Genomic DNA, 57,671 nt, shown 5'->3' with positions numbered 1-57,671 from the left:
ACATGGGACGGTAATGGTTTTAGATCATGGTCAAGGATATGAAATCACAACGTTTAGAACAGAATCTACGTATACTGATTTTCGCCGTCCAGACCGTGTTACTTTTGTGCGAACATTGAAAGAAGACTTGAAACGTAGAGATTTTACTATCAATGCTATGGCAATGACCAAAGATGCCAAAATTATTGATCTGTTTGATGGTTTGTTAGATATGAAAGTACATAGTTTACGAGCAGTAGGTAATGCGGAGACCAGATTTAATGAGGATGCGCTTCGTATTATGCGTGCTTTGAGATTTAGTTCACAGCTTGGTTTTAGTATTGAAGAAGAAACGAAATTTGCTTTACAAAAACTTGCATCTAATTTAGAAAAAATCGCGGTAGAACGTATTCGGGTAGAATTTGAAAAATTGTTAATGGGTGCATACGCACCCAAAAGCCTTGAACTAGCTGAAAAACTTGATATTTTAAAATATCTTCCTGGTAATTTGATGTCTATGAATTTACCAGAGTTTCGAAAGGCACTTGAGTTAACTCACCCCGAATCAACTCAAGAAGTTTGGCTACTTATCGGTTACTATCTTAATCTTGAAAAAGAAGACTTAGAAAAGTTTATGCGGTCATGGAAGACAAGTCGTGCTGATATTCAAGCTGTGACATCCGTTGTCCCAGTTGCAAAAAACATAATTAACGCTACTACATATCAGTTATATGAAATTAATCAATATGAGGAATTGTTACTTTCTCTATTAAACATGATTCAGACTTCTCCTGAGGTTATCAATAAAATTTACACGATATTTAGGAAAATGCCTATTAAAAAAATTCAAGATCTATCCATTAATGGTAGTATGTTGATAGAGCAAGCGATCGTTGCGCCTGGACCAGATATGGGTCGTATTTTAAAGATTATTGAACAGCAAGTTGTTGATGAGAAAGTCCCAAATAAACAAGAGATTTTATTAAAGTATGCGAAGGAACTTGTAAAAAATGAAAAAAATTAAGATGGTTTGGGCAGAGGATACACAACATGCAATAGGGAAAAATGGTCAACTTGCTTGGTATATACCAGATGATTTAAAACTATTTCGTCAAGAGACAACAGGAACACTGATGATTGTCGGTAGTAATACGTGGCGTTCTATTGGTAAGCCATTGCCAAACAGAACAACAATGGTTTTGACACGTCAAAGGAATTTCCAGACAGGATTTTCAGATGTATTGGTTAAACATTCTATTAACGATGCATTGGCCTATATTGATTCAGAAGAAAGAGACATTTCCATTGCGGGTGGTGCGAAAATTTATAAAGAATTTATGGCCTATGCAACTGATTTGATTGTAACCAGAGTGGATACAGTTATTGATGGTGATACTTTTGTTGAAGATATTGATCTAACGAAATTCAAGTTAGTTGAATCAGTTAAACATGTAAAAAAAGAAATAACAGATTATAATTATATTGTTGAAAGATATGAACGTCGGAATTGAGGGAAATATGTCAAATATTAAAATTGTAACTGATTCAGCAGTAGCTCTGACAACAGATGAAATAGCAAACTATGATATAACAATTGTGCCACTCACTGTACAAATTGATGGTGTTGTTTATGAAGATGGTGTGACTTTAAAACGTGAAGAATTTTTAGATTTCATGCAAAAAAGTAAAAATTTACCTCAAACCTCTCAGCCCTCTATCGGAAAATTTCAAGTTGCTTATGATGCCATTCACGAAAAATTTCCGGATTCTGAAATTTTGAGTTTACATTTATCTTCTGGTTTATCTGGAACAGTGCATGCGGCAAAGCAAGCAGCCGCATTAACAGCTGCTAAAATTACGACTTTCGATACATTAAATGCAGATCGTTCACAAGCTTTTCAAGTATTAACTGCAGCCAAGTTAGCACAAAAAGGTGCCACAATGTCAGAAATTATTTCTGAAGTAGAAAAAGTGCGTGGGCAATCACATACTTATTTGAGTTTTACTTCGTTAGATAATATGGTAGCTGGCGGGAGATTAAGCAAGGCCTCTGGAATTATTGGGAATCTTTTAAATATTAAAGTAGGTGCTTGTGTTGATGAAATGGGTTCTGTTGAAGTCATAGTAAAAGGCCGTGGTATGAAAGCAATTGCTAAATTTCATGACACTGTCATTGAAAAAATGAAGACTTATCCAGAAGTATCAGCAATCGGAATTTCTCATGCAGGAATACCAGAAGTTGCTGAAAAAATGGCGAAAAGATTAAATGAAATTTGGCCAGAAATTAAAATTGAGGTCATGACTACAGGACCGATTATTTCTACACATACTGGTTTAGGGGCATTAGCTATATTGTTCCAAGCCTAATAAGATAGTTGACCTCCAATGATATAAAACATTGGGGGTTTTATTGTATTATTTTTTCTGCTAAAATAAACAAGCATTTATCAAAATCAACATTATACAGTATGTTGGACTAGTTCGGAAACTTCCTAGGATAAAAAACCAAGTAACCTTGAAAGGTAGGAGAGATAATGCAAAAACAAAAAGTAGTGATTGATACTGATCCAGGTATTGATGATAGTTTAGCTATTTTGGCAGCACTTAATTCGCCGGAATTAGATGTTATCGGTATTTCAATTGTGGAAGGTAATGTCCCAACAACTATTGGTGTGCAGAATGCACTTAAAATTTTACGTGAGGCAAACCGATTAGATGTTCCAATCTATAGTGGCGCATCTAAACCTTTGAAGCATGATTATGTGAGTGCGCAAGATACACATGGTAACGATGGTCTTGGCAACAGTCATTTAACAGATGTATTGGGCATAGATACCTATGATCTTATTCAAGATAAAGGATATGAGGAACTATTTGCCCAACAAGATATTTGTTTTTTGGCATTGGGACCATTAACAAATGTGGCCTATTCAATCCAAACACAACCTGAAATTTGGCGAGATGTTTCTCGTATTGTCATTATGGGTGGTGCATATCAGACTCAAGGAAATTCTTCACCTGTAGCTGAATATAATTTTTGGGTTGATCCAGATGCTGCAGAATATGTTATACAATCTAATATTTGTAAAATAGATGTAGTACCATTAGATGTTACTAGAAAAATAGTATTAACACCTAATATTTTACAAATAATGAAGTATATGAATCCTCAAAAAACAAAGTTTATTCATCAAATAATCCAGTTTTATTTTGATTTTCATTGGCAGCAAGAACACGTTTTAGGAGCAGTGATTAATGATCCATTAGTTATTGCTTATATTTTAGATCCCACTATTGCTATTGGTTATGAATTCTACATGACTATTGTGACAGAAGGAAAAGCATTAGGACAAAGTATAGTTGATAGTGCCAGTTTTTTAAAGTGTCAGCCGAATGTAACTCTTTTACAACAAGTTGATGCCAAAAGAGCGATGGCCATTATTATTAGTCGGTTAATTAGAGTCGACCAAGAGGCATTATTGAAAGATTTAGATCATGTCGCACAGGAATTGGAGGCGATGTGATATGCAAGCTAGATGGTCAGCAAATAAAATAGCATTAATTGCTCTATTTATTGTCATTAATATTGTTGGTGGACATATTGCTCTTTACACAAAAGTACCGTTTTATTTAGATACAATAGGAACTTTATTAGGCAGTGCTTTTTTTGGTCCGATAGGTGGTCTTATTACTGGTGTTTTAACAGCATTGATTAATGGCGGGACTGGCGATTTATTTTCAATTTATTATATGCCTAGTCAAATAACAACGGCGATTGTTTCAGGGCTTGTATATAAAAAATATAGTGCCATTAACTTTAAAAAAATATGGTGGTTGGCGTTAGTTATTTCATTGCCTTCAACAATTGTTAGTACAGTTATAACTATTATTTTATTTCAAGGGATTACTTCTTCTGGATCGAGTATTATGGTCCAATTATTATATGGTTTGGGTGTCCATAAAGAAATAGCCGTGTTTGTTGTCCAAATAGTCACAGATTATATGGATCGTATCATTGGTGTATATGTTGTAGGTATCATCTATAAAATAATAACAAAGCGAGTAGTATTAAATTAAAATAAGTAATTGACATATTTTATAGAACAATGTATAGTAAAACTATTAATAGAAATGAGAAAATTATGAACAAAAATTCCTTGAAAAACAATAATTATTTTTACTTCTGGTTTATCTAGAACCGTCGCCAAGTGCGTCGGTTATCGATGCGCTTAGCGACCAGAAGTTTTTCAAGGTTTGAGTCACTAAGTGAGAACGTTTACTTAGTGACTTTTTAATTGTCTAAACTGGGCAAAAAGAGAACGTACTAAGTTAAACTAAGCTTAGTACGTTTTTTATTGAAGGAGAATTTTAATGAGTTTATATGGGTTATTGGCTCATCCGGCAGGTCATTCATTATCGCCAATTATGCAAAATAAGTTGATGAGAGAAAATCATATCAATGGCTATTACCACATTTTTGATGTTAAACCTGAAAATTTAATCAGTAGTGTTAATGGTATTCGCGCATTGAATATTGATGGTTTTAATGTTTCAACGCCTTTCAAAGAATCTATTATTGATTTAATTGATGAGTTGACACCACTCTCAAATCACTTACACACAGTTAATACGGTTAAAAATATCAATGGTAAGCTCATTGGTACGACAACTGATGGCGATGGTTTTTGGCAAAGTATCAATCCAAATCAGCCTCATGAAAATGTTGTTATTTTGGGTAGTGGTGGTTCAGCTAAAGCAGTGATTGCAACTGCTCATCAGTATGGTGTGCGAAATCTATCGGTATACAATCGTTCTCACAGTGATTGGTCACAACGTGAGACGATGATTTCTTATCTTAGTCATGGTATAGGACAGTTGTTTGATTTGTCAGACAATCAACATATGTCATATGCTTTATCCAATGCTGATCTACTTATTAATGCAACAACTGTAGGGATGAATGATTCTAGAATGTTATTGAACGACTATCAAATCAATTTATTGCCTCAACATGCGTTGGTTGTTGACATGATTTATCGTAACAAGCAAACAGGATTATTAAGAACAGCACAAAGACGTCATTTGGCAACACAAAACGGGATACCTATGTTAGTGTCTCAAGGAGCGTTGAGTTTTGAATACTGGTTTAATCAGCCAGCAAACCGTCAAATGATGTTAGAGGCAATTCAAGGAGAATAATATATTATTCTAATAACGGAAAGTAATACAGCCGCAAAAAATATCGCCAAAATGCTAGATTCAAATAATCCAATTAAACCGGTTTTTGTTCACAATAATCGGATAGCATTAGCGGGTGTTAAAGAACTATCTGAAGAAATGATGACTACTATAAAACAAGTAGGTACTGTTGAAATCATTTATAATCATCATTCTGCTATCGGTGCTTCAAGAGCGTTTCATCCAGAAGACACTATTATCAAAACCAAGCACAGCGTTATAGATGGTAATAACTTCGTGTTCATGGCGGGCCCTGATTCAATTGAAAGTTCTGATCATGTTCTAAATATGGGACAGTCTGTAAAAAAAGCTGGCGCTACTATATTACGTGGTGGTGCGTTTAAACCAAGAACGTCACCGTATTCATTTCAAGGAAATGGCGAAACTGGTTTAAAAGCACATCGTGCAGCTGCTGACCAATTGGGCATGGACATGGTAACAGAAATTTTGGATACCAAAGATGTTGAATTAGTTGATCAGTATACGGATATCTTCCAAGTTGGAACTCGCAACATGCAAAATTTTGCGTTGCTTAAGGCTTGTGGGTGGCAAAACGGCGATTAATATAGAGAATACTAAGAATATTGCTGGAACATTTTATCAACCTGATTTAGTGTTAGTAGACGTGACTTATTTGGAAACGTTAAGTGATCGAGATTTAGTTGAAGGTTATGCTGAAGTCGTTAAAACTTCTGCTCTTGAGGGCGGTTCATTTTTTGAGTTAACTGGTAAAATAAAAAGCACTGAAGATATTCGTCATTATGCTGAAGAACTGTCATTGAGATCAATTCAATACAAAGCTAACATTGTTATGGCAGATGAAAAAGAATATCACAAACGACAATATCTTAATTTTGGACATACAATTGGTCATGCAATTGAGTTACTAGCTCATGGTAAATTGAAGCATGGAGAAGCAGTTGCAATTGGTATGATTGAGATGTCTAAACTCATGACTGATTGTGGTTATAGTGATGAGACAGTAACATCACAGTTGATGGCACGATTAGTTTCAGTAGGGTTACCTACGACATCATCATTGATAGGAACCACAGATTTTTTCAAACATTTGGTAAACGATAAAAAGAATCGTAGTGGTATATTAAACATAGTCGTATTGCAGACAATTGGTGAACCAAAAATTATCAAACAAGAAATATCAGATATACAGCATTTATTTAAAAATCATTGGAAGGAATAAACAAATATAATAATTTGTATTGGTAAAAAATATTATGAGATATACAACAGCAGGAGAAAGTCATGGCCCTGAAGAAATAGCTGTTATTGAGGGCATTCCAGCAGGATTAAAAATCACACAAGAAGACGTTAATTTAGAATTAGCTCGTCGCCAAAGGGGTTATGGTAGAGGCGAACGACAGAAAATTGAAACCGATACAGTAACATTTTTGACAGGTGTACGTCATCAGAAAACATTAGGTTCTCCAATTACATTAAATGTACATAATGATGATCATAATAATTGGTCTAAAATTATGGCGCCCAATGATCCAGAAACCTCAGAAAATACATTACGAAAAGTATTACGTCCACGTCCTGGACATGCAGATTTAGTTGGTGGTATTAAATACAGACATCATAAAGATTTACGGAATGTGCTGGAACGTTCATCAGCCCGAGAGACAACCATGCGTGTCGCAGTTGGAGCAGTTGCTAAAAAATTATTATCTGAAATTGGTGTCGATGTTCATGGCTTTGTAGTAAACGTTGGACCTGCTAAATCAGATTTGTCAACATTAACGAAATATAAAAATCTTCAAGAGTTAAGAGAAGTGACTGAAAGTTTTGAAACACGTGCTCTGGATGAAGCTGCCGATGAAGCGATTAAACACGTCATTGATAAAACAAAGCGAGATGCAAATACAGTTGGCGGACAAGTTCAAGTTATTGCAACTGGTATGCCTGTAGGTTTAGGATCTTACGTATCAGCTGATGATAAGTTAGATGGTAAAATTGCTCGCTCAATTGTAGGGATTAATGCTTTTAAAGGAGTTCAATTTGGCGGCGGATTCGATAACTCTGAAAAATATGGTGATCAAGTAATGGATGAAATTTTTTGGGATGCCGAAAAAGGATTTTACAGAGGATCTGATAATCTTGGTGGCTTTGAAGGTGGCATGACAACTGGGGAAGCAATTATTGTTAGAGGTGTTGTCAAACCGATTCCTACTTTGTATCGTCCTATGCAGTCTGTTGATATTGATACTCATGAAGATCATCGTGCATCAATTGAACGTTCAGATACAACTGCAGTTACAGCAGCAGCAGTAATTGCGGAATCAATGGTTGCAATTGAATTAGCTAAAGCAGTCTTAGATAAGTTTGATGCTGATAATATTGAAAGAATGAAAGAACAAGTAACGTTATACAGAGACGAAGTTAAGTCTTTCTAATACTGAAGTGATAGGGGGAAGAATAACCATGATCAGGTTAACACATGCACCAAATTCAGGACTAAACGGTTCAGTAAATGTACCAGGTGATAAATCAATATCACATAGAGCTTTGATGTTTGGCGCCATTGCAAACGGGACAACAGTTATTAAAAATTTTTTAACATCAGACGATGTGTTGCATACGATGCAAGTCTTTCGTGATTTAGGTGTGAACATTGAACAAAATGGTCGTATGGTTACTGTGTATGGAAAAGGCATTAATAATTTTTCAGCACCTCAACAGCCACTTGACATGGGAAATTCTGGTACATCTACACGGCTTCTTATGGGACTCTTAAGTAAACAACCATTTGACATGAGTATCATTGGGGATGATTCACTTAGCAAAAGACCAATGGTTCGTGTAAGTGATCCATTAGCTAAAATGGGCGCCAACATTCAGTTAACATCAAATGGCACTCTACCAGGGGTGATAAAGACCAATAATCAACTTCTAGGGATAACATATGTCATGCCGGTTGCCTCTGCTCAAGTTAAAAGTGCGATCTTACTGGCGGGTATTCAAGCTGAAGGTGAAACATGTATTATTGAAAAAAATCCTTCTAGAGATCATACGGAACGTATGTTAAAACAGTTTGGCGGTAAAATAAGTGTACAAGATGGGATTATCAAGGTGAGCCGCCAACTTAGTTTAAAAGGGCAGTGCATTAATGTGCCATCAGATATTTCTAGTGCTGCATTCTTTTTAGTCGCTGGACTGATAACACCTAATTCAAAATTAACTATTAAGAATGTTGGTATTAATCCCACACGTGATGGGATTATCAAAATACTGACGCGTATGGGCGCCAAAATTATTATTGATAAATTAGACAGTGATGGCGAACCAGTAGCCGACCTAACAGTTACTACACAAGAGCTTAAGGGTATTGAAATTACGGCAGAAGATATTCCAAGCGCAGTTGATGAATTACCGATTATAGCGCTAGCTGCAACACAAGCAAAAGGGGATACAATTATTAGTGGGGCAGAAGAGTTGCGTGTTAAAGAGACTGATAGAATCGCTACTGTTGTATCTGAACTTAGAAAAGTAGGTGCCCAAATCGATGAGTTACCCGATGGTATGATTATTCATGGTGGTACAGCTTTAAAAGTTGTTAATGATTCTGCTCTACTTTTATCACATGGGGATCATCGGATTGCTATGATGAATGCAGTAGCTGCCTTGATTACTACTGGTGATGTAGTATTAGAAGGTGAGGATGCTATGAGTGTCTCGTACCCTGGGTTTTTAGAAGATTTATCTGAGGTAATGAAATGAAAATTGTTGTTCAAGGGTTAGGTGAGATGGGTGCATCGTTTGCATCAATCATGAAACAAAACACTGAACATGAGATTATTGGCGTTGATAACAACACAAATACTTTGTCGTATGCTTTGAAGCACAATATCATTGATAAAGCAGCTACAAATCTATCTGAAGTTGTAACAGATGCAGACTTAATATTTTTAGCTACACCAATTGATATCATAAAAAAATCAATTATTGAGTTGAGTCGCATAACTTTAAAACCAGGCGTTTTAATCACAGATGCAGGCTCAACAAAATCTGAAATTTTAAACGTAGCATCAATGTATTTTAAGGATAATGTGCATTTCATTGGTGGACACGCCATGGCAGGAACTCAGAATAGCGGAATTGAGGCAGCTGATAATGAACTTTATCAGAATGCACCTTATTTTTTGATTACATCTCCTAACTCGGATGTAATTATTGATAGTTTAAAGCAAATATTTGCGCCACTCGATGCAAAGTTTATAACAATAAGTAGCCAAGAACATGATAGGCTAATGGCGTTTATTAGTGATGAACCACATATTTTATCTTATGCACTTGTTAATGCTGTAGTAGCTAATATACAAAATGCTGAGAATTTAGGTGATTATGTTGCAGGTGGATTTAAAGATACAACAAGAATAGCAGCTAGTAATCCTGACGTTTGGACAGCTATTTTAATGAGTAATCGAGAAGCAATATTGGCAAGTAATCAAGCATTAATAAACGAATTAACTAAATTTGATCAAGCTTTAAAAGATGAAAATAGAGCTGAAATACATAGAATGATTAGTCAGGCTAAAACAGTGCGTGAACAATTTTGAAGGAAATAAAAATGATTAAAGAACCAGATACACTCATGTTGATAGGTTTCATGGGAGCAGGAAAAACGACTGTCGGGAAAGAGATTGCTCGACAACACCAATCAAAGTTTATAGATATAGACTCTGAAATTGAGCGTGTTGCTAATAAAAGTATTCAAGAAATATTTAAGGAACGCGGAGAAGAGGGGTTTAGGGTACTTGAAACAGAAGTTTTAGCTGATTTACAAACATTTAAAGGGATTGTTGCAACAGGTGGTGGTGTAGTAGAACGACCAGAAAATATCGCTATTTTAAAAAAATCACCGGCAACTATTATATACTTGCATGGTAATTTAGAAAGCACGATTAGTCGTCTACTCCTTGAAGGACAACGACCATTGTTACAAGAAAAATCAACAGTTGATTTTTTTAGTCTGTGGCAAAAAAGAGACCCAAAGTATCAATCAGTTGCTAATTTTACGGTTGAAACGGTTGGCAAAACCCCTGAACGTATAGCAGCTGAAATTATTGCTCTTTTCAGCACAAATGAAGATGAACTTGCATTACTGCAATTGCGTTCAGAAATTGATGCTTTTGATCGCCAGATTTTTCAAATTATAGAACGACGAATGCAAGTTGTTAGTGCTGTGGCTTTATATAAGGCAAAATTTGGTATGGCTACTGTTCAGCATGAGCGTATGTTAAAGATGCGACAATTATTAAAATATGATTTTGAACAATCTGAGGACATTACCGAAGAAATGATTGATCAAATTATGACAATATTGACATCTTCAGCCATCGAAAAAGAAAACAAACAATTAAAAAGATGAAATTACATACTCTAGGACCTTCGGGAACAGACTCCGAGCGAGCCGCTAAACATTTTATTACCAACGAAACATTGATATTACACGACAGTTTTGAAGAAATATTGACTAATCTTGATAATTATATTGGTGATCAAGTAATTTTACCTGTGGCATTTAAGTCAAATAAAATACCAACTTTAAATTGGGCAGATATAAACTATTTAGAATGGCAAAGATTAGATATTATTTCGACGTTTTCATTACCACTTATGACATTAAGCTTGATTGAAAATTTGTCATTTGAAAGAAATGTTGCCGTAATTCATGCAGCAACAGAGGGACTTCTTCAAAAGTATTTGAAACAAGAAGGATTGGATAATGCCTGGGGACCATCTGTTATATTTTCACCTAGTAAGCCAGCTGCAATGTCGGACTTTATAAAAAATCAAAATCGTTTTACAATTATATCCGAAGAAGAATTCTTAAAATTATCAGAAAGTGAAAACCCAAAATATCAAGTGAAGCAAAGACTACATCCACAAATGATTTGGGTTGTTTATCAAATAAAATGACATTAAGAAAATTGTTGAAATTACAGAATAGTATTAATGATAAACCAGTCATAGCCGTACCATTGGATTTGGGACCTAATGACAAATTAACACCATTTGCTAAACTACTGCAAGAAAAGAATCCAGACGTTGTAGAATGGCGTGCTGATTATATCGCTGATGCCTTTAGTCAAGCAATGATTTGGCAACAGGTAAAAGTTGGTGCGCAAGCAGAAATTACAAAAAAAAATGTTTCAGCAATGACCGAAGCTAAAATGTTAGCAGAAATGGATGCCGCGCAAGAAGAGTTTAAAAAAAATTGGCCAGCAATGAACGCCCAAATTATTAAAGAATTAACTGGATCTGTTTTCAATACAATTGGTAGTTTCCCAATTATATTGACATATAGAACTTGCGATCAAGGTGGAAGAGGTGAGTTATCACCTGTTGAATATGCTACATTTATTATTTCAGCGTTAAGATCTGGCTATCATTTTTCAGCTGTAGATGTTGAATTTACCACTAATAAACAGTTACGTGAAACGATAGTTCAAGTTGCTAAAGAAAATAACGTACCAGTTATTTTGTCATATCATAATTTTGAATCAACACCTGATATAAATCACTTAATCAACCAAATGACACAAGTAGGATCGGATATTATAAAAATTGCAGTTACTCCCAATTCTACTGAAGATGTTCAATCTGTTTTAGATGCAACTAAAAATGCAAATGTTAATCAGCCACTAATTACGATAGCGATGGGAGAGTTAGGTAAAATTACTAGAATAAAAGGCTACATTTATGGTTCTGAAATGACTTTTGCAGCATTATCTGAAAATCAAGTCAGTGCACCAGGTCAACTGACAGTCGATGAACTCTTAGCTTCTTGGCAAAAATAAAAAGGCGCGTAATTAATTACGCGTCTTTTTATTTTTCTAATAATGTCTCTTTAGATGCAGCTGATCCAGAAATGGCAGGAATAGCAACTAAAGCAATTTCGCCGACAATAATAGCAATAATTGCAACAGTCAAAAATGAATAAGTTCCTTCAGTTAATTGGGATACGATATATCCCAAAATTTCACCGAATACAGCTGACCAAAAAGCAACAGTTATAAATTTCATATGCTCACCTCTTTACAAGACTATCATACGCTTTTAATTTGAAAGCGCAACCTTTTTAAAGTAATTTCATGTATAATGACAGGGAACAAACTTTCGTATTAGACTAAAATCCGTATTGGAGGAAAAATGTACGCACCTTTACAAATTTTAAGCGCATATAGCTTATTACAAAATCCTAATACAATTAAGCAAATTGTCGAAACTGCGAAAGCAAAAAGATATCAAGCTATTGCATTGACAGATATTAATGTGATGTACGGCGCAGTTGAGTTTTATCATGAAGCTATAAGCAATGGCATTAAACCATTGTTTGGTTTGACGCTACAATTGAACGGACTAGTAAACACATCAACAGTTTTCCCCGTAGTCTTGATTGCTGAAAACTACACTGGGTATCAAAATTTGATGTGGATTTCTTCAGTAAAAATGACATCTGAAAAAACAAATGTTACTTTTGATATTTTAGAAAACCATATGACTGGTGTTCAGTGCATCATGCCGATGGAAAGTGAATTATCTCAATTCATTGCTTCGGAGTATAGTGCGGTGAGCGAATATTGGGAAGCTTTAACTACTAAAATAAAACATAATCAACTTTATATTGGGGTTAATCCTTATATGGCAGAGCAAGTACGTGTTCGTTTTGAGACATTTTGCCAGGATTATCAAGTAAATGTTATTGCTTTAGATGATATTCATTATTTAAACCCAGATGACGCTTTCACTACACAGGTATTGAAAGCAATTGACACAAATACTAAACTAGTTGACATTAATCAATTAGCTCAACAAAAAGGTTCACGTGTGCTCAAACCATTTGATATGGTTCAAGAGGACTACACCAAGGATAAATTTTTAACCTTAGCGTTTGAAAATAATAAAGCGCTCGTTGCTCGGGCAAATGTTGAGCTTAATTTCAGAAAAACAGCGTTGCCTAAATTTCAATTACCTAAAGAAGAAAAGGATTCAGCCTCTTTTTTAAATCATTTGGTGTTAAAAGGATTGAAAAATCACTTACCAAAATTAACTGACCAATATCTTCAACGTGTTCATTATGAATTATCTGTGATTAATCAATTAGGATTTAATGATTATTTTTTGATTGTGTGGGATATTGTCAACTTTGCTAAAAAAAATAATATACAACTTGGTGCTGGGCGAGGATCAGCTGCAGGATCCCTCGTAGCTTTCTCATTAGGCATTACTGATGTTGATCCAGTAGCTTTTGGATTGTTATTTGAACGTTTTTTAAATGCTGAACGTGCACAGATGCCAGATATTGATATTGATTGGCCAGATAATCGACGTGAAGAAATTTTAGTTTATTTGCATCAGAAATATGGGCAACGTAATTTTGCGCAAATTATAACTTTTGGAACTTTGGCAGCTAAACAATCTCTGCGAGATACTGCAAGAGTGTTTGGTGTGAATCAATTAATGTTGAGTAAAATTAGTAATGCTGTACCACAAGGAAAACAAGGTCGAAAGGTTTCGATTCAAAATGCTTTAGATACTTCTAAAGCACTTGAAAATGTACTGAAAACGATTGAAAATGGCAAGTTATTGCTCAGGATTGCTCAACAGATTGAGGGATTACCACGCAATTATTCAACACATGCTGCTGGAGTGGTACTAAGTGATGAGCCGTTGGTTCAAACATTACCTGTTCAATCTGGTACTGAAAAGCGCTTATTAACGCAATTTGAAAAAAATCCGGTAGAAGACTTAGGCTTGTTAAAAATTGATATTTTAGGTCTGTCCAATTTGACAATTTTAGCGCAAACTTTAAAATATGCTAATTCAAAGTTACCAGATCATTTTAAAATTAGTGATATTTCGCTAGATGATAAAGAGACAATTCAACTCTATAGTAAAGGCGACACTAATGGTGTTTTTCAATTTGAATCTTCGGGTATAAAAAATGTTTTGAGACAGCTAAATCCTGTGACATTTGAACATATTGTTGCGGTCAATGCTTTGTATCGTCCGGGACCAAGTAGGAATATCGATACATTTATTAAAAGGCGACACGGAAAAGAGCAAGTAGCAGTCTTAGATCCTAGTCTAAAAACAATTTTAGCACCAACATTTGGTATTATTGTGTATCAGGAACAAGTTATGCTTGTTGCTGAAAGGTATGCTGGTTTTAGTCTGAGTGAAGCCGACGTATTACGCAGTGCCATGTCTAAAAAGAAGCTTAATAAAATGGCTGAAATGCGTGACAAATTTATTGAAGGAGCAGTGCGATTGGGACATCATCATGCTCAAGCTAAGAAAATATTTGAGTATATTGATGAATTTGCCAATTATGGTTTTAATCGATCACACGCTGTTGCTTACACAAAATTATCGTTTCAGCTGGCTTATATGAAAGCACATTATCCACTTGCTTTTTTCACGGCATTGTTAAATTCTAATCTAGGATCCCCAGAAAAAACTAGAATTTACGTCACGGAAGCAAAATCTCGCCATATTATCGTTAAACCACCACATGTCAATTTTTCGGAAAGATTTTGGTCAATCAAAGATAATCAACTAATAATGGGGCTCAATAATATAAAAGGTGTTAGAACAGACTTTGTGACAGCTTTGTTAGACGAACGAGTTAGCAATGGTACTTTCAAAACAATTCAATCTTTCATTCAACGTATGCCTGAAAAATTTCGCAAGACAGATATTTTTGAAAAAATGGTTTATGCTGGTGCTCTTGATTCCTTTGGATATAATCGAGCAGAATTAATATCTGGTATGGACAGTTTGGTTGAAGCAGCTAGTTTTGGTGATCTGATTCTAAATGAAACTAAAGTTAATAAATTAACGGATTTTTCAATGTCAGAAAAACTTCAGCGTGAAAAAGAAGTTATTGGTGTTAATTTATCGGGGCACCCCTTGGATCAATATGTGGATACTATTAAGCAGAATCATTTAGAACAAATAACAGATATCACCGAACCTTCTCAAACAGTTCAATTTATTGGCTTGGTAGATAATATCAAGCAAACTCGAACCAAAAAAGGAGAAGTAATGGCCTTTGTGACGATGTCAGATATGACTGGTACAATTAGTGTAACTATTTTTCACCAACTATATGCCAAGGTCGCTGAATTACTAAAAACAGGTAATGCTTTAAAGATTAGCGGCAAAACAGATAGTTATAATGGCAAAATGTCTATTGTTGCAAGACAATTAGAAAAACCGGTAACGATTAAAGATGATGTTTCAGGAACATGGTTTATCCGTTTTGATGCCCAACATGAGACAGCTGAAATTAAAAAATCTGTCATAGAAGTTATCAATAAATTTCCTGGCAACAATCCTGTTATTATTCATTGGCAAATAGAGGATAAAAATCAGCAATTAGATTCAAAATTTTGGCTAAGTAGTGAAACCGCTATCATCCGCGAATTAGCGCCAATACTTGGTAATGAGAATATTATTTTTAGAACGAGTCAATGATTTTACACCTTGTATAAACGTATAATAATGTATAAAATAGAGTTTGGGTAGAGTTGCACAAGCAACAACCAAGATAACTAAGGAGCATATTTAACCATGAAAAAGACGAAAATCGTCTCAACACTTGGTCCGTCATCATCTGATGTCGAAACAATCGTCAAGTTGATCCAAGCGGGTGCCAACGTATTCCGTTTCAACTTCTCACACGGTGATCACGAAGAACATTTAAGCCGTATGAACGCAGTTCATGAAGCTGAAAAGATTACTGGTAAGACTGTTGGTATCTTGTTGGACACAAAGGGTGCTGAAATCCGTACAACAAAGCAAGTCGATGGTAAGATTGAATTCCACACTGGCGACACTTTGCGTATTTCAATGGACGAAAACATTGAAGGTACAAAGGAAAAGATTGCTGTTACATATGCCGGACTGTTCGATGATGTACAAGAAGGCGGACAAGTTTTGTTTGATGACGGCTTGCTTGGTACAACTGTTATTGAAAAGGATGCTGCCAACCGTGAACTTGTTGTTCGCATTGATAACGATGGTATCTTGGGATCACGTAAGGGTGTTAACGCACCAGGTGTTTCAATCAACTTGCCTGGTATCACTGAAAAAGATGCAGATGATATTCGTTTTGGTTTGGATCACGAAATCAACTATATCGCTGCTTCATTCGTTCGTAAGCCTGAAGATGTGCTTGAAATTCGCGCATTGTTGAAGGAAAAGAACATGGAACACGTCCAAATCATTCCTAAGATTGAATCACAAGAAGGTATTGACAACCTTGATGCCATTCTTGAAGTTTCTGATGCCTTGATGGTCCCACGTGGTGACATGGGTGTTGAAATTCCAGCCGAAAATGTGCCTTTGGTTCAAAAGGACATGATCCGCAAGATGAACAAGGCTGGTTTGCCAGTCATTACTGCCACACAAATGCTTGACTCAATGGAAGAAAACCCACGTCCTACACGTGCCGAAGCTTCCGACGTTGCCAACGCCGTATTTGATGGTACAGATGCCACAATGCTATCAGGTGAGTCAGCAAATGGTGACTATCCAGTTGAGGCAGTTGCTACAATGGCTGCTATCGATGAAAAAGCAGAAACATCATTACGTGAAAACGGTCGTCACCAAGACATCTTCTTTGATGAAACTGATTCAACTGAAGCTGTTGCTTCAGCAGTTTCACGTATTGCCCGCAGCGTGAACGCTAAGGCAATTGTTGTGTCAACAAACTCAGGTTACACAGCACGTATGGTATCAAAGCACCGTCCTGATGTTAATGTATTAGCTGTTACTTATTCAGAACGTGTACAACGTGGATTAACACTTAACTATGGTGTGGTGCCTGTTGTATATGAAGCGCCATCAACAATTGATGAAATGATTGCTTTGGCTAAGACTGCTGTTAAAGAACAAGGATTAGCTAATTCGGGTGATACAATTGTTATCGCTGCTGGTGTGCCAATGTCACAATCAGGTACAACAAATATGATTACTGTGCAAACAGTATAATAAAAAAAGCTGCTTTCTTAAGTAGCTTTTTTATTTTGATGTTATAAAACCTACCATTGTTTTTTTGTTAATTGGTATACCTGATAAAATAGTATCAATGACAAAGGGAGGCTTTGATTTTATGAATACAGGTGACTTGGCTTGGGTATTGATATCAGCAGCATTAGTTTGGTTAATGACACCGGGATTATCTTTGTTTTATGGTGGTTTAGGAGAAAAACGTAACTTACTGCATACGATGTTTGTACCAGTTTTGATTATTGGTATTGCAACTTTTGTTTGGTTTGTGATTGGATATTCTCTTGCATTTGGAGGCAATGGTAACTTTATTGGTAATTTTAATCATTTATTTATGATAGATGTTTCGTTCTTAAAATCAACAAAGTCATTGACTATCCCAGACGGTGCATTTGCTTTATTTCAAGGTATGTTCCCAATTATAACAGCTGCCATCATTACAGGGTCAGTTATTGGACGTATTCGCATTAAAGCAATGATTGTTTTTATGACATTATGGTTGATATTTATTTATTCACCGCTAGCACACATGGTATGGGGTGGTGGTATGTTAGCAAAGATGGGTGCCATTGATTTTGCTGGTGGAACCGTTGTTCATATTTCTAGTGGTGTTACAGGATTGGTGTTGGCATTGATGATTGGTCATCGCCATAATGATAAACATATTCCAGTACGTCCGTCGTATGTATTGATTGGTGGCGCATTATTATGGGGAGGATGGTTCGGATTTAACTCAGGGTCTGCTCTAGCTGCTAATGGAACTGCTGTGTTAGCATTTGTAAACACTTGGTTGGCGTCTGCGGCAGCTGTTATGACATGGGGAATTACTGAGTATCGTATTCATCATCGATCAACACTTTCTGGCTTGACAAGTGGTGGTGTTGCAGGATTAGTTGCTATTACACCAGCAGCCGGTTTTGTGGCACCCTGGGCAGCAGTAGTCATGGGACTCATAGCTGGATTTATTGGATATGTAGGTGTTACATTTGTAAAAACTAGCTTTGGATATGATGATACATTGGATGCATTTGGTATACACGGTATTGGTGGTGCTGTTGGTGCCTTACTAACAGGTGTGTTTGCTGATAAAAAATATGGTGGTGTTGCAGGTCTTGTGAATGGTGATGTATCATTGATTTGGAAACAGATCGTTGCGATATTGTTTACTATATTATTTGCCGCAATTGGGACAGTTGTTCTTGCAAAAGTAACGTCAATCATAGCAGCCCCTCTTCGTTTAACACCTGCGGAAGAAGCACAAGGGTATGATGATATTATGCATGATTTAAAGATGGAATAATGGGCATTGGCCCTTTTTTTGTGTTAAAATGAGATAAATATTGTAAAGGGGATTTGCAATTTGTCAACACAAATACAGCAAATTTTTAAATTTGAAAATTCAGAACAGCAAACTAAATTAATTGGTGTCAATGATAGTTTTCTAAAATTAATTGAAGAAGGTTTGTCGGTTCAGTTACACGCACGTGGTGATCAAATGACAGTGTCTGGCGATGAAGATGTTGTTAAGATGGCTACGGCAGTTCTAAAAGAATTAACCAGTTTAATTAAACATCAGATTAATATTTCACCGACTGATGTTGTGAGTGCAGTCACAATGGCTCAAAGAGGTACGTTAGAATACTTCTCTGATTTATATTCAGAGACTTTAATCAGAGATAACAAAGGGCGCGCAATACGCGTTAAGAACTTTGGACAGCGCCAGTATGTTCAATCTATTAGAAAGAATGATGTCACTTTTGGTATTGGACCTGCTGGAACTGGTAAGACATATTTAGCTGTTGTCATGGGCATTTCATCATTGAAGCGCGGCGAAGTGGAACGTATCATTATTACCAGACCAGCCGTTGAAGCTGGGGAATCTCTTGGATTTTTACCGGGTGACTTAAAAGAAAAAGTTGATCCCTACCTAAGACCAATATATGATGCTATGAACGCAATAATTGGTTCAGAGCAGACTCAAAGAATGATGGACAGAGGGGTCATTGAAATTGCACCTTTAGCGTACATGCGGGGAAGAACACTTGATGACGCATTTATCATACTAGATGAAGCACAAAATACAACTAGTCAACAAATGAAAATGTTTTTGACAAGGCTTGGTTTTGGGTCAAAAATGATCGTTAATGGTGATATATCACAAATTGATTTACCTCGGGGTGCGAAATCAGGTTTAATATCAGCACAGCGTATATTACAAGATGTAAATCGTATAGCTTTTGTCAATTTTAGCAGTGCAGATGTTGTACGTCATCCAGTTGTTGGTTTGATTGTAAATGCCTATGACGCAGCCGAAGAGCGCTTAGCACTGTTAAAAAAGGAGCAATAACAATGGATCTAGCACTTATTGATCAGACTAAGGATGGGGTGACCCAATATCATCAAGACCTTGTTACCAGTGTTTTAAATTTTGCTGGTGAATTTTTAAAGCTAGAAAATAATACAGAAATGTCTGTTACCTTTGTCAACAACGACGATATTCAAAAGTATAATCGTGATTATAGGGGTGTAGATAAACCAACAGATGTTATTAGTTTTGCGATTACTGAAGGCGAAGATGATTTAGAAAGCGTACCTGATGAATGGCAAGATGATATCCCAAATAATATTGGAGATATTATTGTGTCTGTAGATGTTATTCAAAGCCAAGCTGAGTATTTAGGTCATAGTTACGAGCGAGAGTTAGGGTTCTTAGTCGTACATGGCTTTCTTCACCTAAATGGTTATGATCATATGTTAGGTGACGCAGAAGAGAAAGAAATGTTTGATTTACAACGAAAGATTTTGGATGACTATGGCCTCAAGAGATGACAAGAATATCATATTGAAAGGATCTCCTGAGCCTGTAAAAAAACAAATTGCACGTAATAGCAATTTTTTTAAAGCGTTACGAAATTCGCTTAACGGTATATGGATGATTTTGGTACGCGAAAGAAATATGCGTATTCATATCGTCCTAGCATTTCTTATATTGGTCACGGGACTGCATTATGGTCTTTATAGAGCTGACTGGTTATGGGTTACTATGGCAGTTTTTATCGTTATTTTCAGTGAATTTTTGAATACAATTATTGAAGCCGTTGTTGATTTAGTAGTTGAAAAAAATTATCATCCACTGGCTAAATTGGCCAAAGATGTTGCTGCAGGTGCTGTACTTGTTGCTGTGGGTGTTGAAATTATCATTTTGTTGCTGATATTCCAACCGTATATTTGGCGTCAATTTGGTATTGTCACCAATTTTTCAGACTTTTTACATCATTTCAAAAATTAATACTAATATAATTAGGAGAAGACAGCCTAGGCGCTGCAAAAAAACATGACAGAAACACAATTTAAATCAGGATTTGTTGCTATTATTGGACGACCAAACGTTGGTAAGTCGACACTGTTGAATCGGATAGTCGGCGAAAAGATTGCTATTATGTCTGATAAGGCACAAACAACAAGAAATAAAATACAGGGAATTTATACAACAGATGAAGCTCAAGTTGTGTTCATTGACACACCAGGCGTTCATAAACCTCAAAACTCTTTAGGTGATTTTATGGTTAAATCAGCATTTTCAGCGTTACATGAAGCTGATGCTATTTGGTTTGTTGTCGATGCTTCAATGTCTCGAGGACGTGGAGATGATTTTATTATTAATCGCTTAAAAGAGATTAATGAAACACCTATTTATTTGTTAATTAACAAAGTTGATTTAGTTACCCCACCTGAATTACTAAACATTATTGCAAGTTATCAAGAAGACGGACCAACATGGACTGAAGTATTTCCAATTTCTGCTACAGAAGGGGATAATGTACCGGAACTGTTAGATAATGTAGTGTCTCATTTAGATGAAGGACCACAATATTTTGATGCCGACCAGCTAACAGACCATCCAGAAAGATTTGTCATTGGCGAATTAATTCGTGAAAAAGTGCTGCAATTGACACGTCAGGAAGTACCTCACTCAGTAGCAGTAGTTATTGATAAAATTGCCCGTGAAGATGAAGAAAAAATTCATATTCAAGCTTCCATTATTGTTGAACGACCAACTCAAAAAAATATTATTATTGGGAAGCAAGGGACAATGATTAAAAACATCGGTACACGTGCTCGCAAAGATATTGAGCGACTGATGGGAGACAAAGTCTTTTTAGAAACTTGGGTAAAAGTAGAGCCTCGATGGCGTGACAGGCCACAGGCATTACAAACCTTAGGTTATAACGAAGAAAACTATTAACACTATTTTGATATAAACCACATTATTTGTTTATCCTGTGGTTATTGGTTAATAAATAATGACAGTAATTAATGGGATTATCCTTAGTACGCGACAATATAAAGACAACGATCTATTAGTTCGTATTCTCACCGAGACAGGTGGTCTGCGAACTTTTTTGGCGCGTGGTGCTAAAAAACAAAAGTCGACATTAGGCTCAGCATTACAGCCACATGCAGTGCTTAGCTTTGAAGGTGCTTTTCCGAAAAATAATCAAGGCCTAGGTTATATTAACGATATACAGACAATAAAAATATATCAACGGCTTATTGATAATGTTGAAGTGAATGCTTATGCAGCTTTGATTGCTAGTTTAATTGATCAAACATTTGAGGAGGGTGAACAGTTAACACGTTGGTACAATCAATTCGTGTTAGGTTTACAGAAGTTGGATGAAGGACTGGATCCGCAGATTATAGCCAACATTTTTGAAATCCAACTTTTAGTCCCATTAGGTGTTGCACCTAATTGGCGTCAAGACCCAATTAGCGGTGAAGCGGTTGGTCAGTTTGACTATTCTGAAAAGTATAATGGCATTATTTCGGAAAAACATTACGACTTAGATGATCATCGATTAATGTTAGATCAGAAAACTGTCTTTTATTTGAGGCAGTTTAGTATGATTGATTTGCGGCAAATTAATCATATCAATATTTCGGAAACGACTAAGCGTGGGTTGCAGCGTGTTATTGACCATATTTATGATAATCAAATCGGTTTGAAGCCAAAGGCTAAAACGTTTATCGAGCAAATGCATACTTGGCAAAATACGTTGATTAATTTTAGGCAAAATGGGAAAGAGATTTTATGACAATTAAAAAAATATTGGTACTTCACACAGGTGGTACAATTTCAATGCATGAGGACGAAGATGGCGATGTAGAGACTGGTGTTGAAAATCCATTGACCGGTGTAAAAGTTATGTTACCTGATATTGATTTAACGGTAGAAAATATTTTTAATCTACCAAGTGAGCATATTGGTCCAATACACATGTTAAAGTTGCAACAGCGTATTTTAAAAGCTGATGGTATTTTTGATGGTGTTGTGATTACACATGGCACGGACACTCTCGAAGAAACTTCATTTTTCTTGGATAGTACATTAGATGTCTCGATGCCAATTGTTATGACAGGGGCTATGCGTTCATCTAATGAATTAGGATCTGATGGGCTGTATAATTATCAATCAGCTCTACGCGTTGCAGCTGAACAGGATTCTCAGCATCGTGGTGTTTTGGTTGTCATGAATGATGAAATTCATGCAGCGCGTTTCGTCACGAAAACGCATACGACTAATGTTGCTACATTTGGCTCACCAATTAGTGGGACTATGGGCTTACTGACTAAAAGGCAAATTATTTATTTTTATGACCTCCCTAAGCGACACATACTGCCCATAGCGCATGTCGATAAAAGAATTCCTGTCCTAAAGGCTTATGCAGGTATGGACGGCCAATTATTGGAATTACTAGCTGCATCGAATATTGATGGTATTATTATTGAAGCACTAGGGGCAGGTAATTTATCAAGAGAAGCTGCTCAAGGCGTGCAATATATACTGGCACGCAATATACCTGTTGTTATTGTATCACGGAGCTTTAATGGCGTTGCCGAGCCAGTGTATGATTACTTAGGAGGTGGTGTACAACTTGAAAAAGAAGGCGTCATCTTTGCGACAAGTATTAATGGTCAAAAAGCAAGATTGAAGTTACTGATTGGGTTAGAAAATGAATTAAATAATTCTGATTTGCATAATTATTTACATCAACTTTAAGACAATAAACATTTATATGTTCATTGATAGAAAAACAGCTATCACTAAACCATTGATACTGTAGAATCAAAATTTGATGACAAATATATTAAAAAAAGCGCTTCGCCTGTTTAATTTAGGTGAAGTACTTTTTTGTTAGAAACTTACTTATGCGATAACTCATCCAGTTTACTAGCCAGATTATCCAAAATATTATTGATGTCTGCCTAAGCTTCCTTTATCAGCATCTTAAAATCAGTGTCTACTGCTGTGATTTGTTTCTCTATCATTTTTTCGAACTTAAAATTATTTTGCTTGATAAAGATGGTTCATAGTCTGAGTTTATCACAATTTTAATATCATGGTTTTATATGTGACCAACATTCTGATTTGAGTATGTTGAGAATTGATTTTGAATTATAATCCAAAAACGTCAGCGTTAAGACACCTAGTTTTAATTATTAAACTTTAAAAATATTATTATAAATTGCTTTCACCGCATTGTCTGCAAGATCTGGTTGAATACCGAGCATAATTGAAATTTCACTGGCTCCTTGATTGACCATTTGTAAACTAATACCATTTTCTTTTAATGGTGTAACAATTTCTGTCAATGCACCGATACGATTTCGCATACCTTCGCCAACAATCATGATGATACCATAACTGGGTAGCCATTTCAGAGTATCTGGTTTAATTTCAGCACTAATATCGGCTAACATATTATCAATTTGTTGCTGCGATAAGCTAGTTTTGTCAAAAATAATTGTTAAATCATCAATACCAGATGGCATATGTTCATAAGAGATATTATGACGTTTTAAGATTTCTAAAATTCTTAAGGTGAAACCAACTTCCTTATTCAATAGATAGCGGTGCAAATAAAGTGCGGCAAATCTATTTGAGTTAGCAATGCCCGTAACGGGTGTTGTATTTTGAACTTCAGTTGGTGGCACAATAAAAGTACCTGGTGCTGACGGGTCGTTGGTGTTTTTAATATTAATACGAATCCCTCCCTGAATGGCAGGAATGATTGCTTCATCATGAAAAACAGCAAATCCAGCGTATGATAATTCTCTCATTTCATCATAAGTCATTTGTTTAATAGATTGAGGATTGGAAATAATTTTTGGATTTACAGCATAAATAGCACTAACATCTGTGAAATTCTCATACAAATCCGCGTCTAATCCACGAGCCATGATTGATCCAGTAATATCAGAACCGCCTCGCGAAAAGGTTGCCATATCACCATTTTTTGTATAACCAAAAAAACCTGGAATAATTAATCGTTCATTAGTACTTAAATCTAAAGTTGCAATAGATGCGTATGAACTACTATCAAAAGTGGCTGAACGTGCATTATTATCAACTAATAAGCCGATTTCTTTAGGGTCAACAAAACGAGATGGCATACCCAAATGGGTAAAGATTTTGGCAACTAACTGAGCATTAAGATATTCACCATGAGCCGCAAAAGCAGCATATAGATAATCAAAAGAACGGTAATGTCTTTGCGATAGATGTGCAATTTGTTCATCGAGATCAATTAATGATTCTTGAGGTAAGTTAAAATATTCTGCGATACTGTGATAGCGCTCTTTTATTGATTCAATGATAGTTATTGTATTTACATCATTAATTGTTGCCTCAGCATACTTTAATAATAAATCAGTCACTTTAATATCGTCATTGAAACGTTTACCAGGCGCTGAAACGACAATAATTTTACGATCAATGTCACTAGCAACAATATCAAAAACACGCTGTAATTGATTACCATCAGCTAGTGAAGATCCACCAAATTTAGAAACTTTCATTGTTAGTTTGCCTCTTTTCTAATTGTTAAACCTTTTCGGTCTAACATAAGATTTTTGAAAATACCTGTCATATTTTTGGAATTTAATACTGTTAGTAACTCATGACTATTTTGTTTATTTAAAATTGTGATAATGGTAGGCCCTGCTCCAGATAAATAAGTGCCTTTGATATTAAGTTGGTGGGCAATAGTTCTAATTTGTTTGAGTTCAGGGACTAAATTTGATCTTGCACGTTCATGAAACTTATCTAATTCAATCATCTGACAGGCGGTATCCCAATCATCAGAATTAATTGCTGCAATTAAAACATTACTGAGAGCACTAGCAGAAACAGCTTCTTTAAATGATAAATAATCTGGAAGTGCATTTCTAGCATCGACTGTTTTTAATTCATAATCAGGTATAAAGACAATAAATTCTATGGCTTCAGGTAAATCTATAGGTGCAGTGTAAATTTTGTTGCCATCATAACTCGCTGCAACGCCTCCACCAAACAGTGCTGGTGCAACATTATCGGGATGACCTTCTAAAGCCGTTGCTTTTTCTAAAATAGCTTGATCATCTAAGTTTAAATTTGCTAATATGTTAGCCATGGAAAGACCAGCTAATAGTGCAGCAGAAGACGATCCTAAACCTCTTGCTAGAGGAATTTCACTTTTAACACTAATGTGATGTGGTGTGATGTCTTCAGATAATGATTTTGCAGCTTGTACAATGAAATGTGTGTGATCATGAGGTAATCCAATAATATCATGATCTACTATCCATTCAGTAGTTTCTTCGAGAATGTCTAAGGTTAAATAGAGCTGCAAGGCTAAGCCAAGTGAGTCAAAGCCTGGGCCAATATTAGCGCTTGTAGCAGGAACTTTAATTTGAATCATGAGAAAATTTTATACTCCGCTCTTAAATTAATACCATCGGCGTTACGTATTGTTGTTTTGATTAAGTTGAGCTGTGCATCGCTGGCGGGATGAGTCAGAGTCACAAGCCTGGCGTTACCGTTTGTTGCTAATGTTTGTTTCAAATCAGAAAAGCTAACTTTTGCTGCAGCAAAAATACCGGTAACCGAATACATGGCACCTGGTGTATCATCAACTTCAATAACAACAAATCGTCGTGCAAATCTTTGGGATGGTTTTGCCAAATCAATACTTTGATTAAATGAGTTAAATGGACGTCCAGGTGTATTTAATGCCATATCTTTGGCAATATTTGTCAAATCACTAAGAACTGAGTTGGCTGTTGGCAGTTCACCGGCACCAGGTCCATATAACATAATTTCACCAACTGATTCACCATTGACTAGAACAGCGTTATTTTCATTATTTACAGTTGCTAATGGATGCGTAAATGGAATCAAGTGCGGAGAGACAGCAATACTAATTGCTTGGTTTTCATCCCCAACGCGTTCAGCAACACCAAGTAGTTTAATAGCATATCCAAATGAGCCGGCATCGCTAATATCAGTATCTGTTAAGTTTGTCATACCTTTTATGGATATATCATTTAAAGATGGTTGAATTCCAAATGCAAAATTTGAGAGTATGATGAGTTTAAAAGCTGCATCAAAACCTTCAACATCATTAGTAGGATCAGACTCGGCAAAACCTTTTTCTTGAGCTAGATGAAGTGCGTTTGTATAACTTAAGTGGTTATTGGCCATTTGTGTCAAGATAAAATTACTTGTACCATTTATAATACCAGCAACACGTGTAATTTCATCAGCGGTAAAACTTTGAGACAATGTTCTTAAAATGGGAATACCACCAGCAACAGCAGCTTCAAAAAATAAATCAACATCATTCTGTTCAGCTATTTTGACTAATTCTTGACCACGGTTGGCAATTAAATCTTTGTTAGCAGTTACAACATGCTTTTTTGCGAATAGCGCTTTTTTAATAATGTCATAAGCCTGATCAACTGTACCCATAACTTCAACCACAATATGGATTTCTGGATTTGTCAATATATCTTCAGCATCATCTGTAATAGGAAAATTTTTTATAAATCCCGTCCGTTCTTTGGTTAAATTATTTACAACAGCATGCTTTACGACAAGCTCTGATCCCGTTCGTTTACTAATCTGCTCTGCATTATCTTGTAATATTTTAACAACACCAGTACCTACAGTACCTAATCCGAATAGTCCAATTCCTATATTCATATTATATTCCTTTACACATTATTCTTATGATTTTATCATTTTTATTCATAAATTTGTAGTAATTTGTTATAATTTGGATTATAAACTCAAAAGGAATCAATACAAATATGAACTATATTTCAACACGCGGAAATGCGCCAGCAGTAACTGCAAGTCAAGCAATCATTAATGGAATAGCTCCTGATGGCGGTTTGTACGTACCGGAATCTTGGCCAGAACTAAAGTTGGACTGGAATAGCTTAAAAAATCAAACTTATGAAGAGATAGCAACGATAATTTTTGATGCTTTTTTTGACGACTTTAGTGTTGAGGAAGTAGATAAGGTAATTAGTGAGGCGTATGGTTCGCAATGGCAAAGTAATGATATTGTTAATTATCATAACGAAGGAGACTTAGTTTATTTGGAATTATTTCATGGGCCAACACTATCATTTAAAGACATCGCACTACAAGCATTGCCCCATTTAATGACAATTGCCGCAAAAAAACTCGAGATTGTTGATAAAATGGTGATATTGACAGCTACCTCTGGCGATACTGGTACCGCAGCAATGAGTGGATTTGGTGATGTAGATCGAACTGACATTATGGTGTTTTATCCAGAAATAGGTGTTAGTGATATTCAAAGAAGACAAATGCAATCAGAATCTGCAAAAAATGCACATGTTTTCGCTATAAAAGGAAACTTTGATGATGCACAAAGATCTGTCAAAAAGTTGTTAGCTGATAGTGACTTGGTGAATAATTTGAAAGATAATCACATGCGTTTTTCATCTGCTAATTCTATCAATATAGGTAGATTAGTGCCACAAATTGTCTACTATATACATGCGTATGCAAAGCTGTTAAAGCATAATGAAATTTCTGCTGGGGAACTTATAAATATTGTTGTCCCAACAGGCAATTTTGGTAATATCTTGGCTGCGTACTATGCGAGTCAGATTGGGTTACCTGTTAATCAATTTGTTGTTGCTTCAAATGAAAATAATGTCTTAACTGATTTTTTCAATACTGGCAAATACAATCGTCAAAGAGAGTTTAAAGTCACGAATGCTCCAGCCATGGATATTCTTATTTCAAGTAACTTGGAGCGATTAATTTATTTTTTGAGCGGCCGTGACAGTGATGAAGTGGTTAGTTATATGCGTTCATTAGATGAAACTGGTACATACCAGGTTAATGAAAAAACATATGCAAATATGGCGCAGTTTGTTGCTGGTTTTGCAACTCGGGAATCTGTCTCTGAGGAAATTAAAGAGGTATTTGATCAAACAGGATATACAATTGATCCGCATACTGCAGTCGGACATAATGTTTATAAACAGGTTACACTTAATGGCAAGACTATTCTTGCTGCTACAGCAAGTCCTTTTAAATTTTCTGAAACAGTGCTTACGGCATTAGGTAGACAATCGCAAAATGGTTATGACGGAGTGGAGCAGTTGTCAGAGTACATCAAATCTGAAATTCCAAAACAAATAAGCGAATTATTTGAGCGAGCTATTATTCATACACAAGTAATTGAATCTGAACAAATGTTGTCTGTTTTACGCCATTCTCTTATAAATTAACGAATTATAAGCTCATACTTTTAAAAATATTCGTTATTTAGTGGATAATTAACTGTGTTATTGTAAAAAAATACGATATAATTAAGATATTAATTCAATAGGAGAACATCATGTCATTCAAAGAACTCGATCCTGAAGTGTGGAGTGCTATACAGCAAGAAGGAGCTCGTCAAAATCGTACAATCGAATTGATTGCTTCAGAAAATTTTGCTTCCAAAGGTGTAAGAGCAGCTCAAGGCTCTGTGTTAACAAATAAATATGCTGAAGGTTATCCTTATAAGCGATACTATGGTGGTACTGAATATGTAGATGTTGTTGAGCAATTAGCAATTGATCGATTGAAAGCATTATTTGGCGCAGAATATGCCAATGTGCAGCCACATTCTGGCTCTCAAGCTAATGCAGCGGCTTATATGGCATTTTTGAAACCAGGCGACAAGATTTTAGGAATGGATTTGGATGCTGGTGGACACCTTACTCATGGTGCAAAAGTTTCTTTTTCAGGAAAAATGTATCAGTCATTTACTTATGGATTAAACGCCGAAACAGAACAACTAGATTATGAAGCTATTGCTGAACAAGCAAGAGAAGTGAAACCACAGTTAATCGTTGCGGGTGCATCTGCCTACTCAAGAATGATCGATTTTAAAAAGTTCCGTGAAATTGCTGACGAAGTTGGTGCTTATTTGATGGTTGACATGGCGCACATTGCTGGCTTAGTTGCTGCTGGCTTACATCCAAATCCAGTAGGAATTGCCGATGTTGTAACGTCAACAACACACAAAACATTACGTGGCCCTCGTGGCGGTGTGATTTTATCACAAGAAAAGTATGCTAAACAATTAAATTCAGCCATTTTCCCTGGGTCACAAGGTGGTCCTTTGGAACATGTCATTGCTGGAAAAGCAATTGCATTTGGTGAAGCACTACAACCAGAATTTAAAGCTTACGCAGCACAGGTTATCAAGAATGCTCAAGCGATGGCGAAAGTGTTTAATGATTCTGACGATATTCGTGTTGTTGCAGGTGGTACTGATAACCATCTGTTCAACCTTGATTTAACAAAGACAGGATTGAATGGTAAGCAAACTCAAGAATTATTGGATACTGTATCAATTACAACCAATAAAGAAGCTCTTCCAAATGAACAACTCAGTCCATTTATTACTTCAGGAATCCGTATTGGTACAGCAGCGATGACAACGAGAGGGTTTGATGAAGAAGACTCTCGTCAAGTTGCAGAACTTATTGTGACGGCCATTCATAATCACGATGATGCAAAAGTATTAAAAGAAGTGAAGAAGTCAGCAGAAGTGTTGGCTATGAAACATTTATTTGAGTAATTAAATGGCACTATCAAAGCTGGTTATTGCCAGCTTTTTTATTCTATGGGTATCTCATGGCAAAAGATAAAAAAAGTATAAGGTTGGATCAGAAAGTTAAACTACGTCATTATGTTGGCAAAGAGCGTGATAACGAAGAGACATTATTACGTGACAAATTATTTCAATCAAATGTTTGGCATGATGCAAAAGTTGTAGCTGTTTTTCTAAGCACGTCAATCGAAATTGATACAGAGCAAATTATTCAACAAGCTTGGTATGAACAAAAAAATGTTGTCGTACCGAAAATTATGAATAAAAAACTTCGATTTGTCATGATTAATGAATCAACAGATTACGTTACTGGGGCTTTAAATATAAAAGAGCCAATTGGTGAAGATATTGTCATGGCAGAACAAATTGATTTAATTATTGTACCTGGGTTAGCTTATTCCCCATCTGGAGATCGACTAGGTTATGGTGCGGGTTTTTATGATCGTTATCTGGCCAATTTCAAAGGAAATACGTTAGCATTGAGTTTAGGTATTCAAATGTTAAAAAATATTCCAGTGGAAATACATGATAGGAAACTAGATCAAATTTTATCTATAGAAAAAGTATCTTACGATCAGTAAGATACTTTTTATTTTGCATTGCTAATTTGTTTGAAATAAGTTGCTAAACCAGTAGTCACATCTTTAGCAATTTTTTGTTGATAGCTAGTCGAACGAATATACTTAAAGTCAGATGGATTATTAATATAACCTAACTCTAGAAGTGCTGCTGGGCAAGTTGCTTTGTTTAATACAACATATTCAGCCGTATCAACGCCTCTATTAGAAATTGGTAATTGATTAAGCGAATTGTGTAAAGCGTAAGCTAAATCTTTGCTATTTTGATGATAATAAAACTGTGAGACACCTGTAGCTGTTGTCGCACTATTTTCATCATCTGCATGGTCAAAATGAATAGAAATTTGAGCATCTGCATGATATTTTGTAGCTACTTCAGGAATTTTTAGTAAGGGGACCAAAACATCAGAGTCTCTGATCATAAAAACCCGAGCACCTGTTTTCTCTAAACTTTGACGTATAGCTCTGCCGGTTCTTAGAGTATAGGTTTTTTCATGATATTTACCATCCGCAGATGATGATCCGTTGTCTCCCGATAAACCATTATATTTTTTGTTTGGGTCGCCACCGTGACCAGGATCAATGACAATTGTTGATTCACTCATTGAAGTTGCTTCGCGCAGAGTATGAGATTCAGCTACCCAACTGGCAACCCATCCAGTTTGTTCATTATCTGTTCGACGAACTTTATACCAACCATGAGAACGTTCAGTTATTATAAGAGAAGTTCCACTTTTCATGGTACTGATAGATTTATATGAAACATCGGGACCTGTTCGCAGTTGAACATTTGATGGACGTGTTGTGATCACTTCTCTGTTAGTGAGTGCGTATAGAGAAATGCTAACAGTAGATAAAATAAATAAGGCTAAACTAACACCAACTATATTGCTTAATAACCATTTTTTAATCATGCGTTACCCACTAGTTTAAAATTTAAATTTATAGATATTGTAACATATTACTGTGATATCAACGTGTGCAATACTTTCAAAAAATGTTACAATGTCATTATGGCATAACAAAAAATTGTTATGAACACATTTAAAAGTTAAGAAGGTAGACAGGATGTCAAAAGTAATGGCGGTCAACGCCGGTAGCTCATCATTAAAATTTCAGTTATTAGAAATGCCTGAAGAAAATGTAATTATGCAAGGCATTATTGAGAGAATTGGTCAAGATAATGCAGAAATTACAATTAAGTATGGTAAAGATGTTGAACCAAAGCGTTTAATTGGTGCGGAAGAGGGACACATTTCTTTAACTAAGAATGGTGGACAAAAGTTTGAACATGAAATGGCAATTAAAAATCATGACCAAGCTATTGATGTACTGCTACAAAAGTTGACAGATCTTGGTATTGTAAAAGATTTCAATGAAATTACTGGCGTTGGACACCGTGTTGTTGCTGGTGGAGAATGGTTTAATCATTCGGTAGTTGTAACAGATGAAGTACTAGCAAAAATTGACCGTCTGGCTGATTATGCACCGTTGCATAATCCTGCTAATGCAATGGGTATTCGTGCGTTTCAAAAGCTATTGCCTGAAGCATTGTCAGTAGCTGTGTTTGATACATCGTTCCATCAAACAATGCCTGAAAAGAATTATCTTTACAGCTTGCCATACGAATATTATGCAAGATATGGCGCACGTAAATATGGGGCTCATGGTACTTCTCATCGTTATGTAACAGAACGTGCTGCTGAAAAAATGGGTATCCCACTAGAAAAGTTTAATGCCATTTCATGCCATTTGGGTGCAGGGGCTTCAATTACGGCAATTAAGAATGGTAAATCATACGATACTTCAATGGGATTTACACCTTTGGCTGGGGTTACAATGGCAACACGTTCTGGGGATGTTGATCCATCACTTATTTATTATATTCAAGAGCGTGAAGGATTGACCAATGAAGAGATGTTATCTGTTTTGAATAAAAAATCTGGTCTACTTGGCATTTCAACAATTTCAAGTGATATGCGTGATTTAGAAGATGTGCAAGAAACAAATCCTCATGCTAAGTTAGCGCTTGACATGTTTTATGATCGTGTAATTCGTTATGTTGGGCAATACTTTGCTGAATTAGGTCGTGTTGATGCGATTATCTTTACTGCTGGAATTGGCGAAAATGATGCCGTGACTCGTGCGAAAGTTCTTGAATCACTAGCTTTTGCTGGTGTAAAGTTAGATTCTGAAGCCAATAATGTTCGTGGTAAGGAAACAATCTTAACTGCCGATGATTCAACTGTTACCGGATTATTAATCCCAACAAATGAAGAATTAATGATTGCGCGTGATGTCGAAGCGTTGCGTTAATTATTCCGATAAAAAACGCTAGTAATTCGCTAGCGTTTTTTATTAAAAAATATTTTGGTGTGGGTAGAATTAAAAAATGAAACAATTTAGAGTAGAAAATTTAAAAAGTACGTATGGAGAAAAAATCTTATTTGATAATATTTCTTTTTTAATTTCAGAAGGTGATCGCGTTGGTCTAATTGGTGTGAATGGTTCTGGTAAGACATCATTGTTAAATGCTATTTCGGGAGTAAATTCAGCTGATTCTGGCGAAATTACGACACAAAATGACTATACTATTGGCTATTTAACTCAGGATCCTAAACTTGATGATAACGCTTTAGTCATGGATGCGATTTTATCGGGTGATCAACCGATTTTTAAGACAATTCGATCATATGAATATGCTTTGCAAAAGTTCAGTGAAAATCCAACTGATGAGAAACTGGCACAAAAATTTGAAGCGGCTCAAAACATTATGGATCAAGAAGATGCCTGGACAACAGAAGCTCAAATAAAAGCAATTTTAACGCAACTACATATGCCTGAATTAAATCATAAAGTCAGTGAATTGTCTGGTGGTCAACGTAAGCGTGTTGGCTTAGCTCAAGTATTGATTGAGGCACCGGATTTACTTATTTTAGACGAACCAACGAACCATCTTGACTTTGATTCCATTAATTGGTTGGAAAAATATCTTAGTAATTATTCAGGAGCTGTACTTGCTGTAACTCACGATCGCTATTTTTTGGATGCCATTGCAAACCGAATTTTTGAATTATCTTTTGGTAATTTATATGAATATAAGGGCAATTATCAAGATTATATGACGGGAAAGGCTGAACGCGTTCAGCAAAGTAAATTAGCAGAACATAAGCAACAACAGCTTTATAAGCGAGAACTCGCATGGATGAGAAAATCTGCTCGTGCCCGAACTACCAAGCAAACAGCTCGAGAAAATGCGTTTGCTGAACTAGAATCACAGATGGGAAAGCTTCAACTTGATGAAGATGTGGCAGTTAATTTAGGGCAGCAACGCTTAGGCAAGAAAGTCATAATTATTAATCATGCAAACATTAAATTTGATGATAAAGTAATTATTGATGATTTTAATTTACGTATAGCTTCTGGAGATCGAATAGGCATTACTGGGACCAACGGTGCAGGTAAATCAACTTTTTTAAATGCAATAGCAGGGAAGTTACCACTAACTAGTGGCACAATTGAGCTCGGTGAAACAGTAAAGATGGCTTACTATACTCAGGTCACTGAAGAAATTCCTGAAGACAAGCGTGTTATTGCCTACTTATCAGATGTTGCTAGTTCAGTTTCTGATAAAGATGGGAATCAAATTAGTGTTTCTGAACTATTAGAGCAGTTTTTATTTCCACCATTTATGCATGGTACTTTGATACGTAAGTTGTCTGGTGGCGAAAAGCGACGTTTATATTTACTTAAATTATTATTACAGCAACCCAACGTCTTACTTTTAGATGAACCAACTAATGATTTAGACATTGGTACATTAACCGTATTGGAAGATTTTTTAGAGCGATTTTCAGGAGCTGTCATTACTGTATCGCATGATCGTTATTTTTTGGATAAAGTTGCTAATCAACTTTATATGTTTCAGGGTGGCGGAACAATTGAGCGTTATGACGGCTTATTTAGTGAATATTTAACTTTACAGAGTAATCAGGAAGTTCAACAGGCAAAAACAACCCATTTCTCTAAAAATATAGATGATAAAAATGTTATTCAGCATAAGAAGAAGCTGACTTATACAGAAAAAAAAGAATGGGAAACAATCGAGCAAGATATTGAAAAGTTAGAGGAAGAGATATCTGTCATAGCTGACAATATGACAAAATTTGGTAATGATTATATCAAGCTTGGTGAATTACAAAATGAGCAGGAAAGATTAGAAAGTGTTTTAGAAGACAAAATGATACGCTGGGAATATCTTAGTGAGATAGTTGAAGGGTAAACTTTATGAGTAATTATCTTGAAATCGTAAAATGATTTTGAGGTAATTATAATGAATTTACGGACACAATTATTAGCTATACATTTAACCAAAGGTATAGGGATACAGACTAAGACAAGTCTAATCAAAAAAATTGAAAACAATTTAGTACCCAAACAGTATCCATGGACATTAAATACTGTGTTGGGTTTTTCTGATTCGCGTTTTTATGGTGTAATTCAAAACAGTTATGGAGAAGCATTGCAGCTAGCAAAATCATCAACTGCTGACTTTATTACCTATTTTGATCATCAATTTCCAATGAGATTGCGCGAAATATATCAACCGCCGCTGATACTTTTTTATAAAGGGAACCTTAAGGCTTTGAAATTGCCTAGTTTATCGGTTGTTGGGACACGAATGCCTAGTTCGTATGGATTTCAATCGTTGAAGTACTTAATACCTCCCATTGTACATCAAGGTGTAGCCATTGTTTCTGGGCTGGCAAAAGGGATTGATGAGATGTCTCATCAAGTGACACTTAATGAAAATGGTGTGCCAATTGCAATAATTGGTACAGGAATTGATACTGTTTATCCACGAAATCATGTCACTATTCAACACAATATTGGTGAGACTGGATTAATTTTAAGTGAATATCCAAACGGTACAGGGCCTCGGAGATCGCATTTTCCGGAGCGTAACAGAATTATTGCTGGTTTATCATCAGCTACATTGGTAATTGAGTCAAAGAAAAAATCTGGTAGTCTAATTACAGCAAATGTAGCCCTTCAAAATAATCGCGAAGTATTAGCTATACCTGGTAATATTTTTTCAAAAACATCTGAAGGCACAAATGATTTGATTAGTGTTGGTGCAAAGGTTGTGACAAAACCTACTGAAATCATGGAAAGTGTGCAATTACTTGATACAATCTGATATGCTATATATTAACAAGTTAAATTAAGGCATATATATTATGGTAAACACCGAAAAATCAAAGACAAAAAATAAAACAAAACGTATAGCGAAAAAAACAAAAAAGAACTTAGTTATCGTTGAAAGCCCCTCTAAAGCAAAGACGATTGAAAAGTATTTAGGAAGTACTTATAAAGTCATTGCCAGTTTAGGACATATTCGTGATTTACCTAAATCAACGTTAGGAGTTGATTTAGAAAATGATTACGCACCAAAGTATATTAATATACGAGGTAAGGGTGAGACAATCAAAGGGTTACGCCAAGCAGCCAAAAATGCTAAAAAAGTTTTTCTTGCAAGCGATCCGGATCGTGAAGGCGAAGCTATAGCGTGGCATTTGCAACATGTTTTGAAATTGGATGAAAGTGAAGTTCATCGCGTTGTATTTAATGAAATTACCAAGGATAAAGTGAAAGACGCTTTTAAGTCGCCACGGCTGATTAATCATGACTTAGTTGATGCACAACAAGCACGTCGTATTCTAGATCGTTTGGTTGGTTATTCAATTTCACCACTGTTATGGAAAACAGTTAAAAGAGGGTTATCAGCTGGCCGCGTACAGTCGGTGGCTTTAGGACTGATTATTGAACGTGAAAAAGAAATTCAGTCGTTTGAACCTGAAGAATATTGGACTATTGATGGCCTATTTAAAAAAGGACGATCAAAAATAAAAGCGGCTTTTTGGGGATTAGATGAGAAAAAGCATTCATTACAGGATAACGCTGACGTGCAGGAAGTCTTGCAACGTGTAGACAAACAAAAACCTTTTATTGTTGAAAAAATTAACGCAAAAGAACGTAAACGTAGTCCACAAAAACCTTTTACCACATCAACCATGCAGCAAACAGCCAATACACAGTTAAATTTCCGAACTAGGAAAACTATGATGGCTGCACAACAACTTTATGAAGGTATTAATTTAGGACGTGGTGTTGGACACGTTGGTTTGATTACCTACATGAGAACGGATTCGACTAGAATTTCTTCCGTTGCAAAGCATGATGCAGCGCAATTCATCCATAATACTTGGGGAGAAGAATATTCTCAACATAAAATTGTTAAAGAAACAGTAGCAGAAGGTGTACAAGACGCCCACGAAGCTGTTCGCCCAACGGATGTTACGAGAACGCCAGATAGTATTAAAGATAAACTATCACCTGATCAGTTTAAATTGTATTCGTTAATTTGGTCACGCTTTGTTGCGAGTCAAATGACACCAGAAGTTTTAGACACAATGGCAGTATCCATTGAACAAAATGGTGTCATATTTCGTGCTAATGGCTCAAAAACTAAATTTCCTGGATTCACTAAAGCTTATCCGGCAGCCAAAGAAAAAGACAATGTTTTACCAAATTTAAACGTTGGAGATGAAATTAATTTAGAAAATACCTCAGCAGATCAACATTTTACTCAACCACCAGCTCGTTACTCAGAAGCTGCATTAATTAAAGCGCTCGAAGAAAATGGTGTAGGACGTCCCTCAACTTATGCTCCGACACTTGATACAATTCAACGTCGGAATTATGTTCGAATTGATGCTAAAAAATTTGTTCCTACTGAGTTGGGAGAAGTTGTGCAAACAATTGTTGGTGAGTATTTTCCTGATGTTGTTAATATGAAATTTACAGCACAAATTGAGCATGAGTTAGATGAGGTTGAAACTGGAAACAAAAATTGGGTACCCGTTATTGATGCGTTTTTCAAACCATTTTCAAAAGAGATTGAAAATGCTGAGAAAACGCTTGAAAAAGTTGTGATGCATGATGAACTCGCCGGTACAAATTGTGAAGTTTGTGGTGCACCAATGTTAATTAAGATGGGGAGATACGGTAAATTCCTAGCTTGTGCTAGATTTCCAGATTGTCGTCATACTGAAACCATTGTAAAAGAAATCGGTTTAGAGTGTCCTAAGTGTCATAAAGGTCAGATTATTGAACGTAAGACAAAAAAACAGCGTACATTTTATGGCTGTTCTCGTTATCCAGATTGTGATTTTGTTTCTTGGGAAAAACCAACTAGCAAAACATTGGCTGATGGCACAACACCAAAAGTGGACAATGTTGTTGATTAGTTTTCAAAAAGTTAGTAAGAAACGTTATGTGGTTAACCACATAACGTTTTTATTTTTACATTAAATTAAAATTAGTCATAATAGTATTGTTTTTTCTTGAGACTAGGGGTAGAACATGAACTAGGTTATAGAAGCGCTTACATTATAACCATGAAAATATTACTAAACATAAGAAACTACTGAACCACAATTGGGGTCAATCATTGTCGGTATTACGGCAAGTCTGGAAGAAGCACGTGCTAATGAAGGTAATGTGGATGACACTACGATTAATGGATTGATAGAAGGGTTGATGGGACCAATTGCAGGAATCGGTGATTCACTTGTTGTTGGTACTTTGATTCCAGTTATACTTGGAGTTGCTCTAGGTATGTCAGATGGTGGGTCACCACTAGGTGCTATATTCTATATCATTGTTTGGAATCTTCTGGGTTACTTTGATATGCGATTTGCCTATTTTAAAGGCTATGAATTAGGTGATAAAGCAGTTGGTATTCTAGTTGGCGTACAAGGAAAAGCAATTAGAAAAGCAATTGCTACTGTTGGAGGAATGGTTGTTGTTGGTGTTGCAGCAACATGGGTAACAGTTAAAACATCTTTCACATTGAAAAACGATTCTGGTAAAGCCTATCTTGTGCTTCAAGATAAGTTGGACTCGGTATACCCATGATTACTAACGGCTGCTTTCATTGTATTTTGTTGGTGGCTAATGGCTAAAAAGAACATATCTCCGATTAAAGTAATGCTGATTTTAGTTGTTGTTGAATTGATTGGTGTTGTTACCGGATTCTTCAATCCAGGTTTGAAGTATTAAAAAGGGAATCATTCCATGAATAAAAATGTAAAACTTGGTTTTGAAAATGAAATAAAATTTCAAAAAAGAATGATTAAAAATTTGCAAAAATGGCAATCTGTTTTATCCTCGTTTACTGGTATAGGCATTATTATTGCTTATCTTTTTAGAAAACAGCATTTCGCGTTATTTATATCGGGAATGTCTATTACAATGATCGGAGTACTTTTGATTTTAGTGATAGGATATGCTATTATCATGGGAAAAAGAATTTAGTCAAAATCCTAAATCAATATGAAACAATGTTGCCTAATTTGTAAAAAAAGACTGACTATTGTCAGTCTTTTTTTTATTTGAATTTTGAAGCAAAGTCGGCAAACTGTTTTCCAGCATTTGCTAAAAATACTTTTGTATCCTCATTATTAACTTCGCCAGTTTCATCATCAGTTAATGATTGAATATTACCAATATAAAGCTCAGGTTGTTGTAATGTAGGCATGTCTAGAAAAACAAGAGACTGACGTAAAATGTGATTAGCTAGTACACCAGCAATACCTGATAATGATTGCGATGCAACTAATGCTGGTTTGTCCGCCCAAGAATTTTGTCCCCAAGGTCGAGAAGCCACATCTAACGCATTTTTTAATGCTGCTGGAATACTACGGTTATGTTCTGGTGTTACAAAGATAAAAGCATCTTGTTCACGTACTTGAGCGCGAAAGTCATCATATATCGCAATAGATTCTGAATCATAGTCTTGATTATACAGAGGTAAATCACTAATGCTTAAGTAAGTTACCTCTGAATTATCGGGGAGTCCTTTAACAATTGCCTCAGCAACGCCTTTAGAGTAAGAGTTCTTTCGAATTGATCCTACGATAACGCCGAATTTTGACATAATATTTTCCTCTTTTCAGTTACTAAAAGTAAGTATACATTGTAATCACACATTTTGCAACTCTAATTTTTTATTCATTTTTTATTTGAAAACTCCGGTACGAAGACAATCTAATCAAATAGAATATAATGATAGTCCAAAATGAAGAGTGTTTATGAACAATATTTCAATAGTAGGTCATTTGTCTATGTTGTATTAAGTACTGGAGTATATATTACTAATCTTGAAAGACCAATCGCAAATCATTAGATGCTAAAAATCAAATCACCATGATGATCTGAAATCAAATGATAAAGAAAATGGTTATAATCATAATTATGGAGGATATTATAATTAATAATTTTGGTGTAGTATGATTAATATACAGGGTGAGTATATATGCAGTGCTAATGAGTAAAGCAAATGCTAGCATAGCATGATCACTAGGATAAGAAAAACCTTTTGAACCATCAGGACGTATTCTACCAAATAAAGGTTTGACAATCATGTTGACAATGAACGCTAATAAAGTAGTTCCTGAAATAGCAATGACACTGTATATGCCTAAATGAAGTTGATTTTGATTTTAGAAAAAACTAACAGACAATCACTAATGGCGAAACCATAGAATAAGTCAGTTTCTGGTGAAAAGAATTTATCAAATTTTTTAAATAGATGTTGTGTATGATGAGGCGTTTGTTGGAAAAGTAGCTGACCAAAATGGTCGATCAATAGGTGAAATTTGTTTTAACCATTATAGAAAGTATGATAAATGATATTAAACAGAGAGCTAGGGCAATAAGATAAGTCTTTTTTCTGTTCATGTGTAAATTATCCTTATTATTAATTTTTAAAATTATACATCTTATATTCGAGTAATATAGAAGCATATGTTGTATATTTAATCCTATTAGTGCTACAAATTTACTGATTATAGTTGGACTATAAAAGTAGGATTTTCTCGGGGGATTTATGAATAAAAATAGGGAAATAGTTATTGGGATTTTTAGCATAGTTTTAATTGGTATTCTATATTATGGTTTTAGTAAAGTCCATTTATTGACTTCAAGGAAAGAGCAACCAACGATCAGCAAAAATAGTGATAGAGTGTCAACAAAAACAGCTACTCAAAAAGATAATATGAGGACAATGACTGGGAATTATTATCTATACTCATCTCAACTAACACCATATCCAAATATAAAAAATTATCAAGAAACGCAATTACAATTATCAGTAAATATTAATAAACAGCGTACTTATTTAATAGATAAAAACAATGGTAAAATACTATATACTTTTTATTGTTCAACGGGAAAAGATAATACTACACCCAAAGGGCAATATAAAATTGAGGCTGAACGAGGAGATCATTTTTACAATACTACATCAGATGAAGGCGCTAATTATTGGACATCTTGGAAAGATCACGGTATTTATTTATTTCATTCTGTTCCTGTTGACCATGCAGGTAATTATATTCAGACTGAAGGTAATGAATTAGGTAAGAAACCTATGTCGCATGGGTGTGTTAGGCTATCTGTGTCGGATGCGAAATGGTTAAATGCAAATATACCATTTGCAACTTCAGTAGTCATTAAATAAAAAAGCATGATTAATTAATCATGCTTTTTTATTTAATTGTTTCTCTTTTTGATAAAGAAGTGTGCTGACACTGATACAGATAACAAGATTTATTGCTGCTGTAATCAAGTTACTTCTCATTGCAGTCGCTATACTGATTTGAGAAAGCATGCCAGTAATAATTGGTATGGTAAATGATGCAATGCTACCAAATGAAAAGAATATGGCTGTAATGCGACCTTTAGTGGTAGGAAATAGTCTTAAAAAGATGTTTAATCCAATTTGCATGACACCACTTGCAGCAGTCGCTCCGAATATAAATGCTGCTACATTAGTAACTTGATGTTGATGAATGAAGCAGATTACAATCAGTGATAAGAACGCTAGGATGTTCAAAACGACGATCAGATGCCGATCTTTAATGAATTCTTTTTGCATAATAGCGAACATGACCAATACGCCAATAATAGAACCGATACTATACAAAGAAAGTACAAAGTGCCCTTGGAATTGACTCATGCCTAATGTTTTGACGGCAAATAGTGAAATCCATTGCGTAAAATGAATCATTAGAGCCATTGCAGTAAAACCATATACAGCCAACAGTGTCCCAACGACTAGAGGTGTTCTTTCGAATGTTTTTTCCACTGGTTTCATCATTTTCTTTGGTTTAGTATATATTTTAGGAAACTTGAGTGGTAACAGCATTAGAAAATTGATAATCAAAAGACTAGTAGCAAACAAAAAACTCCAGCCAAACCATAGCCTAGAAATTTCTAAGAAACCCACCAATAATGGCAAAATAAATTCACCCAGCGACATCATTGATTTAATGAGAACAGTTGCTGCACCTTTGCCACTATTTAATTCCAAAAATGTTGGGTATGTGGCAGAATCTAAAGCTGAATTGGCCACCCCAGCTAGAATGGTTAAAAGATAGGCAATTTTAAAATTAGTGACAAATGGCATCGTAGAAAAGAAAATGGCATATGTTATCATGCCAAAAGCAAGAATAGGTTTACGTCCAAATTTGTCAGATAATGTACCTAGGATATAGTACGCTAGTATGCGACCGATGCCTATCCCAGAAATCACATAAGAAACTGTTGCTAAAGGTTGTTGCCAGGTTTGACTTAAATGTAACATATTTTGAGTCAAGATGAGTAACCCAATACCGTGGACTAGGTAATTAATATAAAGTACTATACTAATACGAGTTTTTGCAGTAATTAAAATATTATTCATAATTATATTTTCCTTATACCAAATAAAAAGACTAAATGTCTACAACACCTAGTCTCATCTGTTATTCTTGTATTGGGAGTCCGATTACGGTCAATTAATTATCAGAATATTAGGTTTAACTAGATTACTATAATGCATCTAGTTGGGACCTTAAAAAGTGGCTTCAACATTTAGATGCGAACTATCGTGTCCGCATCTAAGCATTGAAGCGGACACTATCTAAAGAAAAAACCATAATAATAACTTGTGTTAGCTGATAAAATTAGACTCATTAAGTTAACTCCCTTTCTGTGAATATGTTAATTTATTTCTCAATTAAAACATGTATCTATCTTTGTGTCAATAGACGTGTTCAAATGTTTTTAAAAATAATTTTTTTAAAAAATAATTTTTTGTGATAAATGCTGAATTGATTCAACTTATAACACGTACTATATTGACTCTGGAATCAGAGATGATTGTAGCTGATCCTACATTTGGTGAATATGCCCTTCATGCTGATATTGAGCAAGCCAAAACAGTTAAGGTACCAGTCAATGCGATTGATGGGCATGTCGCATTTGAAGCCATATTAGCTGCAGTTACGGATAAAACAACAATGGTTTGGTTAGCTAATCCAAATAATCCGACAGGTGTCTTTGAAAAATCTGCTGATATTGAGCTGTTTTTGACTAAGTTGCCCAGTACCGTTACGCTAGTTGTTGATGAAGCTTACTATGATTTTGTGGATGAACCAAATGCAACAGTGGCACCACTCGTAGCACAATATCAAAATTTGGTAGTGTTGCGTACTTTATCTAAGGCATATGGTCTAGCTAACTTAAGGATTGGTTATGGCATCATGCAAGATCCGTTATATACCGCAATGCAAGCTGTGCGTTTGCCATATAATTTATCAACTTATCAAATTGTTGGAGGCACCGCTGCGATTTTAGATCAAGAATATTTGAAACGAAATGTGGCAATTTTCCAATCTGAACGTACTAAATTTCAAAAATTTTTATGTGACCAAGGATTAATGTTTTATGAGTCACAAGCCAACTTTTTTTGGGTTAAGGTTGGGGAAGTTAAAAAAGTTGGGCAAGCGTTATTACAAGCTGGATATCAAGTTAATGATCGTTTGAATTCTGAATGAATTCGTATTGCGCTGGGCACGCCAGATGATAATGAAGGGTTAAAAATTGCACTTCTAGACATATTACACAAATAATTTGCGTTAACTATTTTTATAATTTATGATTACGGAGCTATTTCTGATGACTCTCGATAGTGTCTTCTTGAATGTTTTCAAAAAATGATGATTTGAGAATTATTCATAATTTTAAAATTGCTTCGTTGACAATTTTAATGAATTAGAGCATAGTTTAATAAAGTATAAATTTGAGGTATTTGAAACATGGGATTGTTAGATAATAAAAAAATTATCATTATGGGTGTGGCCAACAAAAGTAGTTTAGCCTTTGGTTGTATGCAGTCAATTATTAATCAAGGTGGGCAAGTCATTTTGACTTATCAAAATGATCGGATGAAGCGCAGCCTAGATCGATTTGTTGATGATTCAGTTTTAAAAGTTGAATGTGATGTTTCTAAGCCAGAAAATATAGAAGTGGCTTTTTCAGATATTGTTCAAAAAGTTGGTAAAGTGGATGGTATTGTACATGCCATTGCTTATGCTGAAAAGAGTGACTTAGATAATAAAGTTACCGATGGTACATTAGATAGTTTTACATTAGCACAAAACATTAGTGTATACTCTTTAATCGCTGCGGCCAAGTATGGTCATGAAATTATGAACGAAAATGGTGCCATTGTAACACTCACTTATATGGGTTCAGAAAGAGCAATACCTAATTACAACGTTATGGGCATTGCTAAAGCAGGTCTTGAATCAGCTGTGCGATACCTCGCACGTGATTTAGCTGATAAAGCTATTCGTGTCAATGCTATTTCGGCTGGTGCAGTCAAAACATTAGCAGTTACCGGTGTTAAAAATCATGGTGATTTAATTAAGATATCAGATGAACGTACTGTTGATGGTGTTGGTGTGACTATAGAAGAAGTTGGCAATACGGCGGCTTTCTTATTGAGTCCATTTGCTAGCGGAATAGTGGGAGACACTATTTACGTGGATAAAGGAACACACCTTATTTAATTTATTTATAATCCTTGGTGGTTCAAAATGAAAGTCATATCTGAAAAGATATGACCTTTTTACTATCATGAAGAGCAGTATTATAGCACACAATTATAAAGGGGATAAAGTTTGTGATTGAAAATAAAGTAGTGCTCATTACAGGAGCCAGTAGTGGTATTGGCTATCAAACAGCAGAATTGTTAGCTAACTTAAATTATCATGTATACGGTGCAGCACGACACGTAAGCAAAATGGAGGATCTTAAAAAAATTGGTGTTAAACCTCTAAAAATGGATTTAACCGATGAATTATCTATTATTGAAGCAATAGCAGAAATTATTGAAATAGAAGGACATATAGATTACCTAGTTAATAACGCTGGCTATGGATCGTATGGCGCGATTGAAAATGTTTCAATAAATGAGGCAAAGAAGCAATTTGATACCAATTTATTTGGACTAGCTCGTTTAGTACAATTAGTTTTACCTTACATGCGTGATAAACATTTTGGACGTATTATTAATATTTCTTCGATGGCTGGTCGTATGACCACGTATATGGGCGCTTGGTATCATGCAACAAAGTATGCTTTGGAAGGGTTTAGCGATGCACTTAGAATGGAAGTCAAACCATTTGGTATAGATGTAATTTTAATAGAACCCGGGGGAATCAAAACAGATTGGGGTATTATTGCAGCAGAAAACTTACGAAAAACATCTGTCAATACACCTTACGAAAAACATGCTCTAGAAGCTTCTAAAAGAATGCACAATCTTTATTCTTCTGATAAATTATCAGATCCCAAGTTAATTGCGTTGACAATAGTTAAAGCAATAACGGTTACAACCCCAAAAGCAAGATATCTATTGGGGTATGGGGCAAAAATGCTAGTTTTTTTGCACACGATGTTACCAACTCGATTGTTTGATAAATTAATTCAAAAACTTGTTTAGTGATTAGGCAGTATTTTACTCAGTAAACTTAAAAAATATTAAAAATGTATTGTTAATTTTTTTATTATATAATTTGAAACTATTATCTTTTCAGAAAGATAACTTTAATGTAATCCATGCTCGTTTTAGTTAACATAATACGATAGACAAAAAACAAAAAACCTTATAATTACAGTGTTTGTAGCGTCTCATACTACTTGACAAAATATGTTGTTATAGAGTAAAATTTTAAGTGACTTAATTATTGTGTCGCAAACTGTAGTTTGCGACATTTGTTGTTGAAAGGTAGGATATGGCCAATAGAATACCGGAATCTTTTATCAGTGAAGTGCGTCAAAAAGTAAATATTGTTGATGTTATTGGTAAGTACACTACTTTAGTTAAGCGAGGACGTCAATGGAGCGGTTCATGTCCATTTCATGATGACCGGCATCCTTCATTATTTGTTGAAGAAAATAAACAAGTATTTAATTGTTTTTCATGTGGTCGGTCAGGTTCTGTTTTTTCGTTTGTGATGGAAAAAGAAGGGTTAACATATCCTGAGTCCATTATTTCTCTCGCTAAAGAAGCTGGTATACCAATAGATAACCAGTTGGTCAATGATGCAACTAAACAAATTAATCCAAGAACTCAAGCAATATATGATTTACACGATGCGGCACAACGATTGTATCAGCATATTTTAACCAATACAACATCTGGAGAACCTGCGTTAAAATATTTGCGAGAAAAGCGTAAATTATCTGATAATATCATTAAGCGTTTTGGTATTGGATATGTACCAGCAGAAAACGTGCTATTGCATTATGCTCAAGAACATAATATTTCTCGGGAAGTGATGATAGCTTCTGAGTTGTTTATTGAAAGTGAATCTGGTGATTTAAGAGATCGTTTTACTAATAGAGTCGTTTGGCCAATACGCACTGTTAATGGCCAAGTAGTTGGATTTTCAGGGCGAACATTGGATGTTAACAATTCAATAAAGTATATGAATAGCCCTGAAAGTACATTTTTTAATAAAGGGAATTTATTATATAATTTTGATCAAGCAAAAAATAGTATACGGCGGACACGTACAGTATTAATATTTGAAGGATTTATGGACGTCATTGCTTCTGATATGTCTGGGTATGCCAATGCTGTAGCAACTATGGGAACAGCATTAACGTTGTATCATGTTAAACAATTAACTCGATTAGTTGATCGTGTTTTATTAGTGTATGATGGCGATGAAGCTGGTCAAGAGGCTGCAAAGCGTTCGATTGACCTTATTAAAAAAGACAATCCTGCAATTGATATTGGTATTATTCATTTGCCAGATCAATTAGACCCCGATGAAGTGCGCGTTCAACGCGGTGAACAATTTTTAAAGCAAGTGCTAGAACAAAACGTTCTGACACCTGTGACTTTTTTGATTGATGCGGCAAAAGGTAACAAGAATTTAAGCAATCAAACACAGTATTTAAACTTTTTGCAAGAAGTCATGCCGATATTGAAGAATGCAACACCTGTAGAACAAGACATTCAACTTACTAATATAGCTAACGAATTTGGTACTTCCAAACAAGCCTTAATTGAGCAGTTGCAACAAACACCAAAAGCTAATATTCAGCCAGTTAAAAATCAGACAAGAAATTTTTCTAACAATGACAATAACTTAGTATCCAATAGTGAACTTGACTATCGTCGTTTTAATAGTGTACCAACGGTTACACAAGTAGAACGTGCTGAACGTGCCTTGATTATGGCGATGATTAAAAAGCCACAAGTGATTCAACAAGTTGAGGAAAAAGTTGGTTTTGCATTTGTGCATTCTGACTATCAACTTCTGATGATGTTGATTAATATTTATCACCAACAGCATCGAGAACCTTTTGATCTAGCTGCTTTTATGGATTTTATCCAAAAACCTGAGTTAAATCAAAAAATAATGGCCATTGAACGAGCATATGGTGAGTTGTCTGTAGAAAATAGTGCTATTGATGACTACATAAAAATTATTGCTCATGATGGACCCATTGATAATAAAATAACACAATTGAAGCAGTCAATTAACATTGCTAAGCAACAACATGATAATGAAAAACTGTTACAATTAACAACGGAACTAATTAATTTAAAAAAACAAAACTCGATATAAGGCCTGCTTAAAACTCTAATTTTAATGGCTCAACAAGGAGAATACTTAATGACAAATATTTCATCTTCGAGCAAGATTTCAGATATCAAGATATATCTTGACGAACAACATATAGTTTATAACAGTCGTGCAAAAAAAGCTGAATTATTGGCCTTAGCTCAAGGAAAGACACCTGAAGAAGCAGCAGCTGCAGGTAAGGCTTCAAAGCCAAAGTCAACTAAGAAATCAGGGATCATCAAAAGCCCTGAGTATGATAAAGCAGTTAAAAGTTTGATTGCTGAATTCAAACCAGCTAAACAGGTAACTTATGCCATTTTGTCTAACCGTCTAGCTGAACCATTTAATCTTGATGGTGAGAATATTGAACGTTTGATGGAAAAAGTTGAAGATGCTGGTGTGGCAATTGTTGACGAAAAAGGCGAACCTGCACCAGAAGTGTTACAAGCTAAGCAAAATAAGCCATCTAAAGAGGAGTTAGATCAAGCAGAGGAAACACCTGCTGGTATTAAAATAAACGATCCGGTTAGAATGTACTTAAAAGAAATTGGCCGAGTTAATTTGCTTAAAGGTGATGAAGAAATAAATATTGCCAAACGTATTGAAGACGGAGATGTTGAAGCTAAACAAGAACTTGCGGAAGCTAACCTCAGACTGGTTGTTTCTATTGCTAAGCGTTATGTTGGCCGAGGTATGCAGTTCTTGGATTTAATACAAGAGGGTAACATGGGCTTGATGAAAGCCGTGGATAAGTTTGATTATACTAAGGGATTCAAATTTTCGACTTATGCAACATGGTGGATTCGTCAAGCAATTACACGTGCCATCGCTGATCAGGCACGTACAATTCGTATTCCAGTCCATATGGTTGAGACTATCAATAAGTTAATTCGTATTCAACGCCAATTACTTCAGGACTTAGGTCGTGAACCATTACCTGAGGAAATTGGTGCCGAGATAGACTTAACACCAGATAAGGTGCGTGAAATTTTAAAGATAGCTCAAGAACCTGTATCGTTAGAAACACCCATTGGTGAGGAAGATGATTCTCATCTTGGAGACTTCATTGAAGATAACGAAGCGATTTCTCCAGCTGATTCTGCAGCCTATGAAATGTTGCGTGATCAACTTGAATCAGTCTTAGAGACACTTACTGATCGTGAAGAAAATGTTTTGCGCCTTCGATTTGGACTTGAAGATGGGCGCACACGAACATTGGAAGAAGTGGGGCGCGTCTTTGGAGTTACTAGAGAGCGTATTCGTCAAATTGAAGCAAAAGCTTTACGTAAGCTTCGTCATCCTAGCCGTTCAAAACAGCTTAAAGATTTTATGGATGATGGAAATAACTAAACAAGTTTAATCTAAAGTCACATTGCGTGGCTTTTTTTACTGTCCTGTGATAAGCTTTTTATTAGCGGTTCATCAACCATCCCGCTTAAAAAAACTAGGAGATTTTTAATGATTAATGAACAAAATAAATCAGCAATTTCAAGTAAGGCACATAATATTACTTTAGTGGCAGTTGTTGCAGCCATCTATGCAGCAATTACTTTTGTCATTCAGCCTATAGCATTTGGGCCTATACAATTCAGAACCTCAGAAGGATTAAACCACTTAGCAGCATGGAATAAACGTTATGTACTTTCTTTAGCTATAGGTGTTTTTATTGCAAATTTAGTGTCACCATTAGGTTGGATTGATTGGGTATTTGGCACATTAGGTACAGTTATCATGACTGGAATAACGTATCTGCTAACACGAAAAGTTACTAATGCTATTTTAAAAATAGTCATTAGTACACTGGTTGTATCAACATTGGGTATGGCAATATTAGCTGCTGAATTTACTTTTGCATTTAATATTGGTGCCAATGGGTCATTTCCATCAAATGCAAAAGGCGGTATTTTAGCACAATGGTTTGCTTATTATATTAGTGTTTTACCAGGTGAATTTGTATCACTTGTTATTGGTGGTATTGTTATATACACATTGAGCAAAATGGTGAAATTAGAAAAGTAATGTCGAATCAAAACTACTACAATAAAAATATTTTAATCACCGGTGCTGCTTCAGGCATCGGTTTTTCTCAAGTGATTGCGTATTTATCTGAAGGTGCAACTGTTTACGCTATTGATAAAAATAAGATTAACTACAAGCATGAAAATTTATTATGCTTTCAGCAAGATCTAAGTGATCATGAAAAATTACAAGAGTTTGCTGAAAGTTTAGTAGCTGATGTATCATTTCATATCTTAATTAATACGGCAGGAATTTTAGATAATTATAAGGCATCGTTAGACACAAGTTTGGTTACATGGCAAAATATTTTGAATACCAATTTGACACCAATGTTTATTCTGACAAATGCTGTGCTACCAAAAATGTTAAAAAATGGTTATGGACATATTATTAATATGGCATCTATCGCTGGATTCACTGCTGGAGGTGGTGGAGCGGCCTATACGAGCAGTAAGCATGCTATAATTGGCTATACGAAACAATTAGCATTTGATTATGCTGCTCAAGGTATTCATACCAATGCTATTGCTCCAGGAGCCATTGCAACACCTATGAATGCTGCTGACTTCGCTGGTGATGGTGTTATGGCTAAGGAAGTTGCTGAACAAACACCGGCAAAACGCTGGGCACAACCTAAAGAAGTTGCTGATTTAACACTATTTTTGACGAGTAAACAAGCTGATTATATTAACGGTGCGGTAATACCGATTGATGGCGGCTGGACGCTAGGCCATTAGTAATTGTGATTTTTTAAACTAATGGTAGTGAATAGTGTAACAAAAACATCTTGTTTTACTTGTTGTTATAGCCTAAAATAAAATTAATATGTAGCGTTGCTTCCGAACACGGCTACTCAAAAACAATAGGAGAATTAAAATTATGCGATCGTACAGTATTACAGCAAAAAAATATTGGCAGCAATTTCGTGAAAACCTTATAAAGCTACCAAAACAAGTCATGAAAACGTTTAGTATAAGAGAAAACCTAGATGATTTAATGACTTTAAACAAAGCATCAAAAATAATTATGTCTTTGATGTTATTAGCAACAATAATTGCATTTATATTTGGTAAAAATTTTGCTTTAATCGGTTGGATTAGTTTAATCACTGGCATTTCCACAGTAATGAACTTAGTTTTAATCGATCAAGGTCGAATGACTAACTATAGTTGGGGTATTTTAAGTGCCGCAGTCTGGTTAATTGTCGCTATCAATAATAATTTAATTGGGGACATTGCCTCACAACTTTTTTATTTTGTTATGCAGTTTATTGGTATATCAGTTTGGCATAAAAATCAGTTATCTGATAATACTGTTAAATCAAGACGTATTTCTGTTCAATCAGGTATTTTATATGTCGCTATGACAATAGTAATTTATGCCATTGTGCTTTTTGTCAGTCATTCCTTAAATGGTTCGCAAATATATTTAGATGCAACACTATTACCATTGGGTATTGTTGGTCAAATATTAATGACATATGGGTATCGATCACAGTGGATTGCATGGATTGCATTGAATCTCATTAATGTAATTATATGGTCTAGAGCACTTCAGGCTGATGCTTCAGCAGGAGCTACTTCAATGCTTGCTTTACAGGTTATTATGCTAATCAATTCGTTCTATGGACAATATATGTGGTTTAAACAATCAGCGAAAACCAATAATTAAAAAAGAACATCTGACGTTTATCGTATCAGATGTTCTTTTTATTACAAAATGATGATTATACCAATAATTATAAAGATAGCTAAGTACACTATATTTAACCCTGTAAATTTCACAAAGAAATTAAAACTTGATTTTCTCGTATCATAAATATTGTACTGACGCAAAGCTAATAGATTTGCTAAAGAAGCGATTATTGTCCCTAGCCCACCTATTGTTACACCAAGGTATAATCCGTAATACTCACTGGTGAATTTAGATAATAATATAGCTGCAGGTACATTACTAATAAACTGACTAGATAGGATTCCTGAAAATAGGGTATTAATCGTTGTGTGAGTTGTTGATACTAAAAGTTTATGTACCATGTCTACTCTACTAATTGCGCCAACTATTAAGAAAAAGTTAATAAAAGTTAAAATAATACCGTAGTCAACGTCTTTAAAGACTTTCTTATCTAACAAAAAGGCACTTAAAATACTAGCGATCAATGAGCACCATATAGGAATGAAAGACAAAATACCTAGTATAACAATAATTGTTGCCCCAACTAGTATGATAGTTTTTTGTTTATTAATTGCAATCGATTCTAAACTTAAATCAGAAATATCCTTTTTAGGGAAGACAAAACTGACAATTAGTAAACTGATGAGGGCGATAATGCCGATTGGTAAAGACATCCCCATAAACTGATATAAGCTTAAGTGGTAAAAGGAGGCGAGGTAGAGGTTTTGGGGGTTACCAAACGGCATTATAGCACTGCCTAAATTAGCATAAATAGTTAAAAGACTAATTGGAATGATTCTTTTAAGATCAACTTTTTGACTTATTTTAAAGAAGATTGGGACTAATGTCAGAATGGCAACGTCATTAGTAAACAACATTGAACCAAAGAACGAAAAAAGTAGCATAACGGTTAAAATACTTCGCGTGGAACGGCATCGATCAACAATAGTATTAGCAATAAATTTTAAAATATTTAATTTTTCATACACAGTAACAATGACAATCAATGATAACAAAGCAATGATTGTTTTTTGGTCTATGTCAGAGGGTAATACTTTACCAAAATATACGGCGAATATAGCTAAGATAAGTGTCATTAAAAAAGTCTTATCTGAGAAAATTTTTTTGGAGACATTAACCATAATTATTGTTTGTCACTTTCTGTTGAAAAGTTTGTCAATTGAATCTTATTTATTATATCCGATAATAGAATATTGGTGATTATTATCTTTTTGAGATAGTACCGATACCAGCATTTCTTCTTCGACTGTTAAAACATGGTTTTTTCTGAAAGCAATATTAATATTGAATATAGGTTGTACACTATCTAATAGTGGAATTGTGACAATCCCTTTTTTGTTGGCCAAAGGGTGTTTAGAGGATAGAAATACGTAAAATGGTGTTGAAGCTAGTTGAAAAGTTTTTAATCTATCATCATCATCATCTTGGTTTAAGGATCCTAAGAGTGCAATATCAATATTACCATTGATAAGTGATTTTTTTAAAGTGTTTGATCCGGCTTCATATAATGTCATGTGTTGAATATTGAACTGACGATCGAACTCTTTAGTTGCAGTTGCTATTTTACCAAAAAAGCATTTTTAATAATGGGTGGAAGACCAATTATGGTTGTGTGTTGCTTTAAACGAGTTAATTCCATTTTTGTGCTGTTTATTTCATTCAAAATAGATTGTGTATGTTGATATAGTTGTTTCCCTGCATCAGTGAAGCTAATTATCGAGTGTGTTGTACCACGTATGACCAATGTCGTATTAAAAAATGATTCTAATCGTTTAATCGCAGTAGATACTGAAGGCTGCGTTATATTGAAAAAATTAGCCACTTTTGTAAATTTTTTTCTTCATATAATTTTTTATAGTAATTTAAATCATTAAAATTCACGCTCTTTAACCTCCATATCAACGTTTAGGACACATAGTATAAATTTCATTTATGATGTTTTGCTGTTTTGACTATAAACTAAATACAGCGTTATAGTCAACTTGTGGTTTAATAACGATAAAATTTGGAGGAAAAAAATGATGACTACAACGGGATACCAATTACTAAATAATCCTTTTTTAAACAAAGGAACAGCGTTTACGGAGAAAGAACGTGAACAGTATAATTTAATAGGGTTACTTCCTAGTCAGGTGCAAACACTAGAACAACAAACAAAGCAAGCTTATAAGCAATTCAAGAGTAAACAAACACCATTGGAAAAACGACTATTGCAGCAATTAATGAAATTATTCCTGGCGGAGCTGATGTAACATTTGAAGTTGCTGGTGTGCAAAAGACTTTTGAACAAAGTATCGATGCAACTAAGCCACGTGGAACAGTTGTTATTGTGTCAATTTTTGCAAGACCAATTAGTTTCAATCCAATGCAATTGATGAATGCTGGTATTAAGATTACAACAACGATTGCATATTCTAAAGAAACATTCAAACAAACGGTTGATTTGGTTAGTGGTGGACAAATTGACGTTAAGCCTGTCATTACAGATATTATTGAATTAGATAATATTGTAACCGATGGATTTGAGTCTCTAACTCACGACAAGTCTCAAGCTAAAATTTTAGTTGATTTTAGCAAATAATACTATATACGTTTAGACAGCGGCTATTTTAATTTTAAAATGGCCGTTTTTCTATATAAGGAGATATTATGGTAGCTAATATATATGATTTTGGTGTGGTAGCCGAAAATGGGGAACTTTATTCTCTTAGTAAATATCATGGGAATATTATTATTGTTGTTAATACAGCAACGAAATGCGGTTTTGCACAGCAGTTCAAATCATTGGAAAAGTTATATCAAAAATATAAAGATGTGGGACTCGTTGTTCTTGGATTTCCATCAAATCAATTTAAACAAGAATTGAATTCGAGTCACGAAGCGGCAGAAGCTTGTCAATTAAGATATGGTGTTTCATTTCCTATGCATGAAATAATTTCAGTCAATGGTAAGGAAACAAGTCCATAAAGGGACGCCCAGTGCAATGGGAAGTACAATCAAATGGAACTTTACTAAATTTTTGATTGATCGAGAAGGGCGACCTGTTAGCCGTTATTCCCCAAAGACAGATCCTATAAAAATAATACCTGATATTGAACAATTAATTTAAGATAAAAGCAACGTCAGTACGTTACTTTTTTATTTAAGCGATATTTTAAGTCAAATTTGTTTAACTTTGTTGTTATTTGTGAGATAATAAGCGCCATACTCATGTTACTTTTTATTTAGGATTTAAGGTTGAACCGCGAATACATGTTTATATGAAACAAATTGCAGCAACCCTCATCAAACAAGGAATTTTAAAACCGCGATTTCAAAAATATGCTATGGACAAGCACGGCAACGTTGGTGATTTCAAGTATGTTATTGCGACTCAGTATTATGCTGATTTATTAAATTTACCTGATATTCATGCTTGGGATCGGCTCTTGATAGGTAGTCGTGTTTGGTTACAATCACATACGACTTCAGTAAGTAGCTTTTATGGTTTAGAATTAAGCGATGTTGTAGAAGAAATCGTACCATTATTTATTGAAAACCCTAATCGTAAGAAATTAACTCAGGTAGCAATAAAAAATGCGATGAAACCAGATAATAAAAAACTAATTAGCGAACTAAACAAAAATTACGGGATAATCTCGTAATTTTTGTTTTTGATTGATTTATGTTAAATTAGTAACTATATAAAATAAAATAATCCCCGGGGGATGACTTTAATGTCTACCAAAAATAAACGCTCAGATGCTGAGCAATTGCAATCTAAACAACTATTAAGTCGTACATCTCGAAATAAAACCCATGTTAAGAAGAAGGGAAAATTAAAAGTAGTCTTATTGATAGTTGCTCTAATTGTTTTAGTATTAGGAGGACTTGGGATCTTTTATGCTAATAATATTAAAAGCTCACTGGACAAAGCCTATTATTCAACAGGGTTAAAATCAGAGAAAAATGCTAGCGCTTTAATTAAAAATAAAAAGCCGATTTCATTTTTAGTGCTTGGCACAGATACTGGGACAGATGGTGGTTTTGGATCTGGTAGAGACCGTGTTGGATTAACAGATTCATTAATGCTTGTCACCGTTAATCCGGAAAAAGAATCAACAACACTGATTTCTATTCCAAGAGACATTATGACTTCCATACCTGATTTTGAAAATAGTTTTCCGCAAAAATTAAATGCAGCCTATGCTTTCAGAGAAGCTGCTGATGATAAAGCCTCACTTGGGGATGGTGTTGGGACAACCATTTCTGCTATTCAAAAGATGTTTAATATACCTGTTAACTATTTCGCTATGGTTAATATGAGCGGTTTAGGCGATGTTGTTGATCAACTTGGTGGCGTTAAAGTAAAGTCACCTTTAAGTTTTAAATTTAGCCAAGAAACAGCTCATGAAGAGGGTAAGGATCTTTATGATTTTACAAAGGGGCAAACAACTTTTAAATATGCTAAAGATGGCGTAACATTTAAAAAACACACCAAGATGGATGGGAAAGCAGCCTTAGCATTTTCACGTATGCGATACCAAGATCCCAAAGGAGACTATGGGCGAACACAACGACAACGCATTCTTTTAGAAGCTATCATGAATAAGATTAAGGATAATCCCTCAACAATCTTAGACACAAAGTTTATCAATGCTTCGACAAAAAATATTGCTTCGAATATGAAAGCTTCTGATATGCTTGCCCTTGGCGCTAATTATATGAATGCAACTAAACATGTTGAATCTTACACGGTTCAAGGTGTGGGCGAAATGTATGAAGGTGTTTCTTACCAACGTGTTACCACTGCGCAAAGACAAGCAATCACAAACAAAGTTCGAGATGCATTAGGCTTGAAAGCTGAAGAAACAGGACAAGAATTTGGTAGTGATATTACTGCTGAACAGCAAGCATTAGTTGGCTCAGCAGATACGCTTTTCCCAGACTCAAATACTGAAAATAATGAGAAGTTGGCTGCGAATTAATTTTTATCAGTACTACTAAATATTTCAGAAAGGTATTAGGAATGAATTTTTTATCACCCTTACAAAATCAAAAATATTACCGTTATTTTGTGTTATCAGTTATCATTCTATTGATCATATTTCTGAGACAATTCATGTCATTACTGCTTTTAACTACTATTTTTTCTTATTTAGCAATGAATGCTGGTAAACGCATACAGCGTTTCACTAAAATATCGAGACCGTTATCAATTGCTATTGTTTACATTTTATTTATTGGATTTTTAATCATCGCTATTGAGCATGGTGCCAATACTGTCATACATCAAGTTAACAGCATGATTAAACTAGCAACAGAATCAAGTTGGCATACAACCGGTGTTTTCAAAGAGATCTACAAGAATGTTGAGCAATACAGGCACTCACTTAACACAGAACAGTTAATTTCTAAAGGTTTCTCTCAAATCAACCAAGTCGGGCATGTTTTATATGAGTTAATATTATCTTTATTGTTTAGTTTTATATTCAGCATGACATATCCACAATTAAAAACTTGGTCAATGACATTTATTAAAAGTCCATATAAGAAGTTTTTTGGTGAATTTTATATTATTGTTCATAGGTTTATTATTATATTAGGCAGACTATTTGAGGTTCAATTAATGATAGGATTCATCAATACTATTGTAATGGTATTGGTATTGATGTTTCTCCATTTCCCATATATTATTGGATTTACTATTTTAATTTTCCTTCTAGGCCTTATTCCGGTAGTTGGAGTTATTTTATCGCTGATTCCATTAACAATTACTGCTTTTATCATCGGTAATTGGAACACGGTAATTGTTATTTTAATAGCTGTGGCGTTAATCCATTTCTTAGAATCTTACTTTTTACATCCGCATTTTATGTCTCAAAGAACACATATGCCGATGTTAGTTATCTTGCTTAACTTGATTATCATGGAAAAAATATTTGGTGTATGGGGATTAATTATTGGATTACCAATTTTGACATTTATATTAGATTTTTTCAAAATCCAAAAGTTCAAAGGTTAGTATAAAAAACGTCCCATGTTGGGTCGTTTTTTTATTATAAATTATTTAGAGACGAGGGGGCAGTATGTATGAATAAAATTAATAACAGCCATATTCTTACACAAAATGGACAAGT

At 35.0% G+C, this 57,671-nt stretch carries 49 protein-coding genes, 8 pseudogenes and 1 riboswitch (1 of these 58 cut by a window edge); of the genes and pseudogenes, 47 read left to right on the top strand and 10 right to left on the bottom strand.

The features are described from left to right. From K5Q12_RS02375 to aroD, 14 genes and pseudogenes are all read left to right on the top strand, one after another. Positions 1 to 1,003: the 3' portion of a CCA tRNA nucleotidyltransferase gene (locus K5Q12_RS02375; protein WP_220742126.1), read on the top strand. It extends 209 nt beyond the left edge of the window; the window shows 1,003 of its 1,212 coding nt (coding positions 210–1,212); its start codon lies beyond the left edge, outside the window; its stop codon occupies positions 1,001 to 1,003. Next, the gene (locus K5Q12_RS02370) at positions 990 to 1,490 is read left to right on the top strand and encodes a dihydrofolate reductase (RefSeq protein ID WP_220742125.1); all 501 of its coding nucleotides are present in this window, start codon (positions 990 to 992) and stop codon (positions 1,488 to 1,490) included. The genes K5Q12_RS02375 and K5Q12_RS02370 overlap by 14 nt, the downstream gene beginning before the upstream one ends. Positions 1,491 to 1,497: 7 nt before the next feature. Next, positions 1,498 to 2,346 (top strand): DegV family protein, encoded by an 849-nt coding sequence (fakB, locus tag K5Q12_RS02365; protein ID WP_220742124.1) that lies wholly within the window; start codon positions 1,498 to 1,500, stop codon positions 2,344 to 2,346. A 167-nt stretch (positions 2,347 to 2,513) separates the two neighbouring features. Then, positions 2,514 to 3,503 (top strand): nucleoside hydrolase, encoded by a 990-nt coding sequence (locus K5Q12_RS02360; RefSeq protein WP_220742123.1) that lies wholly within the window; start codon positions 2,514 to 2,516, stop codon positions 3,501 to 3,503. Between the two features lies 1 nt (position 3,504). Continuing rightward, on the top strand, positions 3,505 to 4,056 hold the full coding sequence (locus K5Q12_RS02355) for an ECF transporter S component (RefSeq protein WP_220742122.1): 552 nt from the start codon (positions 3,505 to 3,507) through the stop codon (positions 4,054 to 4,056). A gap of 294 nt (positions 4,057 to 4,350) precedes the next feature. After that, positions 4,351 to 5,178 carry a shikimate dehydrogenase family protein gene (locus K5Q12_RS02350; protein WP_220742121.1) on the top strand — a complete coding sequence of 276 codons (828 nt, stop codon included), beginning with the start codon at positions 4,351 to 4,353 and terminating at the stop codon, positions 5,176 to 5,178. Between the two features lie 3 nt (positions 5,179 to 5,181). Further along, positions 5,182 to 5,763, top strand: a pseudogene (locus K5Q12_RS02345) (3-deoxy-7-phosphoheptulonate synthase); the annotation flags it as partial. Then, a pseudogene (locus K5Q12_RS02340) lies at positions 5,717 to 6,418 on the top strand (3-dehydroquinate synthase family protein); the annotation flags it as partial. The pseudogenes K5Q12_RS02345 and K5Q12_RS02340, both read left to right, overlap by 47 nt. Positions 6,419 to 6,452: 34 nt before the next feature. Beyond that, positions 6,453 to 7,631 (top strand): chorismate synthase, encoded by a 1,179-nt coding sequence (gene aroC / locus K5Q12_RS02335; RefSeq protein ID WP_220742119.1) that lies wholly within the window; start codon positions 6,453 to 6,455, stop codon positions 7,629 to 7,631. 28 nt (positions 7,632 to 7,659) lie between these two features. After that, positions 7,660 to 8,955, top strand: a complete 1,296-nt coding sequence (gene aroA, locus K5Q12_RS02330) for a 3-phosphoshikimate 1-carboxyvinyltransferase (protein WP_220742118.1) — start codon at positions 7,660 to 7,662, stop codon at positions 8,953 to 8,955. Beyond that, entirely contained in the window at positions 8,952 to 9,794 is an 843-nt protein-coding gene (locus tag K5Q12_RS02325) for a prephenate dehydrogenase (protein WP_220742117.1), read from the top strand. Before aroA ends, K5Q12_RS02325 begins: the two co-directional genes overlap by 4 nt. Positions 9,795 to 9,805: 11 nt before the next feature. Next, positions 9,806 to 10,606 carry a shikimate kinase gene (locus K5Q12_RS02320; RefSeq protein WP_220742116.1) on the top strand — a complete coding sequence of 267 codons (801 nt, stop codon included), beginning with the start codon at positions 9,806 to 9,808 and terminating at the stop codon, positions 10,604 to 10,606. Next, positions 10,603 to 11,157, top strand: coding sequence for a hypothetical protein (locus K5Q12_RS02315; protein WP_220742115.1), 555 nt, complete (start codon positions 10,603 to 10,605; stop codon positions 11,155 to 11,157). The genes K5Q12_RS02320 and K5Q12_RS02315 overlap by 4 nt, the downstream gene beginning before the upstream one ends. Next, entirely contained in the window at positions 11,154 to 12,038 is an 885-nt protein-coding gene (aroD, locus tag K5Q12_RS02310) for a type I 3-dehydroquinate dehydratase (protein ID WP_220742114.1), read from the top strand. Before K5Q12_RS02315 ends, aroD begins: the two co-directional genes overlap by 4 nt. A 28-nt stretch (positions 12,039 to 12,066) precedes the next feature. Here aroD and K5Q12_RS02305 read toward each other — a convergent pair whose 3' ends face one another. Further along, positions 12,067 to 12,264, bottom strand: coding sequence for a YjzD family protein (locus K5Q12_RS02305; RefSeq protein ID WP_220742113.1), 198 nt, complete (start codon positions 12,262 to 12,264; stop codon positions 12,067 to 12,069). A gap of 126 nt (positions 12,265 to 12,390) precedes the next feature. Here K5Q12_RS02305 and K5Q12_RS02300 point away from each other — a divergent pair, with 126 nt between their 5' ends. From K5Q12_RS02300 to K5Q12_RS02260, 9 genes are all read left to right on the top strand, one after another. Next, entirely contained in the window at positions 12,391 to 15,720 is a 3,330-nt protein-coding gene (locus K5Q12_RS02300; RefSeq protein ID WP_220742112.1) for a DNA polymerase III subunit alpha, read from the top strand. Between the two features lie 96 nt (positions 15,721 to 15,816). After that, a complete protein-coding gene (gene pyk / locus K5Q12_RS02295) occupies positions 15,817 to 17,238 on the top strand; it encodes a pyruvate kinase (protein ID WP_220742111.1) in 1,422 nt (473 codons plus the stop codon). Between the two features lie 121 nt (positions 17,239 to 17,359). After that, positions 17,360 to 18,556, top strand: a complete 1,197-nt coding sequence (locus tag K5Q12_RS02290) for an ammonium transporter (RefSeq protein ID WP_220742110.1) — start codon at positions 17,360 to 17,362, stop codon at positions 18,554 to 18,556. A 60-nt stretch (positions 18,557 to 18,616) separates the two neighbouring features. Next, positions 18,617 to 19,603: a PhoH family protein gene (locus tag K5Q12_RS02285; protein ID WP_220742109.1), complete on the top strand. Its 987-nt coding sequence runs from the start codon at positions 18,617 to 18,619 to the stop codon at positions 19,601 to 19,603. Positions 19,604 to 19,605: 2 nt separating this feature from the next. Beyond that, a complete protein-coding gene (gene ybeY, locus K5Q12_RS02280) occupies positions 19,606 to 20,085 on the top strand; it encodes an rRNA maturation RNase YbeY (RefSeq protein WP_220742108.1) in 480 nt (159 codons plus the stop codon). Further along, positions 20,069 to 20,545: a diacylglycerol kinase family protein gene (locus K5Q12_RS02275; RefSeq protein ID WP_220742168.1), complete on the top strand. Its 477-nt coding sequence runs from the start codon at positions 20,069 to 20,071 to the stop codon at positions 20,543 to 20,545. Before ybeY ends, K5Q12_RS02275 begins: the two co-directional genes overlap by 17 nt. 45 nt (positions 20,546 to 20,590) lie before the next feature. Further along, positions 20,591 to 21,502, top strand: a complete 912-nt coding sequence (gene era, locus K5Q12_RS02270) for a GTPase Era (RefSeq protein ID WP_220742107.1) — start codon at positions 20,591 to 20,593, stop codon at positions 21,500 to 21,502. A 58-nt stretch (positions 21,503 to 21,560) separates the two neighbouring features. Then, on the top strand, positions 21,561 to 22,352 hold the full coding sequence (gene recO / locus K5Q12_RS02265) for a DNA repair protein RecO (RefSeq protein ID WP_220742106.1): 792 nt from the start codon (positions 21,561 to 21,563) through the stop codon (positions 22,350 to 22,352). After that, a complete protein-coding gene (locus K5Q12_RS02260; protein ID WP_281418934.1) occupies positions 22,349 to 23,317 on the top strand; it encodes an asparaginase in 969 nt (322 codons plus the stop codon). Before recO ends, K5Q12_RS02260 begins: the two co-directional genes overlap by 4 nt. A 440-nt stretch (positions 23,318 to 23,757) precedes the next feature. On the opposite strand, the gene K5Q12_RS02255 is transcribed toward K5Q12_RS02260, so the two are convergent. From K5Q12_RS02255 to K5Q12_RS02245, 3 genes are read right to left on the bottom strand one after another with little or no spacing between them, the layout of a single operon-like run. Then, positions 23,758 to 25,116, bottom strand: coding sequence for an aspartate kinase (locus K5Q12_RS02255; RefSeq protein ID WP_220742105.1), 1,359 nt, complete (start codon positions 25,114 to 25,116; stop codon positions 23,758 to 23,760). A gap of 2 nt (positions 25,117 to 25,118) precedes the next feature. Further along, on the bottom strand, positions 25,119 to 25,997 hold the full coding sequence (thrB, locus tag K5Q12_RS02250; protein ID WP_220742104.1) for a homoserine kinase: 879 nt from the start codon (positions 25,995 to 25,997) through the stop codon (positions 25,119 to 25,121). Next, positions 25,994 to 27,280 carry a homoserine dehydrogenase gene (locus K5Q12_RS02245; RefSeq protein WP_220742103.1) on the bottom strand — a complete coding sequence of 429 codons (1,287 nt, stop codon included), beginning with the start codon at positions 27,278 to 27,280 and terminating at the stop codon, positions 25,994 to 25,996. Before K5Q12_RS02245 ends, thrB begins: the two co-directional genes overlap by 4 nt. Before the next feature lie 107 nt (positions 27,281 to 27,387). On the opposite strand from K5Q12_RS02245, the gene thrC reads away from it, so the two are divergent. The 3 genes from thrC to K5Q12_RS02230 all read left to right on the top strand — a co-directional run bounded on the left by thrC (position 27,388) and on the right by K5Q12_RS02230 (position 30,808). Beyond that, a complete protein-coding gene (thrC, locus tag K5Q12_RS02240) occupies positions 27,388 to 28,851 on the top strand; it encodes a threonine synthase (RefSeq protein ID WP_220742102.1) in 1,464 nt (487 codons plus the stop codon). Positions 28,852 to 28,961: 110 nt separating this feature from the next. After that, positions 28,962 to 30,194, top strand: coding sequence for a serine hydroxymethyltransferase (gene glyA, locus K5Q12_RS02235; RefSeq protein ID WP_220742101.1), 1,233 nt, complete (start codon positions 28,962 to 28,964; stop codon positions 30,192 to 30,194). 56 nt (positions 30,195 to 30,250) lie between these two features. After that, the gene (locus K5Q12_RS02230; RefSeq protein ID WP_220742100.1) at positions 30,251 to 30,808 is read left to right on the top strand and encodes a 5-formyltetrahydrofolate cyclo-ligase; all 558 of its coding nucleotides are present in this window, start codon (positions 30,251 to 30,253) and stop codon (positions 30,806 to 30,808) included. 8 nt (positions 30,809 to 30,816) lie between these two features. Here K5Q12_RS02230 and K5Q12_RS02225 read toward each other — a convergent pair whose 3' ends face one another. After that, on the bottom strand, positions 30,817 to 31,719 hold the full coding sequence (locus K5Q12_RS02225; RefSeq protein WP_220742099.1) for an N-acetylmuramoyl-L-alanine amidase family protein: 903 nt from the start codon (positions 31,717 to 31,719) through the stop codon (positions 30,817 to 30,819). Positions 31,720 to 31,873: 154 nt separating this feature from the next. Here K5Q12_RS02225 and K5Q12_RS02220 point away from each other — a divergent pair, with 154 nt between their 5' ends. The 6 genes and pseudogenes from K5Q12_RS02220 to K5Q12_RS02195 all read left to right on the top strand — a co-directional run bounded on the left by K5Q12_RS02220 (position 31,874) and on the right by K5Q12_RS02195 (position 39,184). Beyond that, positions 31,874 to 33,121 (top strand): acetate/propionate family kinase, encoded by a 1,248-nt coding sequence (locus tag K5Q12_RS02220; protein WP_220742098.1) that lies wholly within the window; start codon positions 31,874 to 31,876, stop codon positions 33,119 to 33,121. Between the two features lie 76 nt (positions 33,122 to 33,197). Further along, positions 33,198 to 35,087 (top strand): ABC-F family ATP-binding cassette domain-containing protein, encoded by a 1,890-nt coding sequence (locus tag K5Q12_RS02215; RefSeq protein ID WP_220742097.1) that lies wholly within the window; start codon positions 33,198 to 33,200, stop codon positions 35,085 to 35,087. Positions 35,088 to 35,138: 51 nt separating this feature from the next. Continuing rightward, positions 35,139 to 36,005, top strand: a complete 867-nt coding sequence (gene dprA / locus K5Q12_RS02210; protein WP_220742096.1) for a DNA-processing protein DprA — start codon at positions 35,139 to 35,141, stop codon at positions 36,003 to 36,005. Positions 36,006 to 36,045: 40 nt separating this feature from the next. Next, a complete protein-coding gene (gene topA, locus K5Q12_RS02205) occupies positions 36,046 to 38,115 on the top strand; it encodes a type I DNA topoisomerase (RefSeq protein WP_220742095.1) in 2,070 nt (689 codons plus the stop codon). A gap of 178 nt (positions 38,116 to 38,293) precedes the next feature. Continuing rightward, positions 38,294 to 38,929: pseudogene (locus K5Q12_RS02200) on the top strand (PTS system mannose/fructose/sorbose family transporter subunit IID); the annotation flags it as partial. Between the two features lie 15 nt (positions 38,930 to 38,944). Continuing rightward, a complete protein-coding gene (locus K5Q12_RS02195) occupies positions 38,945 to 39,184 on the top strand; it encodes a PTS sugar transporter (RefSeq protein ID WP_246570454.1) in 240 nt (79 codons plus the stop codon). A 73-nt stretch (positions 39,185 to 39,257) separates the two neighbouring features. Here K5Q12_RS02195 and K5Q12_RS02190 read toward each other — a convergent pair whose 3' ends face one another. Next, the gene (locus K5Q12_RS02190) at positions 39,258 to 39,806 is read right to left on the bottom strand and encodes an NADPH-dependent FMN reductase (protein ID WP_220742094.1); all 549 of its coding nucleotides are present in this window, start codon (positions 39,804 to 39,806) and stop codon (positions 39,258 to 39,260) included. A gap of 951 nt (positions 39,807 to 40,757) precedes the next feature. On the opposite strand from K5Q12_RS02190, the gene K5Q12_RS02185 reads away from it, so the two are divergent. Further along, the gene (locus tag K5Q12_RS02185; protein WP_220742093.1) at positions 40,758 to 41,390 is read left to right on the top strand and encodes a L,D-transpeptidase; all 633 of its coding nucleotides are present in this window, start codon (positions 40,758 to 40,760) and stop codon (positions 41,388 to 41,390) included. A gap of 18 nt (positions 41,391 to 41,408) precedes the next feature. Here K5Q12_RS02185 and K5Q12_RS02180 read toward each other — a convergent pair whose 3' ends face one another. Continuing rightward, entirely contained in the window at positions 41,409 to 42,614 is a 1,206-nt protein-coding gene (locus K5Q12_RS02180; RefSeq protein WP_220742092.1) for an MFS transporter, read from the bottom strand. A 406-nt stretch (positions 42,615 to 43,020) separates the two neighbouring features. Here K5Q12_RS02180 and K5Q12_RS02175 point away from each other — a divergent pair. The 8 genes and pseudogenes from K5Q12_RS02175 to pnuC form a co-directional block, all read left to right on the top strand. Continuing rightward, positions 43,021 to 43,824, top strand: a pseudogene (locus K5Q12_RS02175) (pyridoxal phosphate-dependent aminotransferase); the annotation flags it as partial. A 186-nt stretch (positions 43,825 to 44,010) separates the two neighbouring features. Continuing rightward, positions 44,011 to 44,766: an enoyl-ACP reductase FabI gene (gene fabI / locus K5Q12_RS02170; protein ID WP_220742091.1), complete on the top strand. Its 756-nt coding sequence runs from the start codon at positions 44,011 to 44,013 to the stop codon at positions 44,764 to 44,766. Positions 44,767 to 44,879: 113 nt separating this feature from the next. Beyond that, positions 44,880 to 45,701: an oxidoreductase gene (locus K5Q12_RS02165; protein ID WP_220742090.1), complete on the top strand. Its 822-nt coding sequence runs from the start codon at positions 44,880 to 44,882 to the stop codon at positions 45,699 to 45,701. A 292-nt stretch (positions 45,702 to 45,993) separates the two neighbouring features. After that, positions 45,994 to 47,841: a DNA primase gene (gene dnaG, locus K5Q12_RS02160; RefSeq protein ID WP_220742089.1), complete on the top strand. Its 1,848-nt coding sequence runs from the start codon at positions 45,994 to 45,996 to the stop codon at positions 47,839 to 47,841. A 48-nt stretch (positions 47,842 to 47,889) separates the two neighbouring features. Continuing rightward, the gene (gene rpoD, locus K5Q12_RS02155) at positions 47,890 to 49,188 is read left to right on the top strand and encodes an RNA polymerase sigma factor RpoD (RefSeq protein ID WP_220742088.1); all 1,299 of its coding nucleotides are present in this window, start codon (positions 47,890 to 47,892) and stop codon (positions 49,186 to 49,188) included. A 58-nt stretch (positions 49,189 to 49,246) separates the two neighbouring features. Next, positions 49,247 to 49,292, top strand: a riboswitch (PreQ1 riboswitch). Between the two features lie 4 nt (positions 49,293 to 49,296). Continuing rightward, positions 49,297 to 49,857 carry a QueT transporter family protein gene (locus K5Q12_RS02150; RefSeq protein ID WP_220742087.1) on the top strand — a complete coding sequence of 187 codons (561 nt, stop codon included), beginning with the start codon at positions 49,297 to 49,299 and terminating at the stop codon, positions 49,855 to 49,857. Further along, complete coding sequence (locus K5Q12_RS02145) at positions 49,857 to 50,594, top strand: 3-oxoacyl-ACP reductase (RefSeq protein WP_220742086.1); 738 nt, start codon at positions 49,857 to 49,859, stop codon at positions 50,592 to 50,594. Before K5Q12_RS02150 ends, K5Q12_RS02145 begins: the two co-directional genes overlap by 1 nt. A gap of 142 nt (positions 50,595 to 50,736) precedes the next feature. Further along, positions 50,737 to 51,528 carry a nicotinamide riboside transporter PnuC gene (gene pnuC / locus K5Q12_RS02140; protein ID WP_220742085.1) on the top strand — a complete coding sequence of 264 codons (792 nt, stop codon included), beginning with the start codon at positions 50,737 to 50,739 and terminating at the stop codon, positions 51,526 to 51,528. 41 nt (positions 51,529 to 51,569) lie between these two features. On the opposite strand, the gene K5Q12_RS02135 is transcribed toward pnuC, so the two are convergent. Genes K5Q12_RS02135 through K5Q12_RS07145 form a run of 3 tightly spaced genes read right to left on the bottom strand, consistent with a single transcriptional unit; the run spans position 51,570 to position 53,374 of the window. Then, entirely contained in the window at positions 51,570 to 52,673 is a 1,104-nt protein-coding gene (locus K5Q12_RS02135) for an SLC13 family permease (RefSeq protein WP_220742084.1), read from the bottom strand. 45 nt (positions 52,674 to 52,718) lie between these two features. After that, positions 52,719 to 53,066: a LysR substrate-binding domain-containing protein gene (locus K5Q12_RS07150; protein ID WP_246570452.1), complete on the bottom strand. Its 348-nt coding sequence runs from the start codon at positions 53,064 to 53,066 to the stop codon at positions 52,719 to 52,721. Between the two features lie 44 nt (positions 53,067 to 53,110). Further along, positions 53,111 to 53,374: a LysR family transcriptional regulator gene (locus tag K5Q12_RS07145; RefSeq protein ID WP_246570451.1), complete on the bottom strand. Its 264-nt coding sequence runs from the start codon at positions 53,372 to 53,374 to the stop codon at positions 53,111 to 53,113. Positions 53,375 to 53,573: 199 nt separating this feature from the next. On the opposite strand from K5Q12_RS07145, the pseudogene K5Q12_RS02125 reads away from it, so the two are divergent. The 6 genes and pseudogenes from K5Q12_RS02125 to K5Q12_RS02100 form a co-directional block, all read left to right on the top strand. After that, positions 53,574 to 53,786 (top strand): annotated as a pseudogene (locus tag K5Q12_RS02125) (NAD-dependent malic enzyme); the annotation flags it as partial. After that, positions 53,759 to 54,133 (top strand): annotated as a pseudogene (locus K5Q12_RS02120) (zinc-binding dehydrogenase); the annotation flags it as partial. The pseudogenes K5Q12_RS02125 and K5Q12_RS02120, both read left to right, overlap by 28 nt. A 68-nt stretch (positions 54,134 to 54,201) precedes the next feature. Then, positions 54,202 to 54,661: pseudogene (locus tag K5Q12_RS02115) on the top strand (glutathione peroxidase). Between the two features lie 100 nt (positions 54,662 to 54,761). Further along, positions 54,762 to 55,196, top strand: a pseudogene (locus K5Q12_RS02110) (KUP/HAK/KT family potassium transporter); the annotation flags it as partial. Between the two features lie 72 nt (positions 55,197 to 55,268). After that, complete coding sequence (locus K5Q12_RS02105; RefSeq protein ID WP_220742082.1) at positions 55,269 to 56,519, top strand: LCP family protein; 1,251 nt, start codon at positions 55,269 to 55,271, stop codon at positions 56,517 to 56,519. Between the two features lie 41 nt (positions 56,520 to 56,560). Further along, complete coding sequence (locus K5Q12_RS02100; protein WP_220742081.1) at positions 56,561 to 57,556, top strand: AI-2E family transporter; 996 nt, start codon at positions 56,561 to 56,563, stop codon at positions 57,554 to 57,556. The last annotated feature ends 115 nt before the right edge of the window (positions 57,557 to 57,671 follow it).

It is taken from the genome of Leuconostoc palmae, from assembly GCF_019656075.1.
GTDB classification, from domain to species: Bacteria; Bacillota; Bacilli; order Lactobacillales; family Lactobacillaceae; genus Leuconostoc; species Leuconostoc palmae.
The sequence above is the reverse complement of the archived record's forward strand: the minus strand, read 5'-3'. Positions and strand labels throughout refer to the sequence as shown.

Coding starts and splice junctions, on each gene's coding strand:
- K5Q12_RS02370 (WP_220742125.1), top strand. CDS start 990: ATGAAAAAAATTAAGATGGTTTGGGCAGAGGATACACAACATGCAATA.
- fakB (WP_220742124.1), top strand. CDS start 1,498: ATGTCAAATATTAAAATTGTAACTGATTCAGCAGTAGCTCTGACAACA.
- K5Q12_RS02360 (WP_220742123.1), top strand. CDS start 2,514: ATGCAAAAACAAAAAGTAGTGATTGATACTGATCCAGGTATTGATGAT.
- K5Q12_RS02355 (WP_220742122.1), top strand. CDS start 3,505: ATGCAAGCTAGATGGTCAGCAAATAAAATAGCATTAATTGCTCTATTT.
- K5Q12_RS02350 (WP_220742121.1), top strand. CDS start 4,351: ATGAGTTTATATGGGTTATTGGCTCATCCGGCAGGTCATTCATTATCG.
- aroC (WP_220742119.1), top strand. CDS start 6,453: ATGAGATATACAACAGCAGGAGAAAGTCATGGCCCTGAAGAAATAGCT.
- aroA (WP_220742118.1), top strand. CDS start 7,660: ATGATCAGGTTAACACATGCACCAAATTCAGGACTAAACGGTTCAGTA.
- K5Q12_RS02325 (WP_220742117.1), top strand. CDS start 8,952: ATGAAAATTGTTGTTCAAGGGTTAGGTGAGATGGGTGCATCGTTTGCA.
- K5Q12_RS02320 (WP_220742116.1), top strand. CDS start 9,806: ATGATTAAAGAACCAGATACACTCATGTTGATAGGTTTCATGGGAGCA.
- K5Q12_RS02315 (WP_220742115.1), top strand. CDS start 10,603: ATGAAATTACATACTCTAGGACCTTCGGGAACAGACTCCGAGCGAGCC.
- aroD (WP_220742114.1), top strand. CDS start 11,154: ATGACATTAAGAAAATTGTTGAAATTACAGAATAGTATTAATGATAAA.
- K5Q12_RS02305 (WP_220742113.1), bottom strand. CDS start 12,264: ATGAAATTTATAACTGTTGCTTTTTGGTCAGCTGTATTCGGTGAAATT.
- K5Q12_RS02300 (WP_220742112.1), top strand. CDS start 12,391: ATGTACGCACCTTTACAAATTTTAAGCGCATATAGCTTATTACAAAAT.
- pyk (WP_220742111.1), top strand. CDS start 15,817: ATGAAAAAGACGAAAATCGTCTCAACACTTGGTCCGTCATCATCTGAT.
- K5Q12_RS02290 (WP_220742110.1), top strand. CDS start 17,360: ATGAATACAGGTGACTTGGCTTGGGTATTGATATCAGCAGCATTAGTT.
- ybeY (WP_220742108.1), top strand. CDS start 19,606: ATGGATCTAGCACTTATTGATCAGACTAAGGATGGGGTGACCCAATAT.
- K5Q12_RS02275 (WP_220742168.1), top strand. CDS start 20,069: ATGGCCTCAAGAGATGACAAGAATATCATATTGAAAGGATCTCCTGAG.
- era (WP_220742107.1), top strand. CDS start 20,591: ATGACAGAAACACAATTTAAATCAGGATTTGTTGCTATTATTGGACGA.
- recO (WP_220742106.1), top strand. CDS start 21,561: ATGACAGTAATTAATGGGATTATCCTTAGTACGCGACAATATAAAGAC.
- K5Q12_RS02260 (WP_281418934.1), top strand. CDS start 22,349: ATGACAATTAAAAAAATATTGGTACTTCACACAGGTGGTACAATTTCA.
- K5Q12_RS02255 (WP_220742105.1), bottom strand. CDS start 25,116: ATGAAAGTTTCTAAATTTGGTGGATCTTCACTAGCTGATGGTAATCAA.
- thrB (WP_220742104.1), bottom strand. CDS start 25,997: ATGATTCAAATTAAAGTTCCTGCTACAAGCGCTAATATTGGCCCAGGC.
- K5Q12_RS02245 (WP_220742103.1), bottom strand. CDS start 27,280: ATGAATATAGGAATTGGACTATTCGGATTAGGTACTGTAGGTACTGGT.
- thrC (WP_220742102.1), top strand. CDS start 27,388: ATGAACTATATTTCAACACGCGGAAATGCGCCAGCAGTAACTGCAAGT.
- glyA (WP_220742101.1), top strand. CDS start 28,962: ATGTCATTCAAAGAACTCGATCCTGAAGTGTGGAGTGCTATACAGCAA.
- K5Q12_RS02230 (WP_220742100.1), top strand. CDS start 30,251: ATGGCAAAAGATAAAAAAAGTATAAGGTTGGATCAGAAAGTTAAACTA.
- K5Q12_RS02225 (WP_220742099.1), bottom strand. CDS start 31,719: ATGATTAAAAAATGGTTATTAAGCAATATAGTTGGTGTTAGTTTAGCC.
- K5Q12_RS02220 (WP_220742098.1), top strand. CDS start 31,874: ATGTCAAAAGTAATGGCGGTCAACGCCGGTAGCTCATCATTAAAATTT.
- K5Q12_RS02215 (WP_220742097.1), top strand. CDS start 33,198: ATGAAACAATTTAGAGTAGAAAATTTAAAAAGTACGTATGGAGAAAAA.
- dprA (WP_220742096.1), top strand. CDS start 35,139: ATGAATTTACGGACACAATTATTAGCTATACATTTAACCAAAGGTATA.
- topA (WP_220742095.1), top strand. CDS start 36,046: ATGGTAAACACCGAAAAATCAAAGACAAAAAATAAAACAAAACGTATA.
- K5Q12_RS02195 (WP_246570454.1), top strand. CDS start 38,945: ATGAATAAAAATGTAAAACTTGGTTTTGAAAATGAAATAAAATTTCAA.
- K5Q12_RS02190 (WP_220742094.1), bottom strand. CDS start 39,806: ATGTCAAAATTCGGCGTTATCGTAGGATCAATTCGAAAGAACTCTTAC.
- K5Q12_RS02185 (WP_220742093.1), top strand. CDS start 40,758: ATGAATAAAAATAGGGAAATAGTTATTGGGATTTTTAGCATAGTTTTA.
- K5Q12_RS02180 (WP_220742092.1), bottom strand. CDS start 42,614: ATGAATAATATTTTAATTACTGCAAAAACTCGTATTAGTATAGTACTT.
- fabI (WP_220742091.1), top strand. CDS start 44,011: ATGGGATTGTTAGATAATAAAAAAATTATCATTATGGGTGTGGCCAAC.
- dnaG (WP_220742089.1), top strand. CDS start 45,994: ATGGCCAATAGAATACCGGAATCTTTTATCAGTGAAGTGCGTCAAAAA.
- rpoD (WP_220742088.1), top strand. CDS start 47,890: ATGACAAATATTTCATCTTCGAGCAAGATTTCAGATATCAAGATATAT.
- K5Q12_RS02150 (WP_220742087.1), top strand. CDS start 49,297: ATGATTAATGAACAAAATAAATCAGCAATTTCAAGTAAGGCACATAAT.
- K5Q12_RS02145 (WP_220742086.1), top strand. CDS start 49,857: ATGTCGAATCAAAACTACTACAATAAAAATATTTTAATCACCGGTGCT.
- pnuC (WP_220742085.1), top strand. CDS start 50,737: ATGCGATCGTACAGTATTACAGCAAAAAAATATTGGCAGCAATTTCGT.
- K5Q12_RS02135 (WP_220742084.1), bottom strand. CDS start 52,673: ATGGTTAATGTCTCCAAAAAAATTTTCTCAGATAAGACTTTTTTAATG.
- K5Q12_RS07150 (WP_246570452.1), bottom strand. CDS start 53,066: ATGACATTATATGAAGCCGGATCAAACACTTTAAAAAAATCACTTATC.
- K5Q12_RS02105 (WP_220742082.1), top strand. CDS start 55,269: ATGTCTACCAAAAATAAACGCTCAGATGCTGAGCAATTGCAATCTAAA.
- K5Q12_RS02100 (WP_220742081.1), top strand. CDS start 56,561: ATGAATTTTTTATCACCCTTACAAAATCAAAAATATTACCGTTATTTT.